Annotated in this window: 44 protein-coding genes (1 of these 44 running past the window's edge); 22 read left to right on the forward strand and 22 right to left on the reverse strand. The window is 44.6% G+C overall.

Features of this window, described 5'->3' with window-relative positions; all coding sequences use genetic code 11:
* Positions 1-405: 405 nt before the first annotated feature.
* Both ACED48_RS09940 and ACED48_RS09945 read right to left on the reverse strand, forming a co-directional pair.
* Entirely contained in the window at positions 406-804 is a 399-nt protein-coding gene (locus ACED48_RS09940) for a DUF6232 family protein (protein WP_017058505.1), read from the reverse strand.
* Between the two features lie 384 nt (positions 805-1,188).
* Positions 1,189-3,771: a molybdopterin oxidoreductase family protein gene (locus ACED48_RS09945; protein ID WP_032548014.1), complete on the reverse strand. Its 2,583-nt coding sequence runs from the start codon at positions 3,769-3,771 to the stop codon at positions 1,189-1,191.
* Between the two features lie 472 nt (positions 3,772-4,243).
* On the opposite strand from ACED48_RS09945, the gene nirB reads away from it, so the two are divergent.
* From nirB to ACED48_RS09965, 4 genes are all read left to right on the forward strand, one after another.
* Complete coding sequence (gene nirB / locus ACED48_RS09950) at positions 4,244-6,826, forward strand: nitrite reductase large subunit NirB (protein ID WP_017058507.1); 2,583 nt, start codon at positions 4,244-4,246, stop codon at positions 6,824-6,826.
* A 139-nt stretch (positions 6,827-6,965) separates the two neighbouring features.
* Positions 6,966-7,310, forward strand: coding sequence for a nitrite reductase small subunit NirD (nirD, locus tag ACED48_RS09955; RefSeq protein WP_004730303.1), 345 nt, complete (start codon positions 6,966-6,968; stop codon positions 7,308-7,310).
* A gap of 142 nt (positions 7,311-7,452) precedes the next feature.
* Positions 7,453-8,922 (forward strand): NarK family nitrate/nitrite MFS transporter, encoded by a 1,470-nt coding sequence (locus ACED48_RS09960; RefSeq protein ID WP_017058508.1) that lies wholly within the window; start codon positions 7,453-7,455, stop codon positions 8,920-8,922.
* Positions 8,923-9,069: 147 nt separating this feature from the next.
* Positions 9,070-10,860 carry a bifunctional protein-serine/threonine kinase/phosphatase gene (locus tag ACED48_RS09965; protein WP_017058509.1) on the forward strand — a complete coding sequence of 597 codons (1,791 nt, stop codon included), beginning with the start codon at positions 9,070-9,072 and terminating at the stop codon, positions 10,858-10,860.
* A gap of 86 nt (positions 10,861-10,946) precedes the next feature.
* On the opposite strand, the gene cra is transcribed toward ACED48_RS09965, so the two are convergent.
* Positions 10,947-11,951, reverse strand: coding sequence for a catabolite repressor/activator (cra, locus tag ACED48_RS09970; protein ID WP_017058510.1), 1,005 nt, complete (start codon positions 11,949-11,951; stop codon positions 10,947-10,949).
* Positions 11,952-12,326: 375 nt separating this feature from the next.
* Between cra and fruB the strand changes: the two genes are divergently transcribed.
* Genes fruB through fruA form a run of 3 tightly spaced genes read left to right on the forward strand, consistent with a single transcriptional unit; the run spans position 12,327 to position 16,223 of the window.
* A complete protein-coding gene (gene fruB / locus ACED48_RS09975) occupies positions 12,327-13,460 on the forward strand; it encodes a fused PTS fructose transporter subunit IIA/HPr protein (protein WP_017058511.1) in 1,134 nt (377 codons plus the stop codon).
* A gap of 9 nt (positions 13,461-13,469) precedes the next feature.
* Entirely contained in the window at positions 13,470-14,447 is a 978-nt protein-coding gene (gene pfkB, locus ACED48_RS09980) for a 1-phosphofructokinase (RefSeq protein WP_017058512.1), read from the forward strand.
* A gap of 15 nt (positions 14,448-14,462) precedes the next feature.
* Positions 14,463-16,223, forward strand: coding sequence for a PTS fructose transporter subunit IIBC (gene fruA / locus ACED48_RS09985; protein ID WP_017058513.1), 1,761 nt, complete (start codon positions 14,463-14,465; stop codon positions 16,221-16,223).
* A gap of 142 nt (positions 16,224-16,365) precedes the next feature.
* Here the strand turns inward: fruA and ACED48_RS09990 are convergent, their stop codons facing one another.
* The 6 genes from ACED48_RS09990 to yghU all read right to left on the reverse strand — a co-directional run bounded on the left by ACED48_RS09990 (position 16,366) and on the right by yghU (position 24,309).
* Complete coding sequence (locus ACED48_RS09990) at positions 16,366-17,379, reverse strand: helix-turn-helix transcriptional regulator (RefSeq protein WP_017058514.1); 1,014 nt, start codon at positions 17,377-17,379, stop codon at positions 16,366-16,368.
* A complete protein-coding gene (locus ACED48_RS09995) occupies positions 17,376-20,537 on the reverse strand; it encodes an efflux RND transporter permease subunit (protein ID WP_017058515.1) in 3,162 nt (1,053 codons plus the stop codon). The genes ACED48_RS09990 and ACED48_RS09995 overlap by 4 nt, the downstream gene beginning before the upstream one ends.
* On the reverse strand, positions 20,537-21,709 hold the full coding sequence (locus ACED48_RS10000; RefSeq protein WP_017058516.1) for an efflux RND transporter periplasmic adaptor subunit: 1,173 nt from the start codon (positions 21,707-21,709) through the stop codon (positions 20,537-20,539). Before ACED48_RS10000 ends, ACED48_RS09995 begins: the two co-directional genes overlap by 1 nt.
* Positions 21,699-22,586, reverse strand: coding sequence for an ABC transporter six-transmembrane domain-containing protein (locus tag ACED48_RS10005; protein ID WP_017058517.1), 888 nt, complete (start codon positions 22,584-22,586; stop codon positions 21,699-21,701). Before ACED48_RS10005 ends, ACED48_RS10000 begins: the two co-directional genes overlap by 11 nt.
* A gap of 363 nt (positions 22,587-22,949) precedes the next feature.
* Positions 22,950-23,273 (reverse strand): DOPA 4,5-dioxygenase family protein, encoded by a 324-nt coding sequence (locus tag ACED48_RS10010; RefSeq protein ID WP_017058518.1) that lies wholly within the window; start codon positions 23,271-23,273, stop codon positions 22,950-22,952.
* 178 nt (positions 23,274-23,451) lie between these two features.
* Positions 23,452-24,309, reverse strand: coding sequence for a glutathione-dependent disulfide-bond oxidoreductase (gene yghU / locus ACED48_RS10015; RefSeq protein WP_017058519.1), 858 nt, complete (start codon positions 24,307-24,309; stop codon positions 23,452-23,454).
* A gap of 286 nt (positions 24,310-24,595) precedes the next feature.
* Between yghU and ACED48_RS10020 the strand changes: the two genes are divergently transcribed.
* The gene (locus ACED48_RS10020) at positions 24,596-24,940 is read left to right on the forward strand and encodes a YajD family HNH nuclease (protein ID WP_004730279.1); all 345 of its coding nucleotides are present in this window, start codon (positions 24,596-24,598) and stop codon (positions 24,938-24,940) included.
* 167 nt (positions 24,941-25,107) lie between these two features.
* Here ACED48_RS10020 and ACED48_RS10025 read toward each other — a convergent pair whose 3' ends face one another.
* Complete coding sequence (locus tag ACED48_RS10025) at positions 25,108-25,488, reverse strand: hypothetical protein (RefSeq protein WP_017058520.1); 381 nt, start codon at positions 25,486-25,488, stop codon at positions 25,108-25,110.
* A gap of 596 nt (positions 25,489-26,084) precedes the next feature.
* Here ACED48_RS10025 and ACED48_RS10030 point away from each other — a divergent pair.
* Entirely contained in the window at positions 26,085-27,323 is a 1,239-nt protein-coding gene (locus ACED48_RS10030; RefSeq protein WP_017058521.1) for an OFA family MFS transporter, read from the forward strand.
* Between the two features lie 193 nt (positions 27,324-27,516).
* Positions 27,517-29,871 carry a fatty acid cis/trans isomerase gene (locus tag ACED48_RS10035; RefSeq protein WP_017058522.1) on the forward strand — a complete coding sequence of 785 codons (2,355 nt, stop codon included), beginning with the start codon at positions 27,517-27,519 and terminating at the stop codon, positions 29,869-29,871.
* A gap of 174 nt (positions 29,872-30,045) precedes the next feature.
* Here ACED48_RS10035 and torS read toward each other — a convergent pair whose 3' ends face one another.
* Complete coding sequence (gene torS / locus ACED48_RS10040) at positions 30,046-33,063, reverse strand: TMAO reductase system sensor histidine kinase/response regulator TorS (protein ID WP_017058523.1); 3,018 nt, start codon at positions 33,061-33,063, stop codon at positions 30,046-30,048.
* A gap of 92 nt (positions 33,064-33,155) precedes the next feature.
* Here torS and torT point away from each other — a divergent pair, with 92 nt between their 5' ends.
* Both torT and ACED48_RS10050 read left to right on the forward strand, forming a co-directional pair.
* Positions 33,156-34,184, forward strand: coding sequence for a TMAO reductase system periplasmic protein TorT (gene torT, locus ACED48_RS10045; protein WP_029627309.1), 1,029 nt, complete (start codon positions 33,156-33,158; stop codon positions 34,182-34,184).
* A gap of 61 nt (positions 34,185-34,245) precedes the next feature.
* The gene (locus tag ACED48_RS10050; RefSeq protein WP_017058525.1) at positions 34,246-34,701 is read left to right on the forward strand and encodes a methylglyoxal synthase; all 456 of its coding nucleotides are present in this window, start codon (positions 34,246-34,248) and stop codon (positions 34,699-34,701) included.
* Positions 34,702-34,804: 103 nt separating this feature from the next.
* On the opposite strand, the gene ACED48_RS10055 is transcribed toward ACED48_RS10050, so the two are convergent.
* Positions 34,805-35,155, reverse strand: coding sequence for a VOC family protein (locus tag ACED48_RS10055; protein ID WP_017058526.1), 351 nt, complete (start codon positions 35,153-35,155; stop codon positions 34,805-34,807).
* A 59-nt stretch (positions 35,156-35,214) separates the two neighbouring features.
* Entirely contained in the window at positions 35,215-37,290 is a 2,076-nt protein-coding gene (helD, locus tag ACED48_RS10060) for a DNA helicase IV (protein ID WP_017058527.1), read from the reverse strand.
* A gap of 177 nt (positions 37,291-37,467) precedes the next feature.
* Between helD and yccS the strand changes: the two genes are divergently transcribed.
* The 5 genes from yccS to ACED48_RS10085 all read left to right on the forward strand — a co-directional run bounded on the left by yccS (position 37,468) and on the right by ACED48_RS10085 (position 43,014).
* A complete protein-coding gene (yccS, locus tag ACED48_RS10065; protein ID WP_017058528.1) occupies positions 37,468-39,651 on the forward strand; it encodes a YccS family putative transporter in 2,184 nt (727 codons plus the stop codon).
* A 327-nt stretch (positions 39,652-39,978) separates the two neighbouring features.
* Positions 39,979-40,164: a hypothetical protein gene (locus ACED48_RS10070; RefSeq protein ID WP_017058529.1), complete on the forward strand. Its 186-nt coding sequence runs from the start codon at positions 39,979-39,981 to the stop codon at positions 40,162-40,164.
* A 121-nt stretch (positions 40,165-40,285) separates the two neighbouring features.
* Positions 40,286-40,606 (forward strand): hypothetical protein, encoded by a 321-nt coding sequence (locus ACED48_RS10075; protein ID WP_017058530.1) that lies wholly within the window; start codon positions 40,286-40,288, stop codon positions 40,604-40,606.
* 183 nt (positions 40,607-40,789) lie between these two features.
* Positions 40,790-42,049 carry a hydroxymethylglutaryl-CoA reductase gene (locus ACED48_RS10080; RefSeq protein ID WP_029627310.1) on the forward strand — a complete coding sequence of 420 codons (1,260 nt, stop codon included), beginning with the start codon at positions 40,790-40,792 and terminating at the stop codon, positions 42,047-42,049.
* Positions 42,050-42,102: 53 nt separating this feature from the next.
* Positions 42,103-43,014 carry a LysR family transcriptional regulator gene (locus ACED48_RS10085; protein WP_017058532.1) on the forward strand — a complete coding sequence of 304 codons (912 nt, stop codon included), beginning with the start codon at positions 42,103-42,105 and terminating at the stop codon, positions 43,012-43,014.
* A gap of 67 nt (positions 43,015-43,081) precedes the next feature.
* Here ACED48_RS10085 and ACED48_RS10090 read toward each other — a convergent pair whose 3' ends face one another.
* The 3 genes from ACED48_RS10090 to ACED48_RS10100 all read right to left on the reverse strand — a co-directional run bounded on the left by ACED48_RS10090 (position 43,082) and on the right by ACED48_RS10100 (position 46,496).
* Complete coding sequence (locus ACED48_RS10090) at positions 43,082-43,996, reverse strand: YjjW family glycine radical enzyme activase (protein ID WP_029627311.1); 915 nt, start codon at positions 43,994-43,996, stop codon at positions 43,082-43,084.
* Positions 43,997-44,037: 41 nt separating this feature from the next.
* Positions 44,038-45,603, reverse strand: coding sequence for a YjjI family glycine radical enzyme (locus tag ACED48_RS10095; RefSeq protein ID WP_017058534.1), 1,566 nt, complete (start codon positions 45,601-45,603; stop codon positions 44,038-44,040).
* Between the two features lie 293 nt (positions 45,604-45,896).
* On the reverse strand, positions 45,897-46,496 hold the full coding sequence (locus ACED48_RS10100; protein WP_017058535.1) for a class I SAM-dependent methyltransferase: 600 nt from the start codon (positions 46,494-46,496) through the stop codon (positions 45,897-45,899).
* Between the two features lie 161 nt (positions 46,497-46,657).
* On the opposite strand from ACED48_RS10100, the gene ACED48_RS10105 reads away from it, so the two are divergent.
* A complete protein-coding gene (locus tag ACED48_RS10105) occupies positions 46,658-47,536 on the forward strand; it encodes a LysR family transcriptional regulator (protein WP_017058536.1) in 879 nt (292 codons plus the stop codon).
* 61 nt (positions 47,537-47,597) lie between these two features.
* Here the strand turns inward: ACED48_RS10105 and ACED48_RS10110 are convergent, their stop codons facing one another.
* Positions 47,598-47,948: a hypothetical protein gene (locus ACED48_RS10110; protein WP_017058537.1), complete on the reverse strand. Its 351-nt coding sequence runs from the start codon at positions 47,946-47,948 to the stop codon at positions 47,598-47,600.
* A gap of 348 nt (positions 47,949-48,296) precedes the next feature.
* Between ACED48_RS10110 and ACED48_RS10115 the strand changes: the two genes are divergently transcribed.
* Positions 48,297-49,193 carry a cation diffusion facilitator family transporter gene (locus ACED48_RS10115; protein WP_017058538.1) on the forward strand — a complete coding sequence of 299 codons (897 nt, stop codon included), beginning with the start codon at positions 48,297-48,299 and terminating at the stop codon, positions 49,191-49,193.
* Positions 49,194-49,243: 50 nt separating this feature from the next.
* Here ACED48_RS10115 and yddG read toward each other — a convergent pair whose 3' ends face one another.
* Positions 49,244-50,173 carry an aromatic amino acid DMT transporter YddG gene (yddG, locus tag ACED48_RS10120; RefSeq protein WP_017058539.1) on the reverse strand — a complete coding sequence of 310 codons (930 nt, stop codon included), beginning with the start codon at positions 50,171-50,173 and terminating at the stop codon, positions 49,244-49,246.
* A gap of 176 nt (positions 50,174-50,349) precedes the next feature.
* The gene (gene yjjG, locus ACED48_RS10125; protein ID WP_017058540.1) at positions 50,350-51,024 is read right to left on the reverse strand and encodes a pyrimidine 5'-nucleotidase; all 675 of its coding nucleotides are present in this window, start codon (positions 51,022-51,024) and stop codon (positions 50,350-50,352) included.
* A gap of 207 nt (positions 51,025-51,231) precedes the next feature.
* Between yjjG and ACED48_RS10130 the strand changes: the two genes are divergently transcribed.
* A complete protein-coding gene (locus tag ACED48_RS10130; RefSeq protein ID WP_017058541.1) occupies positions 51,232-51,393 on the forward strand; it encodes a hypothetical protein in 162 nt (53 codons plus the stop codon).
* 237 nt (positions 51,394-51,630) lie between these two features.
* Complete coding sequence (yiaY, locus tag ACED48_RS10135) at positions 51,631-52,779, forward strand: L-threonine dehydrogenase (RefSeq protein WP_017058542.1); 1,149 nt, start codon at positions 51,631-51,633, stop codon at positions 52,777-52,779.
* Positions 52,780-52,982: 203 nt separating this feature from the next.
* Here yiaY and ACED48_RS10140 read toward each other — a convergent pair whose 3' ends face one another.
* From ACED48_RS10140 to ACED48_RS10150, 3 genes are all read right to left on the reverse strand, one after another.
* Entirely contained in the window at positions 52,983-53,417 is a 435-nt protein-coding gene (locus ACED48_RS10140; protein ID WP_017058543.1) for a YccF domain-containing protein, read from the reverse strand.
* 556 nt (positions 53,418-53,973) lie between these two features.
* Positions 53,974-55,005, reverse strand: coding sequence for an L-threonine 3-dehydrogenase (tdh, locus tag ACED48_RS10145; RefSeq protein WP_017058545.1), 1,032 nt, complete (start codon positions 55,003-55,005; stop codon positions 53,974-53,976).
* Positions 55,006-55,114: 109 nt separating this feature from the next.
* On the reverse strand, positions 55,115-56,308 hold the full coding sequence (locus ACED48_RS10150) for a glycine C-acetyltransferase (RefSeq protein WP_017058546.1): 1,194 nt from the start codon (positions 56,306-56,308) through the stop codon (positions 55,115-55,117).
* Positions 56,309-56,825: 517 nt separating this feature from the next.
* Here ACED48_RS10150 and ACED48_RS10155 point away from each other — a divergent pair.
* Positions 56,826-57,671, forward strand: the 5' portion of a protein-coding gene (locus ACED48_RS10155) for a LysR family transcriptional regulator (protein ID WP_017058547.1). It continues 87 nt past the right edge of the window; 846 of the gene's 933 nt are visible here — the first part of the coding sequence; it begins with the start codon at positions 56,826-56,828; its stop codon lies off the right edge, out of view.

Genomic DNA, 57,671 nt, shown 5'->3' on the forward strand with positions numbered 1-57,671 from the left:
ACCAACAAAACAAACTTGGCTAAGAAGACTTTCGTAGATGCCGACAGCCACAAATGCAATGTTCAATTCTCACACTTAACTTTCAAAACCAAAGAAGCAGCGCGCAAGAACATTGAGAAATGAACCTTACTAACGCGGAAGAATTGAATGACACGAAAGCCAATTAGCCGAAAAACTGGCTACGCGAGATGCCTATTTCGATGAAAAGTCTTTGGGAAATAACAGGTGAATAGCTAGAACGCAGAACAAGGCTTTTAGGCCACAAACGATTTTCTGCTCTTTGCAAACTAACGCCTTGTTAAGGTGTGAGGCACGCAATACCGAAGGTTCCGCATAACACCTTAACCACTAAAACCAACGCATAGTAAAAATGCCACGCGTGCCGAATCACTCTTGAACAATTTGTTATACGAATTTCTTCAGTGCCAACACTTGCTGTTCAAATAACTCACAATCTGACTTTGAGTATGACTTAGCGACATTAACCCATTGAACGCCCGTTTCATCTATGTGGCGAAACTCGACTTGAAGTGCATATTTAGAACAACGAAAAAGAGCAAAAACCAAACCTACAACCGTCAGACTAAGAACTAAAACTAGTAGCCATTGTGGCACCTCTTCCAACCTTGGAATAACTAACCAAACTGCCCCTGAAAAAACACACACCCAGAATAAAACTTGACCTAAATTATCAAGAAAACTTAACTTTTTAACCCTAACATTGTTTATCTTAGACAAAGGATATGAGTCTTTCTTAAACCTGAACTCTTTTGAATCCAAGTTAAAATCAGTACTTTTGTACATAATTTCCCTCTATTCGTATAACAGTTATTAGACCGAGAAATTCTACATTTTATCCCTGAAACTATTCTGTCTAGTCACCTATCCAGATCAGCTCGAGTCTAATAAGCTATTTAATAACAGTACCTTACTGATTAACTCACGCAATAGATGTGACTAAATACAGATTTTATCTATAAAACATCAGAAAAATGCAGAAAACGAATGACTAGGTCGCAGTGTGACAATGAACGATTACGCCTTCGGTGCCGTGTACCCCAAATAATAGCAACATGATTGTCGACATTACGCTATAAATATGAGCGGCTTAGAGATAGTCTCTAATTTGGGCGAGTAGCCGCAATATATAGACCCTTGGGGTATTGCTCTATATTACGAAGGTGTCCTCTACTTCGCCATGGTGCTCAAAAATTCGGCTTCGAATTCTTCATCGGCTTCTCGGGTTAGGCACTCCACCAGCCAGTTGATGCTTTCATGATCTAGGTTACTATTTACCACGAACGCCTGTTTCACGCCAAACTTACCAAGCTTGGCTGAACCATAGTTCTTGAATGATTTATTGCCGTGATAATGGAGTGATTTGATCGCCTCCGTGTTAGGTTCTGGTAAGGCATCAAGGGTGTTGGCAAGCTGAATCACCAACTCCATAGGGTTCTTAGATGATGAGATGCGATACAGAAAACCGCCATCCACTCTTTGGCGTACCCAGTAATCAAAACCGCTGCAATCCATCACCTTGTCACTGACCAGAGCGGCTTCACTGCGATAGCCACACGGCTCTACCACAACAGGTGTGTGTTTGAATTCTGGCTGACCAGATGCGGCATCGGTATGAGGCAAGATCAAGTCACACGGTTTGCTGTCTTTGGCGGTCGGTGCGTTCCAGTGGATAGGCATGAAAACTTGTTCTCGGCGCATCTCTTTGGTCACCACTAATCGCGCTTGGCACTCCCCTTGTGCGCTGCGCACTTTCACCACTGGATTAATAGTGGTGTGGTTGAACGCATCTAGCCCAAATTCATCCAAGTTCAGTTCTGAAACGGTATCTGGGTGCATGGCTACAAAGGGTTCTGGTGTGTGTTCGCCTAAACCTGCGGCCAAGCCTGTGCGGCTCATGGTGTGCCATTGGTCTCGGATTCGGCCTGTGTTCATGATAAGTGGGAATTCAAGGCTGGTATCGGCAATCGGTTTGTCGTGCTCAACTGCAATAAACTGCGCTTTGCCAGATTCAGTAAAGAACTCACCATTGGTAAACATGCGCTGCTCAATAATCTCTGGTTGATACTCTAACACTGGCCATTGCTGTGGAGTGAGTTCGCCATAGCCTTTCTCATCCAGTTGCGTGAGTCCGATTAAGCACAAGTCACGCGCTTTACCTGTTTCATTGCCGAGCGCTGTCATCTCGCAATACTCTTTGAAGATCTCACCTTCGTGGCGGAACTCGAACTGCTCTTTGAATCCCATTTTTTGTGCGACTTCTTTTAGAATCCACCAATCGGGCTTCGCTTCCCCTGGGCTTGGTAATATACGGCGTTGGCGTGAGATTCGGCGCTCAGAGTTAGTCACGGTGCCCGACTTCTCGCTCCACCCTTGCGCGGGCAACACCACATCAGCCAAGCGAGTGGTCTCAGTATCGGCAATACAATCCGACACCACCACAAATGGGCACTTCTCTAATGCGGCTTTGATCTTTTCGCTATCTGGCAAACTCACAACTGGGTTAGTCGCCATGATCCACACCGCCTTGATTTTGCCTTCATTCATGGCATCAAACAGGTCAATCGCTTTTAAGCCCGCATGTGTGGCTAAGCTGTCGGTTTGCCAGAACTCGCTCACCGTTTGGTGTGATTGCGGGTCACCAAATTCAAAGTGCGCCGCTAAAGTATTGGCTAAACCGCCCACTTCTCGTCCACCCATCGCGTTCGGCTGGCCCGTTACAGAGAATGGCCCCATGCCCGGTTTGCCAATTTTCCCGGTCGCTAGATGGCAGTTAATAATGGCATTCACCTTGTCACACCCTTGTGTGGATTGGTTCACGCCTTGAGAATAAATGGTCAGCACCTTCTCATTCGATGCAAACAAACTGTAGAACTGTTTTAGCTGCTGCTCTGTTAACCCTGTGAGCTCAGGGACGCTTTTGTCGCCCCAGCCTGATTCGGTATAGCGATATTGAGTTGCAGAACGAATCGATTCAGTAAATCCTTGGGTGTGGTTTTCTATGTAGTCTGCATCTAGCTTGTCGTTATCGTCGAGATAGCCCAATAAGCCGTTAAACAGCGCCACGTCTGAGCCAGATTCCAATGCCAAGTGAATGTCTGCGATTTCACAGGTATCGGTATAACGCGGGTCGATGACGATGACTTTCAATGCAGGGTTGGCTTGTTTCGCGGCTCTTAGCCTTTGGAAAAGTACCGGGTGACACCATGCTAAGTTGGAGCCTGTAATCACGACTAGATCGGCTTGCTCGAGATCTTCGTAGCACACCGGTACTGTGTCTGCGCCAAATGCACGCTTATGCCCAACCACGGTTGAAGCCATACACAGCCTAGAGTTACTGTCGATGTTGCCACTGCCGATGAAGCCTTTCATCAGTTTATTGGCAACGTAATAGTCTTCGGTAAGCAGCTGACCAGACACATAGAACGCAACCGAATCGGCCCCAAACTCTTCGATGGTTTGATTGAATTTGTCTGCGACCAACTGAGTGGCACTGTTCCAATCCAGCTCTTGTTTTTGCTCATTCTGAATATGAGCAGGCTGTGTAAGACGACCTAAAGGCGTGACGGTGTCGCCAAGCGCGATCCCTTTAGTACAAAGCTTTCCATAGTTTGATGGATGATCTTTATCACCACGCACTTCTAGTTTTCCTAGCGATGTCGGTCTCGCTTCTATTCCACACCCTACACCACAATAAGCACAGGTCGATTTTATCCAGCCGCTGTTTGAATCGGTCATCCGTTTCTCGCTCAATTATCCATAATTGTAATAACTGAAAACAAGCAAATAACACGCCACTTAATAGCAGCCCTTTATTCTCAAATATTTTAATTTAAAAACAACAAGTTAATAAAAATACAAATATCAACAACGAACCAATCACAATTTAATGAAGACAGAAACTTAATTTTTGCACCATCTTGCGGAAAGTTGCACCACAAACGTTCATTTATATAAATCTAACAAAAAAATTACATACCACTTTAGGGGTAATTGCGTGCTACCACCATTTTTTAAAGCACTGAAAATTATAAGTTAATTTTTATTTAAATGAACGAACCGTAATCTGGCACCCTCCTTGCTCCACTAAAAACCAAGACTTAGAAAAAACATTTTTGTTTTTCTTGATGATTATGAATTGAGTGGAATCTCAACCCGGTATTCATCTGCTAACGGCTAGAAATTAGATACTAGTGATGGTGACGCCGAGAATAAGGAATGGATTATGAGCAAGAAGAAAATCGTCGTTGTTGGTAACGGCATGGTTGGACACAAATTTATCGACAACATCCTGCAATCAGACAGTGATGAGTTTGATGTGATTACTTTTAGTGAAGAGCCAAGGCTAGCCTACGACCGTGTTCAGCTAACGGCTTACTTTAATGGTAAAAGCGCTGATGACCTGTCATTGACCAGTGAAGAGTATTACCAAAGCAACGGCGTGAACTACTTGTTGAACCAGAAGGTTGCCAAGCTAGACACCGCCAATCAACAAGTCATCACTGAAAGTGGTCATGTTGAAAGTTACGACAAGCTAATCTTGGCGACGGGCTCTTTCCCTTTTGTTCCCCCTATTCCCGGTAACGACCAAGAACACTGTCACGTTTATCGCACCATCGAAGACTTAGACGCCATCGAGCTTTCAAGCAAAGGCAGCAAATCTGGCGTGGTGATTGGTGGTGGTCTGCTTGGCTTAGAGGCCGCAAACGCAGTCAAAAACCTTGGCTTAGAAACCCATGTGGTTGAATTCGCGCCTCGCCTAATGGCCGTTCAATTAGATGACGGTGGCGGTGCCCTACTGCGCAGAAAGATTGAAGACCTTGGTGTGCAAGTTCATACCGAGAAAGCGACCTCTGAAATAGTCGACGGTGAAAACGCTCGCTACCGTATGAACTTCGCCGATGGCACCCATTTAGAAACCGATATGATCGTATTCTCTGCGGGTATTCGCCCTCAAGATGAGCTGGCAAGAAGCTCTGATGTCGAGATTGGCGAGCGTGGCGGTATTGTGATCAACAATCACTGTCAAACCAACATCGACAACGTCTACGCGATTGGTGAATGTGCGCTTTGGGACAACAAGATCTTCGGCTTAGTCGCTCCCGGTTATTCGATGGCAAAAATCGCGGCTTCGCATATTGTCTCTGACGGTACTGACGACGCTGCATTCACTGGCGCAGACATGAGCACCAAGCTCAAACTGCTTGGCGTCGATGTTGCCAGTATTGGTGAAGTACACGGCAAGACAGAAGGCGCTCAATCATATACCTACAACGATGAAATTGAACAAGTTTATAAGCGCCTGATCATATCGGCTGACGGCACGAAAATTGTCGGTGCCGTATTGGTCGGTGATGCAGAAGCCTACGGTTCGCTACTGCAAATCAAACAAAATGACATGCCCCTTCCTGAAAACCCATCGGTATTGATTTTACCTAACGTGGCCGATGATTCTGGCTCGGCAATGGGTGTTGAAGCTCTGCCAGTCAGCGCAGTGATCTGTTCATGTTTTGATGTAACCAAAGGCGACATTAAAGAGGCTATTTCAGCAGGCTGCACCACGATGGCGGCTCTAAAAGAAACCACTAACGCTTCAACAGGTTGTGGTGGTTGTTCTGCCCTTGCGAAACAGGTTCTCGATAGCGAACTGAGTAACTTGGGTGTGGAAGTCTCTAACGATATCTGTGAGCACTTTGCTTATTCTCGCCAAGAGCTTACCGACATCATCAGAGTCAACAAAATCAAAACCTTCGATGAGCTGTTAGATTCTCACGGCAACGGATTGGGCTGTACCGTGTGTAAACCGGCTGTCGGTTCGATTCTGGCTTCGTACTGGAACGATTACATCCTTGAAGATCAACACATCGAACTGCAAGACACCAACGACATATACCTTGGCAACATGCAAAAAGACGGCACCTACTCGGTGGTTCCGCGTATTGCTGGCGGTGAAATTACTCCAGATAAATTGATCGTTTTAGGCGAAGTCGCAAAAGAATTCGACCTCTACACCAAAATCACGGGCGGTCAGCGTGTCGACTTGTTTGGCGCACAGCTTAACGAACTGCCTATCATCTGGAAAAAGCTGATTGATGCAGGTTTTGAAACGGGTCACGCCTACGGTAAATCGGTTCGTACCGTGAAATCGTGTGTCGGTAGCACTTGGTGTCGATACGGTGTCGACGACAGTGTTGGCTTAGCGATTCGTCTTGAGAACCGCTACAAAGGCCTGCGTTCACCACACAAGATCAAGTTTGCGGTTTCTGGCTGTACGCGTGAATGTGCAGAAGCCCAATCAAAAGATTTTGGCATCATCGCAACCGACAAAGGTTGGAACCTCTACATCTGTGGTAACGGCGGTATGCGCCCTCGCCATGGTGACCTTTTCGCGACCGACCTTGATGAAACCACACTCCTTAAATACATCGACCGCATTTTGATGTTCTACACACGTACCGCAGACCGCCTGCAGCGTACATCGGTATGGATGGAGAACCTCGAAGGCGGCATTGAATACCTCAAGCAAGTCGTGATTGAAGACAAGCTCAACGTAGCTGAAGAACTCGAAGCGGACATCGCACTCAACATCGAGAAGTACCAGTGTGAATGGAAAACCACCATTGAAAACCCTGAGAAGATGAAGCGCTTCCAGCACTACATCAACAGTGAAGAAATGGACACTAGCCTGTCATTCATCAAAGAACGAGAGCAGCGTTTTCCTAAGCCAAGATTGAGCTCTTCTTCAGATTCACAACGAGATGAAATGCTTACCAAGGCTGACCAAATCGAAGTCACGGAAGTTTCGTAAGCCTAATGGATGGTGAGTGAATCAGTAACAACTAAACCCAATATCGATAGTCGACAGCGGCGCAGCCCAAGAAAACTGCTGTCGGCTATCACCCTAATTAAATTGATTATTAGTTTTATGTTTTGACTAGGAGAAAGTCATGGAAAATTGGACAACCGTATGCAACACCCGGGACCTAACCCCAAACGGTGGTATTTGCGCCAAAGTAGACGATAACCAAGTGGCTATTTTTTACTGCAAGCGCAGTGACACGCTTTATGGACTCTCTAATTACGATCCTGTTGGCAAGGCGAATGTGATGTCACGTGGTATCATTGGTTCATTAAGCGGTGAGCCTTACGTAGCCTCACCCTTATACAAGCAGCATTACCACTTAGAAACTGGCGCGTGCCTTGAACAACCCGATCTCAAGCTCGTGAAATTTGAAGTTCGCAAGCAAGGAGAACAGGTTCAGGTTCTCGCACCACTTGCTATCGCCAGTTAACTAAAACGCCGACACCATGATGTAAACGCTCATTGGCGTGCGTAATTTCGGCACAGGGTTTATGCACATTTAAGCGTTCGAAGTTCGGAAGTAACGCAGATGCACAAACCGGGTAATTTTCCAGATTTAAAGGATTTAAACCATGGATAACACTAAATTTTCGCTGCTTTCATTTACGGGTAAGATGAAGGTCTTACACCTAAGCTGGATGGCCTTTTTCATTACCTTTGTTGTGTGGTTCAACTTTGCCCCACTACTGCAAATGGTAAAAACCACACTTGGTCTTTCTACTGAAGAGATCAAAACACTGCTTATTCTCAACGTTGCATTGACCATTCCGGCGCGTGTCGCGATTGGTATGTTAACCGACAGATACGGTCCAAGATTGGTCTACTCTTCGCTACTCGCAGTCTGTTCAATCCCTTGTTTCATGTTTGCTATGGCAGACTCTTTCATTCAAGCGGCCATCGCTCGTTTCCTACTGGGCTTCATTGGTGCAGGTTTCGTTGTCGGTATTCGTCTTGTGTCTGAATGGTTCCCACACAATGAATTGGGTACCGCAGAAGGTATTTACGGCGGTTGGGGTAACTTCGGTTCAGCAGCAGCAGCGTTTACCCTTCCAACTCTCGCTCTAGCGTTTGGTGGTGAAGACGGCTGGCGTTATGCGGTTGGTATTACTGGCGTAATGAGCTTAGCGTTCTCGTTTATCTTCTACAAAAACGTGTCAGATACACCAAAAGGTTCGACTTACTTCAAGCCTGCTCAAGTAACAGCAATGGAAGTGACATCAAAGGGTGACTTTTTCTTCCTACTTATTATGAAGATCCCGATGTATGCCGCTTTAGCGCTACTGACATGGAAGCTATCACCAAGCAACATCAACATGCTGTCTGACATGGCGGTTTACTCTGTGTATGCAGGTTTAGCAGCACTTTACGTGTACGAAGTATCGCAAGTTTGGAAAGTAAACAAGAACGTATTTAAAGAAGAAGTACCAGAGATTCACCAGTACAAATTCAAGCAAGTTGCGGTACTTAACGTATTGTACTTCGCGACATTTGGTTCTGAACTGGCTGTTGTTTCTATGCTGCCGTTGTTCTTCTCTGAAACCTTTGAATTAACACCGGTTCTTGCAGGTATGGTTGCATCGGCTTACGCCTTTATGAACTTAATGTCTCGCCCAGGTGGTGGTTGGATTTCAGATAAGTTCGGTCGTAAACCAACACTGCTTATTCTGACGATTGGTCTTGCTGCGGGTTACTTCGCAATGGGGCAAGTCGACAGCACATGGCCTGTATGGCTAGCGGTTGTCGCGGCGATGGCGTGTTCTTTCTTCGTGCAAGCAGGTGAAGGTGCGGTATTCGCAACAGTTCCTCTAATCAAGCGTCGTATGACAGGTCAGATTGCTGGTATGACAGGGGCTTACGGTAACGTGGGTGCGGTAGTTTACCTAACTGTGTTGTCATTCGTGAGCTACCAAACGTTCTTCTTAGTGATTGCTGCAACAGCGGTACTTGGCTTTGTAACTCTACTGTTCATGGAAGAGCCTAACGGTCAAATCGCCGAAGTAAACGACGACGGTAGCGTGACCTTGATTAACGTATCGAGCTAACCACTCATTGAATCGGGAGTAGTACCGAGGTGTGTTTCACCACTTTGGTACTGCGTTCAAAGGCTCTAGGTTCACTAGTGCTTTTGTTCTTCCTAGGGTGTTCTGTCAAGGAAGCGGGAAGAAAAGCAGGTAATAAGAAGACCAGTTATGACAATTTCATTCAGCCAAGGGCAAGTTATCACGCCAGAATCCAACAACCAGTTAACGCTTAAGTTTGGTGGTTATTCGAATAAAGGCATACGTGATGAAAACCAAGACGCCATCATTGTAAAGCACCCCAAAACTCGTACTGAGCAAGAGTTGAAAGGCAGTGTCGCCTGCATAGCAGACGGGGCAAGTTGCAGTGAACACGGCCAGAAAGCCAGTCACACCAGCGTGATGCAGTTTATCGACGACTATTACGCCACGCCAAATAGCTGGAGCATTCAGCGCTCAGCACAGAAAGTCTTAACGTCCCTCAATTCTTGGCTCTTCAACACGTCTGTTTCTAATATTCATCCCGCACAACAAGTTAACCACAATGCTCTCGTTTCGACGTTCAGCAGCGTGATACTCAAATCGAACACCGCGCATATATTCCACGTTGGCGACAGTCGCATTTACTTACTAAGAGATGGAGAATTACGACAACTGACCCGCGACCACACCCGTAAAAATATGGGGCAGAAGCATTACTTAACACGCGCCTTAGGCATGGACAACCAACTCAACGTTGACTATCAAACCCTGCCTATCAAGAAAAACGACTGCTTTATCCTCACTTCGGATGGTGTGCATGAATTTGTCTCCCCCAACACATTCAATGAACACATCGATAAGCCTGGAGCGGATTTCGAATACGCTGCACAAACCATCTGTAACACTGCTTTAAGCCACAATAGCTCAGACAACGTGAGCTGTTTGATTGTGCAAGTCAGCCATCTACCTAAACCTTCGCTCATTGAGTTCCATGAAAAACTGGCTAAACGAGCCATCCCACCCGCGTTAAAGCTCGGGCAAAGTATCGACAACTTTATGGTACTTGAGGTGTTGTATGCAGGCTCTAGAAGCCATGTGTACCGGGTGATGCAGAAAGAGACACAAACCGAGTTCGTGCTAAAAGTCCCTTCCGTTCAATATCACGATAGCCCTTCGCAACTCAGAGCTTTCTTTAATGAACAATGGGCGGGGATCTTGTTAAAAAACAAGAGAGTAATGAAGGTTTACCCGACGCCAGAGCATTCGCAATTCTTATATCAAATCTGCGAATGGGTAGAAGGCATCACGCTAAGACAATGGATGTACGACAATCCAAAACCGTCACTCAATGAAGTACGCGACATACTAGAAAAGATCACACAAGGTATTCGAGTATTACAACGCGCAGACATGGTGCACCGAGACTTAAAGCCCGAGAACATTATGCTTCAACATGATGGTGAGATAAAAATCATCGACCTTGGCGCTGTATTAGTCAGAGGACTTGAAGAGGGAGAGCTCGCAGACAAAGACGACACTCCATTAGGTGCGGTCAATTACATTGCACCCGAGACCATCAAGCACAACAGCGCGACCACCAGCTCTGATCTGTTCTCTATCGCTGTGATCGGCTATGAGATGCTAACCGGTGAATTGCCCTACTCTGAAATGACCGCACAATCGCTTAAGCAATCTCGTCATCATCAGTGGAAATACCAACCCATCACCCAGAAACGAGCTGACTTACCAAGCTGGGTGGATTTGGTGTTACAGAAAGCCTGCTCGGAATCGCCAAGCGAACGTCATCAAGTGTTGGGAGATTTTGTGGCAGACCTTTACACACCAAACCAAAGCTTGGTCAAAAGCAAAGCCAAGCAACCTTTGATAAACCGAAACCCGATCCAGTTTTGGAAAGTGTTGGCTTTGTTGCTCGGCATTGTTGCCATTGTAGAAATGGGCTTATTGCTGAGTTCTAGTTAATTACAGGTTCGAGTTAAAACCAAGTGCGGATTAAAAACCCAAGTTCGAGCTAAACGCGAGGCTTCTAGCTAACCGAAAAGCTCGAGCTAGCCTCGTTTCACTAAGCTTCTTGGTACGAGTTCAATACCCGCTTGGTAACGCTTAGCCGATGCATTTAACGCCAAAGCAAAGGCACTATCGGCAATCACTTCAAACTGCTGGGGCAGTGAGTGGACTTTGAAAGGCAAGAAGTCGAGCAGTCGGTTATCACCAAAGGTCGCCAACTTCACTTGATTAACCAGTTCTGGCTTTTCGACCATCACATCCAGCACACCTTCTAACAAGGTGTAAGACATGGTAACAATTGCATCGGGCACCGTGCCTTTGGCAATCCAACCCTCAAAAATCTCACGCCCAGATTCTCTGTCAAAATGCGCGCCGTAACCCACAACGGTAGGTTTGTCTTCTGACAGTCCGATTTGTTGACCATACGCTTTGTTTGCCGCTTCGAAACCCAACTGGCGTTCACGTGATATGTTTAGATCTGGCAATGCACCTATCAAACCAACACTATCAATACTGTCATCGAGAATCGAATGCGTCAGTTCAAACGCAGCTTCAAAATCTTCACTGAGTACGCAAGCAAAGTGCTCGTCATCTAACGGACGGTCAATTGCGATCACAGGCGTTCCTGAGTTTTGCAACTTTAAGTAGAACTCGTTGGCGTCTGGCATGGAACTCGCCACCAACAAGGCATCGATACGACGACTCACCAAGGCTTCCGCAACTTTACGTTCGGTTTCAGCGTCATCATCTGAACAACCAATCAAAATCTGGTAGCCCACTTTACGTGAGTTCTGCTCTATCAGTTTTGCTAAACGCGCGTAACTGCTGTTTTCCAAATCCGGAATAATCAAACCAAATGAACGGCTATTACCAGCACGCAGCGACGACGCTGCATGGTCTGGACGGTAGTTGAACTCTTCCACAACCGCCATGACTTTCTGCTGAGTCTTCTCGCTGATTCTGTATTTCTGCGCCTTGCCGTTGATCACATAACTGGCCGTGGTTTTCGATACTCCAGCCAATTTAGCAATTTCATCAAGTGTCATATGGGTGACCTGTATTTTGTGCGTAGGATCATATAACCAATGATCTGATCCTCGGATTAGTTGAATTATATGCTGAATCGATTCAGTATGAAAGCTGAAAGGATTCAGCAAAATCTGAAAAGTGACTTCAATCATCCTTTTATATGGATTAAGCGTCATTTGTTGTGATTCAACTTCTCGTTATTAACGAAACTGAAATTACGACACGCAGCAAAACTATTTTGAAAACCAAAATCGGCTTTGCTGAATTTTTTTACACTGAATGCTGAATCGATTCAGCCAACGTCGAACAAAGAGCAAAGCAACGAGAAAATATTGTTCTAGACTGAATCGTAGCGATACACAAATTCTCAAGCTATACGCTAAAGAGGCACCATGCTTAAATTATCAAAATCTGACATCACTCTAGGCCAATCTGCCGAAGACAAATTCAAAGCTATCCAGAACATTGCTGGCGACCTGACCGCGAAAGGCTTAGTTGACTCTGGCTACGTTGAAGGAATGCTGAACCGTGAAAACCAGAACTCTACGTTCCTAGGTAACGGCATCGCGATTCCTCACGGAACGACGGATACTCGTGGCCTAGTGAAAGAGACAGGCGTTGCGGTACACCACTTCCCTGAAGGTATTGATTGGGCAGACGGCAACCGTGTTTACGTTGCGATTGGTATTGCAGCTAAATCTGACGAGCACTTAGGCATTCTTAAGCAACTGACCAAGGTTCTGGCAGCTGACGGTGTTGAAGAGAAATTAAAGCAAGCGAAATCAGAAGACGAAATCATCGCCCTACTTAACGGTGACGTTCAGCTAGAAGCCGACCTAGACGCTTCTTTGGTTCAGCTATTGTTCCCTGCAAGCGACATGATTCAAATGTCTGCTGTTGCAGGCGGGCTACTTAAGAACACAGGTTGCACAGACAACGCATTCGTTGCTGACCTAGTAACAAAAACACCGACTCACCTAGGCCAAGGCCTGTGGTTGTTGGGCAGCGATAAAGGCGTAACTCGCACTGGCGTATCTTTCGTTTCAACAGCGAACCATTGTGAATTCGAAGGCACACCAGTGAAAGCATTGGTTGCATTCGCCGCTTGTAACAGCGCGCACCAATCGATTCTAGCAAACCTAAGCAAGATGGTTTTCGAAGGTAAACAGCAACAACTGTTAACCGCTGACGCAGCGCAAGTAATTGGTCTTCTAAAAGGTGAAGCGGTTTCTACAGCGTCTCAAGACGATGACAACTGCGCAGTATTCAAAATCAAAAACGCACACGGTCTGCACGCTCGTCCGGGTGCAATGCTAGTGGCTGAAGCGAAGAAATTCGAATCAACTATCCGCGTTTCAAACCTAGATGGCGACGGAAAAGAAGTGAACGCGAAAAGCTTGATGAAAGTCATCGCACTTGGCGTCAAACACGGCCACCAGCTTCAGTTTGTTGCTGAAGGTGAAGACGCAGCACAAGCACTTGAATCGATTGGCAAAGCTATCGCTTCAGGCCTTGGCGAAGGTTAAGGAATCGATATGTCTGATAAACAAATCAAAGCCGTTACCGTAACGCTTAACCCTGCTCTAGACCTAACAGGTGCTATCGACGCACTGAACGTGGGCTCAGTAAGCTTAGTAAACAAAGGTTCTCTGCATGCTGCTGGCAAAGGCGTTAACGTAGCAAAAGTACTTTCAGAGCTTGGCGCAAAAGTGACCGTGACTGGCTTCCTTGGTCGCAATAACGAAGAAGCGTTCTGCCAACTGTTTGAACAGATAGGCGCAACGGATCGCTTCATCCGTGTCGACGGCGCGACTCGTATCAACGTAAAACTGGTTGAGAATTCAGGCCAAGTAAGCGACATCAACTTCCCAGGTGTACCTGTTGATGCTGACGCGATTAAAGCGTTTGAAGAAACCTTGTTAGAGCTTGCTGAAACGCACGATTACTTTGTCATTGCAGGCAGCTTGCCACAAGGTGTATCGCCAGAGCTTTGCGCTTCTTGGGTACAACGCTTGCGTGACCTAGGTAAAAAGGTGTTGTTCGACAGCAGCCGTGACGCACTGAAAGCCGGTATCAATGCACAACCTTGGTTGATTAAGCCAAACGACGAAGAGCTGTCTCAGCTGTTCAACGCTGAACTCACCACACACGACCAATGCCAACACGCGGGCCAAGCCCTAAGTGAAAAAGGCATTGAGAACATCGTGGTGTCACTTGGTGCAGAAGGCGTGATGTGGCTAAACCAAGGTGAATGGTTACATGCTCAACCACCGCGCATGCAAGTAGTCAGCACGGTAGGCGCAGGTGACACATTGGTTGCTGGCCTATGTTGGGGTCACATGCAACAGATGCCAAAACCAGAACTTATTAAATTCGCAACCGCCCTATCTGCTTTAGCAGTTTCACAGGTAGGCGTGGGCATCACCAGCCAACAAGAGCTGGATTCAGTACTACAAAATATCCAATTACAGGCGCTTAGTGCTCCAACTAGCCAGTTAGACACAAGCAAATAGGACAAAAGGTTTATTATGAATATTACCATTATCACAGCTTGCCCAAGTGGCGTAGCAAACAGCATCATCGCAGCAGGCTTGCTAGAGCAAGCGACAAAAGCATTGAGTTGGAACGCTGCTATTGAATGTCAATCAAGCGTGCTACCTGATTCAACCGTATCGCAAGACACTATCGACAGCAGCGAGGTTGTGGTTATCGCAGCTAACACCAACATTGATAAAGCGCGCTTTGTTGGCAAGAAAGTGTACCAAGCGGCCATCTCTGAATGCACTGCAGATGCAAAAGCATTCCTAGAGAAAGCGGTAGCAGAAGCAACAGTATTAGACGCTTCTCAAGTTGAAAGCACTGTTGAAGTGGCTGGTACTTCAGCAAACACCTCTACAACAGCAACAACAGGCAGCAAAAAGATCGTAGCGATTACCGCTTGCCCAACGGGTGTTGCACATACCTTTATGGCCGCTGAAGCGCTTGAAGCCGAAGGCAAACGCCTAGGTCACCAAATAAAAGTGGAAACTCGCGGCTCTGTAGGTGCGAAAAACCAACTGACAGACCAAGAAATCGCCGACGCTGATCTGGTTATCATCGCAGCCGACATTGATGTGCCTCTGGATCGTTTTAACGGCAAAGCGCTATACAAAACGACAACGGGTCCTGCGCTTAAGAAAACAAAGCAAGAGATGGAAAAAGCATTCGCAGAAGCTAAACCATACCAGCACACAGCATCTTCTAATGCGGCGCCTGCTGACGAGAAGAAAGGCGTGTACAAGCACCTTATGACTGGTGTTTCTCACATGCTTCCAGTGGTTGTTGCGGGTGGTTTGATCATCGCACTCTCTTTCGTATTCGGTATCGAAGCGTTTAAAAAAGAAGGCACACTAGCAGCAGCACTGATGACTATCGGTGGTGGCTCTGCATTCGCACTGATGATCCCTGTTCTTGCTGGTTTCATTGCATTCTCAATTGCTGACCGTCCGGGTCTGGCGCCAGGTCTAATCGGCGGTATGTTGGCTAGCTCAACAGGCGCAGGTTTCCTAGGTGGTATCGCAGCGGGTTTCATAGCGGGTTACTCAGCGAAGTTCATTGCCGACAAAGTTCAACTTCCACAATCTATGGAAGCCCTTAAGCCTATTCTAATCATTCCGTTTATTGCGAGTTTGTTCACTGGCTTGGTGATGGTTTACATCGTAGGTGGCCCTGTTTCTGGCGTGATGAGTGCGATGACGACTTTCCTAAACAACATGGGAACGTCTAACGCGATTCTTCTGGGTGTGATTCTAGGCGCAATGATGTGTTTCGACCTTGGTGGCCCTGTAAACAAAGCGGCTTACACATTCGGTGTTGGCCTACTGGCTTCGCAAACTTACGCACCAATGGCGGCTATCATGGCAGCAGGTATGGTTCCTGCGCTAGGTATGGGCCTTGCGACTTTCCTAGTGAAAGACAAGTTTGAAGCGGGCGAGCGTGAAGCCGGTAAAGCATCATTCGTTCTTGGCCTATGTTTCATCTCTGAAGGTGCGATTCCATTCGCAGCGAAAGATCCAATGCGTGTTATCCCAGCTTGTATGGCAGGTGGCGCACTAACTGGTGCTCTTTCAATGATGTTTGGTGCTCAGCTAATGGCTCCACACGGCGGCTTGTTCGTACTACTAATTCCTGGTGCTATCTCTCCAGTTCTTATGTACCTAGTGGCGATTGCAGCGGGTACAGCTGTAACTGGTTTCGGTTACGCTGCGCTTAAAAAGATGAGCGACTCTAAGGCAACTGCAGAGGCTTAATCCCCCTACTCTGGTTAACGGTTCAACCCGATAACCAGAGGCTCTTGATAACCGGTTTCTTGGTAAAACGGCTCCTTAAAACAAAGGCTCCTCATTTGAGGAGCCTTTTTATTGGAACTATCTAGAAACGCTCGCTCTGGAGTTACTTTTCTGAGGTCGCTAACACAGGTAACTGGAATGCAAACGTCACACCTTCGACATCACCCGTGTCGATCTGACGAATCATCTCTACCAAATAACCTTGCACATCTAACTTCAAACCTTGTTGCTCAACCGCCTTAAACAGAGCTTCTAAGGCCGTGCTATACGCCACATCCGAAACCAGATAAACATCGCTACACAAGTAGTAGCCTTCTGGAATGATCTTATCGTAACGGTCTTTAGCGACTTGCCAGTTTCCAATTTCAACGTCGATGTCGTCCCACTTATTTCTCATCTGTTTAATCGGTGTGGTGCCCATCAACTGAGTCGACTTCTGACCATACATCTCAAACACAGTGTCCCAGTCAGGATCGTCTAGTTTAAGCTTCTGCATGCCACGCTCTGGATACCAAGCCAATTCGGTAGGCATCGACTTAACCAGTTCTTCTTCCATTGAAGACTGCACGCCCGGATGGGCCAATTTCTGAATGAAATCTGCCGTTTCTTTAGGTGTCGCGTTATAGCCCATTTCTCGAATGTGCTTCGCCGTGACGCCAAGTTCACGCTTGAGCGCCTTACCTAACGACTGTGACGATGAAAACCCGCAATACTGAGCAATTTCAATAACGCTCCACGGCTCATCATTGAGCAACAAACTGACCGCGACTTGCAGCCGAACTCGACCTAAATATTGGCCCGGCGTTTCGTTGAACAGCTCAGTAAACTGCCGATGAAAGTGATAGGGAGAAATCGCACTCTCGGTTGCTATCTCCTCCCAAGTACGTCGCTCACCCCACTCTTCATGCATCAAATTAAGCGCATGTGAAAAGCGTTTTTGAAGATGTTCTGGCAAAGATTCAATCAATGCAATCTCTGGCACGAGTTTGAAACCAGGCACCAATTGATAATCAGGTTTGTTCTCTTGCTTCATACGGTCTTTGTTCTCAGGTACATTGGGTCTGATCTCGGATAGCTTGACTTCACTATCGTCTTTGTCCTTTATAAAATCAATCACGATCGCCCCAAAGTGAGTTCTTCTGATGAATCTTTTTCGCCCGGTTCTTTTTCAATTAAATTTTCAAGTAAAGGTGGCTTACGGCAAAACAAACCAAGCAGTACGGGAATCAAAATCAGCGTTACCGCTGTGGCAAACAACTCACCAAACACTAACGACACCGCCGCAGGCTTTAAGTATTGTGCTTGTTCCGCAGTTTCGCTTAACAAAGGCAACAACCCACACACAGTGGTAATCGTGGTTAAGAAAATCGCTCTCAAACGGCTAGTACCTGCGATTACTAACGCTTTCTGTAACGGCACGCCTTGGCGATATTCAACATTAAAACGCGTGATCAGCACCAGCGAGTCATTAATCACAATCCCCGTCATGGCCGTCATGCCAAACATAGAAAGAATGCTGATTGGCAAATCCATCAAGTAATGACCAAAAATCGCGCCTGCGAATCCGAATGGTATTACCGCCATGATGATCATTGGTTGCCAATAAGACTTCAATGGCACCGCCAACAAAATGTAGATCATGATGAGCGTTAGTATCATCGCTGATTTGAAGCCGTTTGACACCTCACCGATTTCTTCAAACTCGCCGCCCGCTTTGATGGTCACGCTTGGAAACTGTAAGTGCAAAGATTCAATTGTATCTTCGAGTTGCTCACGTGTTTTCTCTGGGGATTGTAGGTCACGGTTCTGCTTCCAATACAGGTTGATGACTTGCTCTCGGTCACGGCGGTAAACCACTTGCGGCTCTTGCTCGTGGCGGAACTCAGCAATATCGCCAATCATCACACTACCACCATTCGGCAACATAATAATGGCTTCTTCCAACTGAGCTAAGGTTCTACGCTCATCCCTTGGATATTGCAGCAGCACCTTAGTTTCTTGCCCGTTTTCCAACAGACGATGCACTTCTCTTTCGCCAAACGCTTCTCCTGCGAGTTGAGCTAGCGTGGCTTGAGTTAACCCAAGCTGTTGCCCATATTGATTTAACACCAAGCGAACTTGCGGTAAACCGTCCTGACCATCGTCGTAAACATCCGAAACGCCTTTCAACGACGCTAATGTATTGGCTAACTGCTCGCTTACTCTTGATGCAAGCTCACGTTCATTGGAAGAGATCGTTAAGAATGTGCCACCAGCAGGCTCCTCAGCTGCGCTGAATTTAACCGAGTAAGCGCCTTCAATTTGCCCAGTTTTTTCTCGCCATCGCTTCAACAGTAGGTTATCCTGCAATAAGCTTAAAGATTCATTGGTGAGCTCGGCAGTGACTTCAATTTCACCATAGCCATCAGACCAAGCGAGCAGGTTCACAACAGGCTTCTCTTGCAACGGATAATCTTCCATTAAACCCTTTTCGACCTGCGTCATTGCTTGCTCTACTTGCAACAAAGCTTGGCGCTGCAGTGGCAACGGCGCGCCATCTTCTAGCTCAATAACCGCAGTGATGTAACGCCCCGGAATTTCAGGGAACAACGCACTGCGAATCGCACCATTCGACCACATGCCATAAGCCAGTGAAATAACCGCCACAAACCCAAGCAAAGACGCCACTTTGTAGCCAAGAGCAAACTCCAATATCGGCTTATAGATATTGAGATTGAACCACTGCAACCCGCCTTGAGCAGCATTCTGCACCTTGGCAAAGATACTTGTTGATGGCTTTTTCACTGAAAGCTGTGCCAAGTGTGACGGCAGAATAAATTTGCTCTCGATAAGTGAGAAGATCAAAGCGAAGATCACTACTGCAGAAAACCCCGCAAGCACCTTGGCTAACTCATTGTTAATCCATAACATTGGAGAAAACGCTGCGATGGTTGTCAGCACACCGAATACAGTTGCCACTGACACGGAGTGCACGCCCTGCCAAGCGGCTGTCTTTCCATTTATATTTGAGAAACCATTGGTATTAGGAGAATAGCCGACGTTACCCGTCCGTTTTTCATGTATCGCTTCCCCGACAACAACTGCATCGTCCACCAGCACACCGAGCACCAAGATAAAGCCAAACAGGGTGATGTCGTTGATGCTGTAGTTAAACCACTGCATCGCGGCTAGCGTTCCAGTCAGCGCAATCGGAATCCCCATTGCGACCCAAAACGCGAGCCTAATTTCAAGGAATACGCCAAGCAAAATCAGAACTATTAACAAGCCTTGCCATGCGTTCTCACTCAGGCGAAATAACTGGTCTTCGATGTAAGGTGCCATGTCGGCCATGGTATTCAACTCTATATCCGACGGCAAAATCGCGCGTTGGGCATCGAGCGTTTCACTGATCGCTTCACTAACTTTGAGTAAGTTGTCGGTTTGGCTAGTACTGACCAATAATGCAATGGCGTTAGAGCCGTTGTTACGCACGATAGAACCACTGTATTGGTAACCTCGGCTTAACTTGGCGATATCACCCAACAGTATTTTCCCGTTGCGTCCTGAAATTACGACAAGCTGATTCAGCTTCTGTAGATCATCGGCATAACCCTCACCACGAATCACCATTCGACCTTTGTCACTGATCAGTTCACCGCTGCGAGTCTCAAGTGAACGCTGCTCAACGAGATCTGCGAGATCTTCTAAGCTCAACCCCAACGCTTTCAGTTGGTCAGGATCTGGCTCGATAACCAATTGAGATGTGCGAGTTCCCCAATTTGATACCTTCGATATACGAGGGTTCTTCTTTAACGCCTGTTCAAGTTGCTTGGCGATGGGTTGCAGTTCGTCATCGGTTCTTGGCCCAGACACCACCACAAACGCCGCTAAATTGGTAAATTCGTTACGCACAACTTGCGGCCTTTCTGCTTGCACGGGAAAGCCATTGATGGCGTTAACTTGATTACGAATGTCATCCAACAGCTTGTCTAAATCTGCGCTGCTGGTTTTACGCACCACGACTCTAGAAACGCTAGCACTCGACTGACTGGTGATCTGTTTGATGCCTGGAATACCGCTGATCGACTCTTCGATTCGCTGGGTCACGCTCTCATCGATCTGTTGCGCTGTACCGCCGGGGTAAGCCACGGTAATGCTGATTGAAGATGGTGCAATTTGTGGAAACGACTCAACACGTAACAGCCCAAATGCCAGCACGCCACTAATAACAATCGCCATCATCAACAAATTAGCGGCGACTGGATTGTTAATAAACCATTTAGTCATCCAACTCATTAGTTTGATTCCTTAATCTGTGCTGCATCAGATTTGCCGGCAAGCATTGCTTCAGAGCGTCCTTCATAGAATCTAGGCGCGACTTGTTTACCAATTAGCATCGAAGAAAGCGGATATTGCACCACACGGCGAGCCTTATCACTTTGATCATTGAAGCGAATATCGAGCTGTTGGCTGCCTTGTCCAATGAGCGCTACCGACTCTTTTTGTAAACGATCTTCTTTGTCTAACGTCCACACATACCCATCTCGGGTCATCGCGCTCAGAGGTACGCTTACTACGTCATCTTTTAGACCTAAGTTAACCACGGCTTGAATCTGCTGATTCGGAAACAGTCTTGGCTTGTTTTGGTAAGGGTCTTCAACCAAGAGTACCACCTGTCTTTGACGAGTCACCGAATCCACTTCCGGAGACACATAGCGCACCTTCGCCGGCCATTGATTCCCAGAACGACTGACGACACGAATACTTGGCTTAACTAAGGCGGCTTGTACTTGTTGCCAGTGCATTTCAGAGATAGGCAGCTCAATATCAATCGAATCACTGGCAGCTAATTCAAAGGTCACTTGCCCCGACTCTATCCACTCTCTCGGGCTAATGTGGCGTTTCATGATGACCGCATCAAAAGGCGCGGTAATCACCGACTCTTCCAGTAGTTTCCGCGCGCTTATGTAAGCCTGTTTTGCTTGTTTTAGATTAGCTTTCGCTGCAAGTAATTGAGGCTCTCTGCGAGCAAAGGATGAACTTGTTTTTGGGTTAAGCATTTTGAGAGCGACCGTTTGCTCATGCTTAGCCTGTTTCAACTCAAATTCCGCTTGTTTCAATGCACTTAACGCTTGCGCCAAGTTCGCATCGACGGCACTGGTATCTAGCCTCGCTAACACATCGCCTTTTTTGACTAAATTTCCCGGCTCAATGCTTTCATTCAACCATTTCAATTGTGCACTGCTCGATGCTTTGAGTTGAATCGGCCAACGAGCAGCGGTTAAGCCTAGTACCGTTAACGTCGATTCGTGTTGCGAAGGGGTCACCTCCAACACGGAAGCTGGCGCCAGTACCGCTTGTTTCTTCACAGGCTCTGCCGCTTCTGGTTCCAATTGATCGACAACAATCAAGGCAACAAAGATAGCCGCACAACCGACTAATACAGACAGTGGCTTTTTAAACTTCATAGGGCATCTCCTTGGTAGCCTTTTGAACAGAGGTGTGGTTAAGTCGCTGACTGATTTCAGTAAGGCGAGAAAGGGTTTGCAGCGTAATTGGTAGCATCACTGCGGTTTCAACAAACTCCAATGAATAGGTAACGATAGAGAACACTTGCCCTGCGGTTGGCCCAATAAGCCGGCTCACCATCCACAAATTGCCGACTACCGCGCCAAACAACACAGTAAAGATCAGCCCGTAGACAATAGCCTCGGTGTCTGAGAGTTTGATTTCACACTGTTTAAGTCGCTCAAAGTGCCTGCGAAGTACAGATAAACGAACACCGCTCAGCAATTGAACTTGCTGTTCAACTTGATCATTAAGCTGGCCATTGAGTCGTGTGAATGTTTGGTGGAATACGCTGTAGATAGCTAGCATCGACAGCCCAGCAAACAGCATGCAAAGCGCCAATGAGAAATGGAACGTAGAGAGAATCACCACGGTAGCAACAAGCTGAACCACTGCCGTCATCAACGCAGGCAAGTCTTCTTCTAGGAAATCCACTAGCTCACGAGACATAGTTAGCCGAGCGTCTTTGGTTGAGACCGGTAGCCCGCGCAGGTTTCGCTCTACAATATTCACGAGCTTTACCCGAATCGCCCCATAAACACGGGTATCGTAAAAACGACGAACAACACTGAGAATAACCAGTACGAAGAGAATCACTGCCAGCATCACTAAAGGCTGAAAGTTTTGACTTAACACGCCGTCGATGGCGTAACCAATAAATAGTGGCAGCAGAATAAGCATCACATTTTCAGCCAATACCATTAACCAAGTCGCAGCAACCTTTAATGGGTTAAGCCGAATAATAGTTAGTAGAGAGATGGGATGTTTGAATAACATTATTGAGCCCATAAATGAATATGGAGTCAGTATTACCAATTCGGCATGGGAAAAAGTGTCCCAAATTGCTGTGTTAGGTAGGTAGTTTACAATAAGGGAGCTTTTATTTACCAAAACTCCCTTATTGTCACTCATAAGAAACGTTAGTGTGGACAGTGGTAACTATCGAGATATGTATCGCTATTTGATGGTGAGCCTAATCAACATATTAATGCACTAGGCGCTGCAGTTGTGGCGTTTTATTACAGGGGAATAGCTAGTGAAACTAACATTTCAATAAGAAGTCGATGAGCAAAACGAGAGGTGTACCGGCACACCCGACAGTACGTTTATTCGTTACGTATTGTCGGGCGAAAAATTGAATTAACTGGTTAGCGCTTCTTCAAAAACACCCAACTCGCGACCAAGCCACGTAGCACGAACGGTATGATCTAAGGTCTCTTCGCCCCCCGTTACTGGGTGAATCAGCACTGACATATCTCCTCGTGCTTGCTCAAGCCACTCAACAAATCCAGATTCTTTATTAACAAAATGGACCTCAAACATTGGCATTTTATGTGGGCCTACCAAGCGCTGTATCAATGGATAAACTTCTAATACATCCTTACGCTCTGTAATAATTTTCTGACGTAGTGTCTCAGCTTGCTCTGCAAATCGCAGAGGGAAATAAACGTGACCGTGGTACATGGCACCATCCTTTAGAATTATGATATCGCGATTTTATACCTAAACCGCCTTCAATAGCTAAGTCTAAATAAGTGGACTTACTTTCCAAAGGATCCATAAGAAACAAAAATAGAGTTTGAGTCAACGTTGGCCGGTAAAACAAACTCTATGACGTGGTGTCGACCATCGCTTTGAAGACCTACGGGCGTAGTTTTAAAACACGATCAATATCTTCAGCAGAATGGCGCTCTGGTACTTGCTCCCACTCTTCGCCAAATGAGCGGTTAACGACTCGGCCGCGTTGGAAACCTTCACGCGCTTCAAGTTGCTTCGCCCAACGAACGACATTGGTGTAAGACTCAACTTGTAGGAACTCAGCCGCATCATACAGCTTGCCTAGTACAAGGTTGCCATACCAAGGCCAAATCGCGATATCAGCGATGCTAAGCTCTTCACCTGCAACAAATGTGTTGTTTGCTAACTGTTTATCTAACACGTCTAGTTGACGCTTAGCTTCCATCGCAAAACGGTTAATTGGGTACTCTTGTTTTTCATCAGCGTAAGCGTAGAAGTGACCAAAACCACCACCTAAGAATGGCGCTGAACCTTGTGCCCAGAACAACCAATTGATAGTTTGCGTTCTTGCCTCTCCTTCTTTTGGTAGGAAGTAACCAAACTTTTCAGCCAGATGCATCAAGATAGATGCCGATTCGAAAACATTAACGTCTTCATCACCAGACTTGTCGACAAGTGCTGGTATTTTAGAGTTTGGGTTTATGCCAACAAAACCAGATGAAAATTGGTCTGACTCGCCAATATTGATCAAGTACGCATCATATTCAGCTTCTTTAACACCCGCCGCCAACAGCTCTTCTAGCATGATAGTGACTTTCTGGCCGTTAGGTGTGCCAAGAGAATACAGTTGCAAAGCATGGTCACCAACAGGAAGCTCTTTATCAAATCGAGCGCCAGATTCAGGGCTGTTAATGTTTGCCCACTTATTACCACCAGCAGTATCGTTAACCCAAACTTTTGGCGGTGTGTATTGTTGTGACATGATATTTCCTTATTAATATAGGGTCTCACAAACTGATATTAGGTCACATGTCCTTGGTTAAAACCCCTGAATACGATTTATTTTCAAACTGTTAAGCATGGCTTATTCCTGAAAGACATAACCCGTTTACCAAGAGGATTCATATAAAAGGTAAGCACCTATTCTAATCTTGTTTCGAACCTCATTTAATGTTGGTCAGTCTAGAGCATCATTTAGCAACGACAGTCCTACCCGTTCCAGAAAGCTGTGATAAAATCGGGAGATTACAATTGATAAGGATTAGGCAATGTCTTCTGATTACACAGGCTCGAGTGCTGCGTACGCTCGCCAAGAGAAAGGCTACCGCGAAAAAGCACTAAAACTGTACCCTTGGGTTTGTGGTAAATGTGCACGTGAATTTGTTTACTCAAACTTAAGAGAGCTTACCGTTCACCACGTGGATCACGACCATACAAACAACCCTGAAGATGGTAGCAACTGGGAACTACTGTGCTTGTACTGTCACGATCATGAGCACTCAAAATACACGGATCATGACCGTTACGGTGTTGATGCAAAAGCCCGTTTAGACGACCATCAATCAGCAACGCACAATCCCTTTGCTGATCTAGCGAAGTTGATGAAGAAGTAACACACGTTAAGACCTGTATTTGCTAGATGATAGCGGCTAGAGACTAGATAAATAACAAGAACCCCCAGTATGTCGCCATACTGGGGGTTCTTTTATCTGCCCTACAAATTCAGCGAGGCAAGATCAAAAAAGCCTTCCGAAGAAAGCTTTTTAAGAATCAAATCGAATTACGCTGCCGCTTGTTTGCGAGACTCTTCTATCTGCTTAGCGCGCTTTTTTAGCGTCAATTTATCGCGGTATGCAAACCAAACGTAAGACACAACCACTAAGAAGAACAGGTATGACAATGAGAAAATAAACGGCGATTGAATGATATCGTTCGAGATCCCCCAAGAAACACCGATAACCGTCACAGCGATTTTCGCGAAGAAACCACACATTAATAGCATTAAAGCCAACTGCGGGAAACGCGTGCTGCGAAATGCAAGCCAATAGCAACTACCCACCGCTAATGCAGCAATATAGAAGCCAAACAAGAAAGAGTGAATATGGTCAGCTGCCGCCAAACCACCAGAAATTGACATCAATAGAATTAAAAACAGTTTCATAATACTCGCCTCGCCATAAGTTGGAAACGCATCCTTTCAAATTTGGAATCTTTGTTTGTGTGCTATTTTCCCACTTTCTCTCGACAACACAACCCCTTGTATCGGACAAAATGTAAGCAAAAGTACCCACAAAAACCACCATTAACAAGTAATTAACAACTTGTTTTTAATTGGACTCCGTTACTCCTTGTCTCATATAAACAAAGCGCTATTTTGATTTATTTTGTTACACAAAGTTAACTTTATAAAAAATTTAAAATAATTCTAAAATTTGTGATATCCGCACGAAATACAAGGCTACTCAGAAACCATGACGAAAAAATCCCTAAAGATAAATAAGATGACAGCACTAAAAAAACAAAATAGAAAGGTGTTGAAAACAATTTAAAAACCAACAAAAAACACCCTGTTAACAAAGAAAGCTTAATTGACCAAAAACGGAAAAATAGATTCCAATCACATTTTTATTGGTTATAATCCGCGCTCTTTTGCGTCACCTGTTGAAAAACGCAAACTAATTTTGAAGAAATAATCACAATAACCCGTCATTAGTTAAGTGACTCTCCACATAATTGATGACAAAACTGAGAATAAAAATGAGCAAGATTGATAAAGCAACACGTATCCTGCTGGCAGGCTTCTGTATCAACCTTTGTCTTGGCATCCTGTATGCTTGGAGTGTATTTAACAAGGCGCTAGTGACTGAAGCTGGTTGGAGTGCTGCTGAAGCATCTTCACCTTACGCTATTGCAACTATCACATTCTCTGTTTGTCTTCTTATTGCAGGCATCCTACAAGACCGCATGGGGCCACGTAAGATCCTTATTCTAGGTACAGCACTTACAGGCCTGGGCATGATTGCTTCTGGTTTCGCGACAACTCCTATGATGCTAAACCTAACGTTTGGTGTGATGACAGGTGCTGGTATCGGCTTCGGTTACGCCTGTCTTTCTCCATCTGCAATGAAATGGTTCCACTCTTCTAAGAAAGGTATGGTTAACGGTCTAATCGCAGCGGGCTTCGGTCTTGCAGCTATTTACCTAGCGCCAGTAACTTCTGCGCTAATCAACAGCATGGGTATCCAAACAAGCTTTATGATTCTTGGTGTTGGTGTACTTGCAATTGCAGTACCTCTGGCAGCAACGATCAACAACCCACCTTCGGATTACACGCCAGCTGAGCCAAAAGTAAAAGCAGGCCAAGCACCTAAAGCGGTTAAGAAAACTGAAGATCTAACTTGGAAAGTAATGCTGAAGACTCCTCAGTTCTACTCTCTATGGATCATGTACGCATTTGCTGCGTCTGTTGGCCTTATGATCATCGGTAACATCACTACGATTGCTAGTGTTCAAGCGAACCTACCAAACGCCGTCTACTTAGCGTCTATCCTTGCTGTATTCAACTCAGGCGGCCGCGTTGCTGCGGGTATGCTTGCAGATAAAATCGGTGGCGTACGTACTCTACTGCTAGCGTTCATCCTTCAAGGCGCGAACATGGCTCTATTCGCTACATTCAACTCTGAATTCACGCTAATCATTGGTACGGCTATCGCAGCTGTTGGTTACGGTACGCTTCTAGCCGTATTCCCAACTCTAACTGCTGAGTTCTACGGCCTGAAAAACTACGGTACAAACTACGGCGTGCTTTATACAGCATGGGGTATCGGCGGCGCTATCGGTGCAGCGGTTGTTGGTTACTCAATGACGAATGGTGAAGGTTACGGCCTAGCTTACACAATCTCTGCAGTTATGATGGCAGTGTGTATTGTTCTAGCAATCATCACTAAGCCTATCTCTGAAGCTAAAGTGTCTGAACTAAAAGCATCTCAAGCTTAATCGTCAGAAAAGATTGAATTTGTTACTGAAGAGCTTAGCCTGAGGGTTAGGCTCTTTTTGTATCAAACGACAATCGAACCCGAGTCCTCATCTCTCTCCTACTGATTAACCCTATTAACCACTTTGTCCGTAACATTGTTAGAACATAAGCCTTTTCGATATAATTGGAAAAACTCCTAATATTTAAATACCTATGAATTTGAAAAAAATATTCATTTTAGCTTTCGTAAGCGTCTTCTCAGGTTGTGCCGTATACGCGGGTTTAAACTTCGATGAACTATTTGGTGAACAGCAAGTTCGTAATCGCCAAGTTCCTATTCTTTCTGCTCAAGCACAGCACTTCATTGACGAAGTAAAGCCCATCATTAATAACCGATGTGTGGTGTGTCATGCGTGCTACGACGCACCTTGCCAACTCAAAATGTCTTCGGTGGAAGGTATCGATCGTGGCGCAAGTAAGGCACTTGTCTACCAAGGCACTCGCTTAACCGCCTCAGCCCCTACTCGTTTGTTTGAAGACGCGTTAACCACACAAGAGTGGCGTGATGCTGATTTCCACCCGGTGCTTAACGAGCGTATGCAGAACTCAACGGCTAACCTCGACGCCGGTCTTGTTTCTCGTATGCTGATTCAGAAAGAGAATCACCCTCTGCCCGATCAAACCCAGCTTGAAGGTTTCGACTTTTCAACCGATCGTGACCAACGGTGTCCAACCATCGAAGAATATCCTCAATATGAAAAAGACTACCCGACTTGGGGGATGCCTTATGGCATGCCAAACCTCGACAAGACGGAGTATGCGACATTAATGAGCTGGTTAGAAAACGGGGCATTGATGAACGAGCATATTCCGCTAAACGATGCCGAGAAAAGGCTTGTTAACGTCTATGAAAGCTTCCTGAATAAAAACTCGAACAAGAGTCAGCTCTCCGCGCGTTACATCTACGAGCATCTGTTTTTATCGCACGTCTATTTTTCTGATTTAGGGCAGCCAACACGTTTCTTCTCAATCGTTCGTTCCGCAACACCACCAGGCGAAACAGTCCAGCGCATTGCGACTCGTCGCCCTTACGACGATCCAAAAGTCGCCCGAGTCTACTACCGATTAATTCCAGAGCAAGGCACGATTGTTGACAAGACGCACATGCCCTTCGCGCTAAATAAAGAGCGCCTACAAAAATGGAATACGTGGTTTGTAGATGCTGATTACCAAGTCAAACAACTTCCTAGCTATGACATAGATGTTGCAGCCAACCCTATGACTTCTTTCGAAGCGATGCCGGTAAACTCACGTTTCCACTTCATGTTGGATAACGCACAAAACACCATCATGGCCTTTATCAAAGGACCGGTGTGCCGCGGTCAGCTCGCACTGAATGTCATTAATGACCGTTTTTGGGTATTCTTCATTGACCCAGATAAAGCCGATTTACCGGAAATCAACGCCTTCTATGCCAGTCAAAAGAAAAACTTAAAGCTACCGAGCGAATTAAAAAGCAATACCGTCCCGGCGACTAATTGGGTACGCTACTCAAAGCAACAAGCACGATATCTCAATGCTAAATCCGATTTCACTAACCAATGGTTTGCAAGTGGCGTCAACCTAGACACTGGCATCATATGGGACGGCAATGGCATTAACCGCAATGCCGCTCTAACCATCTTTAGACACTTTGATAGCGCCTCTGTTGTCCAAGGCTTGGTTGGCCCTCAGCCGAAAACGGCATGGGTTCTTGACTATGCTCTTTTAGAACGAATTCACTACCTTCTTGTAGCAGGATTTGATGTGTATGGTAACTTTGGCCACCAACTGATTACTCGTATGTTTATGGATTTCTTACGCCTTGAGGGTGAGAGCAATTTCTTAACCCTTCTTCCTAAAGACTTCCGACATATAGAGCATTCAAGTTGGTACCAAAATCAAAGCGTACAATTAAGTGACTTTTTGCAGCGTAATATTGCTCCTTTTGAGCAGCCAACCAGCGTGATTTACAAAACCGACGATCCGAAGCGTGAACTGCTGCACATGCTCAAAGATAGACTAGCACCTGTACTCGATAATCGCTTTGATATTGTTGAGACTGGGTTTGGTAAAAAAAACGAGGCTCTGCTTAATCAAGTGAGTTTGATTCGGGGCGAAGGCTTACGTCATGTACCACAACTAGTGATGATTATGATTGAAGGCAAAAACGGCCAGGACCAGTTGTTCACCATGATTCATAACAACGCTCACAGCAACATTTCGAGCCTTTTTGATGAAGAAAGTAACCGTGATTACGCCAATGATGACTTAACGCTCGTCCGTGGTGTGTTGGGCAGCTACCCCGAAGCTTACCTATCATTAACAGAGAACGAGATTCCGAACCTCGTTAAAACACTACAAAACTTGAACACAGAAGAAGACTACATAGCGTTACTTGATAAATTTGCAGTACGACGCAGCTCTCCGAAATTTTGGTCGTTCAGTGACCGTGTGCATCGTTGGTATCAAAAAGATCAGCCTATTGAGTTTGGTTTGTTGGATTACAACCGCTTTGAAAATAGATAATAAGTGATAAGCCTTAGTTTTAGTTCTAGCTCTTGGGAGAGATTAGTTTTAAGAGGCTAGTCGTTATGAAAGAAGGTTCACTTGCATGATATAAAAAATCCTCTGACGATATTCGTACAGAGGATTTTTTGTTGGTCTTGCTGATTGGGTATTGCTTAAAACAAACCTACACCATTAAGCAGAAACATAAGGGAGGAGAGCCTCTAACGAATCTTTAACCAATTCAGATAAAGCTTGGTCGTTATCTCTGTACTGCAGTAATGGGGCTTCGCTTGCTTCAATGCTCTGACACAAACTGTACAGGGCAGATAAACCCAAGCTCCCCGCAGATCCTTTAAGCTTGTGCGCCAAAGACTTCACTTCTCGTCCATTATCGGCTTCACTCGCCTCAACTAATTCATTCAAAGTAAGGTTGCTGCTCTCCTCGAAAAGCACAACGATTTGCTTCATTTTCTCTAAACCAAGAATCGATAGGTCACCCTCTATCACCTTGGAATCAATCAGTTTCACCGGAGTGTCTCCTTCATCTAAAGCGTCAGTTGTCGTCGCGCGTTTCGTCAAAACATCAGCCAACTGTGTCGAGTGCAGTTCATCATAGTTGCTCTTAATAACACGGTTACCGTTTTGCTTACAAACGGTATCGTTTGGATCGGGCTGAGGCAACAACAGCGCGTGGCCGTCCAACTGCTCAACAATCAATTCCGACAAGGCTTCCTTCTCTAACGGCTTAGGTAAGAAACCATCGAAGCCAGACGACAAGTAGCTTTCTACTTCTTCGTTAAACACATGAGCCGATACTGCGATCATTGGTGGTACTTTTCGAATTACGTCTTCTTCACTCTCATGCTGAAGCGCATCGTCTTTGAGTTGTTGAATTAACTCGACGCCATCGCAGTCCGGTAAGTTAATGTCCACCAGCGCAATATCGAACTCTTGCTCACTGAATATGGCTCTCGCTTCTTGTCCTGTTGTCGCGATCACAACCTCGTGCCCCAAGTTATTCAAGAAGCCTTCAGCAACGATGCAGTTTACGGGGTTGTCTTCAATCAGAAGTACCTTAGCTCGAATACACGCTTCAATGACCGGTACTTTAGTTTCTATCTTCTCACCGGCTTCAAGTGGCAGTGAGAACCAGAACTGGCTACCCTCGCTTTCTTCAGAATGAACACCAATATCCCCGTTCATTGCCAGCATGATGCTTTTGCTGATCGCTAATCCAAGCCCTGTGCCACCGGTTTTGTTGCGACCGCTGTCGGTTTGAGTAAAGGCATCAAACAGACAAGCTTGTTCGCTAGCATCAATACCTACACCGGTATCTGACACTTCAAACATCACTCGATTTTCATCTTCGATATCTAAGCTAATAAAGATATCGACCGAGCCACTTTCCGTAAACTTAATCGCGTTACCGACCAAATTATTCAAGATTTGACTGATTCGCGTTACGTCACCACGCCAATAGCGTTGCACGTCGCTTTCAATATGGAAATCAAAATTCAGCTTCTTCTCACCGGCTCTCCCTTCCATCAACTGATAAGTATCTTGAACCATTTGATGGAGGTCGAAGGAAGCGACTCGGATCTCTAAATGACCCGCTTCAATCTTCGAATAATCAAGTACATCGTTTAAAATCGCTAACAGGTTCTTACCACTGCGGTTGATGATATCAGCATAACCAGACTGTAAAGGATTTAGGCCAGTGTCTTTAAGCAATCTCGCTGTACCTAGCACCCCATTCATTGGTGTTCTGATTTCGTGACTCATGGTCGCTAGGAAAACTGACTTTGCACGGCTCGCTTGTTCTGCAGCGTGACGAGCTTTGGCGTGGTTACTTACTTCGACATTCAGTTTTTCGTTAGTTTGTTGCAATTGATATGTGCGTTCAGTGATTAACTCTTCAAGATGCTCTTTGTGCTCTTCAAGTTCTCGTTTCGCTTTAGCTTCGCCCACAGCAACCACTTGCAACGCTTGAGCCGTATTTCTGGCAGTGATAATGGCTTCCCCCATATGAGCGAGTTCATCATTACCTTTTACTGAGATATCAATGTTTAAACGCCCTTGGGCGATCGACATTAATGCAGAGGAATACTCGGTAAGACGTTTAACTACTGAAATATAAACAACACGCCACACAATGAAAATCACAATAACCAGACCTATTATGGAGATAACCGAGAGCGACCATTGAGCCAAACTCAAAGTGGATGTCAGTTCATCTACTGCTTTCTTTGTACTCCGATTTGAATCATCAATAAGTTGATTGACGGTGGTATTTAATTGAGAAAATAACTGCAAAGTATTCTGCATTAAGAGTTCGGATTGTTTGTTGTTCTCATACCTCTCTAGAGCGATATCAAACACCACTTGTCGTCGCTTCAGTTCATCCAATAATTGGGCCATCTGCGCAGAACGAGTAGGATCCTCTACCGCTTTAACACGGCGTGCCATAACTCTCAGATTAGATTCGAATTCAGCTTTTATCTGATGAATACGCTCGACATTGGTAACGGTTTGAGTTTCTTCAATTTGATTAAGCATTTTAAAGGCTAGCAGGTGCAATTCATGCAACCGTTCAGATAAATCGAGATCAACCTCAACCAGTGCATCAAGTGCTTGGTAGGCTTTATCTGTCTCTTCGGTTTCTAGCAGATCGTAGATGTGTGTGACATTAGCTACAGCAATGGTGGCCGTATTTAAAACTTGAGTACGAGTTAATTGTTCAAGCTCTTCAGCGAGTAAACGCATCTCTTCAACACGAGACAACAGTTCTTTGGCGAGCCAAAGCTTACGCTTTACAGAGACACCAAGCTCAGCCAATGTATTGATAACACTTTGAACATTGTTTTCAAGTTCATCAAGCAGCTCGGAGTCAAAACTGTCACTCCCTAGTTCCTTGATATGTTGTAATAGCGCCTCAAGCTGATCAAACAAAACAGTGCCGGCTTTTTTTCTCTCTGCTTCATTTCTTGCATTGGAAAGTGTTTGTACAGACGAAATGATGCGATTACTCAATCCGGAAACCTGACGAGCTTCAATCATCGCAGGCAGTGCCGAATCAACAACGTTTCTCTCTGTTTTTGCTACAAAGCTAAATCCAGAAACACCGATCAATGCAGACAAAAGAACGAGCATCGCCATCACTAAAAATGAGGCTAGTAGCTTGCGTCCAATACTTGCTGAAGCTAATAACATAAAATCTAAACCTTAAAACGTTCTTCTCTACCCCTGCAGAATACGCTATATTTTGCAGTGTTTCTTATCTAAGACCAACAAAACGGCAATCCATGCTATTTAAACCTTTCGCTTCAAGACTTCTCCTAGCTTTGTTTACTGTAATAAGCAGTAACGCTAGTGCTAGCATGCTTCCAAGCCCGATAGAATCGGCTACCGCTGTAATCAAAAAAGAGAAAGTTTGTGCCATTTATCCGCACCTGAAAGACTCTTATTGGTTGTCCGTTAACTACGGTATGGTCTCGGAAGCAGAAAAACAGCAAGTCGAGCTAAAAGTTTTGGAAGCAGGCGGTTACCCCAACGCAACTAAACAAGCTTCACAACTGGTGCTTTGCACTCAATGGGGGGCCGACGCCATAATTTTAGGAACGGTTTCACCTGACGCTTACCACGATAACCTGACCGATTGGGTCGGCTCAACGCCCGTTTTTGTGACGGTCAATGAGCTTACCGTCAATAAAATTCAACAGAAGATATTGAAAGGTACAGTGGGCGTTGATTGGTATCAGATGGGCTTTCAAGTTGGGGAGTATTTAGCGAAATCACACCCTAAAGGTTCCGGCAAAACCCCCATCGCCCTGTTACTTGGCCCTCAAGCTAGCGGAGGCACCAAGCCGGTTGCTCTCGGCTTTTATGATGCGATCAAGACGAGCGATGTCGAAATCGCGATCAGCTATTGGGCTGATAACGATAAAGAACTACAACGAAACCTTGTCCAGCAAGTCATTGAGCAGCCTAATATTCAATATATTGTCGGAAGCGCGGTTGCTATCGAAGCGGCGATCAGTGAACTCAGAGCAGCAGGAAAAACAAATGAAATAGGTCTGATTTCGAGCTATTTGAGTCACGGTATCTACCGCGGTTTACTGCGTAATAAAGTCCTTTTTGCACCTACGGATAAAATGGTCGAACAAGGTCGCTTGTCACTCAAGCAAGCCATTAATTACTTGAGAGGGCAACCTTATGAGAAACACAGTGCTCCAGTTATTGAACCTCTCACTCCTGCCACATTAAAAGATCAAATTATTGCCGATTCATTGTCACCTTCTGAGTTTCGACCAGTATTCAGTGTGAATCCATAGTGATATATTGAGTTAAGCACTCAATAACAATAAAAATACGAACAATAATTAGGGAACATTCATGCAAAAAACAACACGTACTATGCCAACGCATAAGAATATCGCTTTGGTTGCTCATGACCACTTCAAACCAGAGCTACTAAGATGGGTTAAGGAAAACAAAGAAAAGCTGCAAAGTCATTTTCTATATGCAACGGGTACTACGGGTTCTCTACTCAGCAAAGAAACAGGCTTAGCAATCAAAAGTATGATCAGCGGCCCAATGGGCGGCGACCAACAGCTTGGCGCGCTTATTTCAGAAGGAAATATCGATATGCTGATTTTCTTCTGGGATCCACTCAATGCTGTACCACACGATCCAGATGTGAAAGCACTACTTCGTATTGCAAGTGTGTGGAACATTCCTGTTGCAACCAACCGTGCTACCGCTAACTTCCTATTTAATTCTTCATTGCTTGAAGAAGAAGTGATCATTGAGATCCCAGATTACGAAGCGTATCTAGCTGAGCGTACTTAATCGCACGTTACATGTGCTCTCTACTGAACAGACTAAAAAGCCTGCATTATCGCAGGCTTTTTTATGTCTCGTTTTCAGACATTAAACAGTTCAGTGAGTCTCTCTACTTCTCACTCCACACCGCCATCTCATTGCCACTTGGCTCTCTAAAATGGAAACGTCTGCCGCCGGGAAAGCTAAAGATCTCACGGTTTATCTGACCACCAGCATCAATCACATCGCGCTCGGTTTGCTCAAGATCTTGGCTATAGAAAACCATCAGCGCCGCGCCGTTATCCGTATTCGACGCCAGATCTGCCAAATAGAAGCCCCCCATTAAACCTTTACCTTCGAAAGCAGAATACTCTGGGCCATAATCTTCAAAACTCCAGCCAAACACAGCACTGAAAAATGCCTTAGTTTCGGCCATATCTCGTGCAGCAAATTCAATGTAGTTGATCGATCCATGTTCCATATCGCATCCTTCTATATTCAGGTTTGAGATCTAATTTTAGACGATAACGACAAGGTATATTACTTTTTGCGTATCACAGGGTAATCAGAACCGTGAAGCTCTTGCACAAAGCCAGAACCATCACCGCTATGCGTAATCCATACCTTCTCTTTAGCACGCGTCATTGCCACGTAAAATAGGCGTCTCTCTTCGGCATAAGGAAACACATCTGATGACTCAGTCAACGCGCCATCAATATGCAGTTGTTTCTTTTTCGCCGGAAACTGCCCTTCATCAACACAAAGAATAATCACGAAGTCGGCTTCTTTACCCTTACTCGCATGACAGGTCATAAAATGAAGATCGATCGAGGTATAGATCTTTTTCCAATCATCTAACAACTCTGGTTTGTGATAGTGGTTGCGACCAAGCAGCATCACTGATTTTTTGGTTTTACCTTTAGATTGACGGTTCAAATGGTCAAGGATCTTCTCAACTTCTTTACTTGGCGCACTGTACACCGCTTTCTGCTTCTGTTGCTTGAAGCTGTTCAGTTCTTTCGGAATCTGAATTGGATTTTCTTGTACAAAGCGATTGGCAACCGCACCGAGCTGATTGTTAAATCGATAAGTGGTACCTAGGTGATGAATAGTCGAGCTTTCAAAGCGGTCCTTAAAGCCCGTTGTTAAATCAACATCGGCCCCCGCAAACTGATAAATAGACTGCCAGTCATCGCCCACAGCAAAAATAGACGCTTGGTGCTGAGCTTGCGACTGATTACACAGCGCTTCAACCAAAGCAAGACGATCGGGTGAGATATCTTGGTATTCATCGATCATGATGAACTTCCATGGTGAGATAAATTTACCCTTTTCGACGTATTGAGTCGCACGGCTGATCATGATTGAGAAGTCTATATGATTCTGTTCTTTCAGTTCCTTTTGCCACGCTGTCACACATGGCCAACACAATGAGAGTTCACTATTTAAGCGCGTATAATCTCGGTGGTCGATGAGCTGTTGCTGTACTTCTTTCTTCGATAAGCCCGACGCGTTAAGCTGCTCAAGTTGTTTTTCTAACCAAGCAATCAATTTAAGATTCGATACGTGACTGCCAAGCTCATCATCACCAGTAAGATAAGCAATTGGCCATTTAGACAGGTGCTTTTGCCAACGCTTGAAATTAGTGGGTGTCATCCAGTGCTTTTTCAACCAATCAATACACCATGCTTGGCGTTGATTGTCGTCTAATGCCAGCGGAGAAATAACGACACGTTCAGTTTCAACTTCATTTAGGATCTTCAAACCTAATTGGTGGAAAGTACTAACTTGTACCTTCTCCGCTGATAATCCAATCTTGCTGGCGAGCCGCTGTTTCATCTCATCAGCGGCTTCACGCCCAAATGCAAGTAATAGAAGTTCTTCAGCTTGAGCTTGGTGGCTTTGCAATAGATAAGCAACACGAGCGGTTAGAACACTGGTTTTACCCGAGCCAGCACCCGCTAGAATAAGGTTATGATCATCGTTCATTAATACTGCGTATTGCTGCGATAAGTTCAGAGGAGATGACTCACACTGAGCAAACAGCACTTCCCAATTTTTTCTTTCTGTCTCTATCCATTGCTGGTTTCTATCAGCTTGCTTGCTCTCCGTTTCAGACAACCATGGCTGCATTCGAGCGATGCGGTGCGGCATACGTTGAGCGGCTTCTTCTAGCGTCATGGGCATACTTTGTAAATCCGAGTGAACCATGTCGACCCAGGAGTTAACTTTTGAATGAGGAAGAAAAGCAGGAAGTTGCTCAAGGCGTGTCAGTTCTGTTTCCCATTGAGGGACGTGTTCAGCAAGTTGCTCACACTGTGTATTATGCCACCTCTGATACGCAGCAACCGATACACGTGCAAATTGACGACACTGCTCCCAAGGTAGGCCTTGTACTAACCAACTGCGCTGTTTGCCATCTTGCTGATTCGCAAAGAACTGCAATGATCCCCAAAACAACCCACGCTTTATCGCGACCTTGCCACTCCAAATAGTAAACGGGATACGTTCTTCACTGCCTACTGAAGATAGCAATAGGCGTGGACCATCAAGTTCAACTTGATGATATTCATTTTGAATAAAAAACTGTGCAGTCTTGTTAGCGCTTAGCTGCATTGGAGCGTGCTCTTTAATTGGGAATGTTGAATTTATATCATGATGCAAAGAGAATTAATAATGTCTCACATCTTATCGACGTTTTCATGACCACCTAGGGACCATTATGGATAAGTATCAAATTCTTGTGCTTGATTTCTGTTAGGATTATGGTTTTAGTGTATTAAGTGAGCGACTGTGGACTTCTCTGTCAAATTACGCCTCTATTGGGCGAATAAAACCATCAATTACAGCGTGTTAATTCTCATCACTCTACTGGGTGTTGTTATTCCTGCTTGGTATTATGAACTAAACACACTCATCACGCCTTTAATTTTAGGGGTTATTGCTGCCGCACTAGCTGAAAGTGACGACAGCTTTACGGGCCGCTTAAAGGCACTCACTCTTACGTTTATCTGTTTTGCGATCGCCGCCTTTTCCATTGAGCTACTCTTCAACACACCTTGGTTGTTCGCATTAGGTCTTTTCGCATCAACATTCTCGTTCATTATGCTTGGCGCTATTGGACCGAAATACGCAAGTATCGCATTTGGCTCTTTGTTGATAGCCATCTATGCAATGCTTGGCGCCCACGAAAGCACTAACCTATGGTTTCAACCACTGCTGCTATTAACGGGGGCAGCTTGGTATTACTTTATGTCTATGATTTGGCAGATTATATGGCCAATGCAACCGGTACAGCAAAACCTTGCAACGGTATTTGATCAAATTGGAACCTACATGGACTCTAAAGCAGAGCTATTTTACCCTGTTTCTGACCTTATCCCTCAGCCACACCGCATTATCGAGGCCAAGCTGAATGCCAGTACCGTTAATGCACTCAACATGTGTAAAGCGACGTTGCTTAACCGCTCAAAGCGTGGACACATTGATGGCCCGAGTGACCGATTCTTAAATACTTATTTTATCGCGCAAGACATTCATGAGCGTGTGAGTTCCACCCACTATCGCTATCAAGAACTCGCGAAACATTTCGAACGATCTGATGTGTTGTTCCGCTTTAAGTATCTACTAGAGTCACAAGCAACCGCATGCAAAGAAGTGGCAAGTTCACTCAAGGTTGGGGCTGTGTACCAGCATGGCAATAAGTCTGTACTGGCACTTGATGAGCTGATGTCTTCACTCAATCATTTACACCAACAGAACAAGACAGAATGGAAACCACTGCTAAACCAACTAGGTTACTTATTCGATAACCTAGCAACCGTTGAAAAACAACTGTCGAATATCAGCAATCCAGACGCCGAAAAGTTAGAGGAAGGAGTCTTGGACGATACGAATCCACACACATTAACCGCAATGTGGCAGAAAATCAGAGCCAACCTACACAAAGATTCCATGTTGTTTCGTCACGCAATTCGGTTGGCAATCACTCTAACGCTCGGCTATGGCATCATCCAAGGCTTTGATATTGAACGTGGTTATTGGATCTTACTTACTACATTGTTTGTGTGCCAACCAAACTACAGTGCCACACGAAAAAAGCTGACGGCCCGCGTGATCGGAACTGTGGCTGGCTTGTTAATAGGCGTTCCACTACTGACCTTCTTCCCTTCTCAAGAAAGCCAGTTAGTATTCATTGTTATCAGTGGTGTTATGTTCTTTGCGTTTCGCATCAATAATTACGGCTTCGCAACAAGCTTCATCACATTGCTGGTATTATTCTGCTTTAATCAGCTCGGCGAAGGTTATGCCGTGGTACTGCCAAGGCTAGCGGATACGTTTATTGGGTGTGCCCTAGCCGTGCTCGCAGTGGTCTACGTGTTGCCAGATTGGCAATCAAAGCGACTGCACAAGGTCATGGCCGATGCTCTCGATTCCAATAAAAATTACTTAGACCAAATCATTGGCCAATACCGCGTCGGAAAAAAAGACACTTTGAATTATCGTATCGCTCGTCGTAGTGCACACAATAACGACGCTAATCTAACTCTGGTCATTAGCAGTATGCTAGCTGAGCCTGATAAATATCGTACTTCTGAAGACGATAGCTTTCGATTTCTGACCCTCAATCACGCTCTGTTGAGCTATATTTCTGCATTAGGTGCTCATAGAACTCGTATTGATGACGAATCCACACATAAACTTGTGTTGGATGCACATCGTGTCATACATGATCACCTCGACGCTCTGAATGACCAGCTCTATTCCTACCATGAGCAATGTGAAATCAAAAATACCTATGATCCTGAACTTGATAAGCGCTTGAGTGAATGGCGAGAAGAAGATGAGGGGTCTGTTAGAATGGTTCTACAACAGCTGCATTTAATTTATCGAATGCTTCCGGAACTGCATACTTTAGCGACCAAGTTTGCATTTAAAGTCAACATTAATAAATACATCAACAAGGAAACTTCTTGATGAACAAAGTGCTGTAAAAATAGACAGATAGCACCAATCGCTCAAATTTCAATCATTACGTATAGTTATATATTGCTCTACCAACCCCCAAAATAGGTAGAGCAACAACTTTCCTACCCTTGTTGTGAAAGGGCTGAATCGCTTTTACATTATAAATAATTTTTTGATTTTAACTGACAAAACTATAACTTTGCCTAACACTTCCCGGACAAAAAACGACCAAATAGATTTATAGTTGTCTTAATTTTAGGAAACTGCAAACTTCAAATAATATTCACTTAATCTTGTTTGATTTCCTGAATCAGTAGTCTATGCTCAACGAAGCATATGGATTTGAAGCAAGGTCACATTATGAATACACAACAATTTGAAGCGTTCAAACAACAGATACAGCATCTTAACCCGCAGCAATTAAAGGCGCTGCAAGGGGAGATCGATGGTAATCTTGAAACGGAAAAGCAAACTCTTCTTACCGATGAAGAGCTAAATGTACTAAACGACCTGTTCAGTTAATAGACAGACGTCACTATTTTAGCTTAAGTATACCGTTTCACTATAAATATCATTCCTTAACCATTGCGCTCAAAATATAGTCCACCTAGACTTAATCAATACGTCAATTAAAGGTTCTGCTATGTCGATATCTGGTATTCAATCTGGTTACGCCATTATTCAGCAGTCAACCAAAATGGCTGAAGAAGCCGCTATCGAGCTCAACCAAGCCTCCAAAAACGTTCCAAACTCCGATGATGCTTTCAAAAGCAGTGATCTCAGCTTTAACCAAGTAGAACCTGAGCAATCCACTTCGTTTAAAGACAAAGAACCAGAACCCGTTTCGCCCTCGAGTGATCCCTTACTCAAGCTGACCCAAAGTGCCAATTATAACCGTGTTGGTGCGAGTGTCGTTGATCGTCAAAACGAAGCTATCGGCAGTCTTCTAGACATCCATATCTAAACTACACTTACATTTCGTACTTTTTTGATGTTCTAAACCAGTTTGATTCAACGATTTTTGACGCTTTTTGACACGATAAGCACACAAACTGTAACTCATTATATCTGACGCTTGTTTCTGGCTTATTACTCGGTAGAATCAGCGCAAACCAATTTGCTGCACAAACTTCACTTCATACTATTTATGCCCAAACTAAATCTGCATCGCCGTGACTATGTTTCTATTTTAGGAGGCGACATCTCCGCAGACGAATTAGAAAAAAAGCTTCAACCTCACTTTGAAAAGCCAGTAAACAAGCTGACACCGAGCCCCTATCTGACAGAAAAAAACCTTACACGTCGCTGGGCGGCCCTTAATAACGCAGAATCACAACAAGAGCTGCTCGATACTCATACTGAAAGTCAGATTCAAGCTTATGAAAAAAACATCGAGCACTTTATTGGAACAGTGAAAGTGCCTGTCGGTATATCTGGCCCACTAAGAGTGAATGGTCTGTTTGCTGAGGGCGATTATTTGGTGCCGCTTGCAACGACGGAAGCTGCACTTGTTGCGTCTTACAACCGTGGTTCAAAGCTGATCACCGCTTGTGGTGGCGCAAGTGCGATGTTGCTCAATGAAGGTGTAACACGTACCCCTGGTTTTGCATTCCGAGGGTTAGTTGAAGCGGGACAGTTTGTTGCTTGGGCTGTTACTCAATATGAACAGTTTAAAGCCTTGGCAGAAGCCACCACTTCACATGGCAGACTTACCGACATCAATATCAACATCGAAGGCAACCATGTTTACTTGGTGTTTGAATTCCTAACTGGAGATGCTTCTGGTCAGAACATGGTGACAATTGCCACTAATGCAGTATTTGAGTACATCATAGAAAACACGCCGGTTAAACCCGAGCATGCTTTCCTTGATGGTAATTTGTCGGGTGATAAGAAAGCCAATACCCAAACCTTACGCAGCGTTCGTGGTAAAAAGGTAACCGCTGAAATCAATATTCCTGCTGAGGTTATCGCAAAGTATCTACACACCACACCAGAGAAGATGGTCCAATTTGGCCAAATGACTACAGTGGGTGGCGCTTTGAGTGGTACTATCGGTATTAATGCCCATTATGCTAATGCACTGGCTGCACTTTATATCGCTTGTGGCCAAGACGCGGCGTGTGTTGCTGAATCTGCGATTGGTATGACGCGTATGGAGCTAAATAAAGAAGGCGGACTTTACGCTAGTGTTACACTGCCGAACTTGATGCTGGGTACGGTTGGTGGCGGTACAAGCCTCCCTAGTCAAAAAGCTTGTTTAGATCTATTAGGGTTACATGGCAACGGAAAGTCACAAGCGTTAGCAGAAGTTTGCGCGGTGCTGTGTTTAGCAGGAGAACTTTCTATTGTCGGTGCTTTCTGTGCGGGTCATTTCTCGCGAGCTCATCACAAGTTAGCACGCTAATTTCGGTTACAAACCTTAAAACCTAAACTGTCCAAGTATTGAGTGAGTTGTAAATGGATTACTTACATTTATCGAGAGTGAACCTTAAGCACCTCACTGCACTTCATATTATGCTGGACACTCATAGTGTTACTCAAACTTCTGAACAGCTTTGTGTGAGCCCTTCAAGTGTGAGTAAAAACCTTTCTCAACTGCGTGACATCTTAGATGATGAGCTATTCTATAGAGATGGCACCAAGTTGATTCCGACACCATTTGCACTGAAAATCGCTCCTACTGTACATGCAATTCTAGCCAGTATGAACGGCTTACTTCATCAAAAAAGCTTTGCCCCGCAAGATTACCAAGGCAACTTTTCACTTTCGATGCGTGAAAGTACCTTTGAGGTGTTCGCCTCGAAGATAAGCAGAATAACGACGGAACTCGCCCCCAAAGCCAAGCTAACTATCTATTCAAAACAACAACTCGGCTTCGATGCATTATTAAGTGGCAAGATCAATTTGGTTCTACTGCCTCATGACATTTCTCAACCCCCGACAAACAACAAAGAATTAGTCTGGAAAACCATACTTCAAGATGAAATGGTTTGCTTGATGGGCGCATACCACCCACTTGCCCCACAGGAACTGACTATTGAAGGTTACTTAAACCATAAACATATTGGGATCCTAGACAACGAACTGTCTCAGCCTTACTTTGAACAAAATCTAGTTCAATGCCACCAGCCAAGAAAGGTGGCAATATCGGTAGCAGATTTCGGTGCTGCGGCGGTGTTATGTCACCACACACCGTTCTTGTTCACTTGCTCTAAACAGTGGGCTGAAAATGCAAAACAAGCACAAGGCTTAGTGAGTAAGCCACTTCCTTTTGATTACGGTAAGGTGGCGTACAGCCTAGTATGGAACAAACCAAACATGAATGACCAAGCGATCAAATGGCTGTGTGACTTGTTCTTAGAAGCCTAGGATTGTGCTAGAAGCAGATCTAACTAACGAGACTAGTATTTATAAAAGACTCGATTTTAATAAAAGATTAGGTATAAACCTCAGGTGTTTGTATCGGCCTTTGAACGATAGCGTAGAGCTTGTCGTGAAAGCTCTGCATTTGTTGCTCTGTACATTTAGACCACTCTAATGCTTCACCAATTACGCCATGATGTTGAAAGGCATTCAATCGAATACGAACATCACTTGGCAAGCCTTTTAAGTAATAACCGACCTGCTCTACCTCAATCTCGAGGTCACTTTTATTGGGGATATGCAGCAACCTAACTTCGTGTAGTTTTCCTTTATCTGCAAGGTAGTTAATGGTTTCAAACACCCTATGATTCCCTCTGCCAACTAACCATAGATGGGTTTCCGATTGCCATGACTTTAAGTCAATCATCGCGCCATCAAGGAAAGGCAACACTTTTTCCCACCCTTGTTGTGGCAGCGAACCATTACTGTCAATAAAACACGTTAAGTGTGCTAACTGCGAATCGATTTTGATTGCTTGAAACAATTCGATAATAAACGGCAGTTGCATGGTCGCTTCACCGCCCGAAACGGTAATACCACTCAAGAAAAATTGATTGTGCCTAACGAGTTCAAGTACCTCCGAGACCGTCATCGATGTAATTCTCGGACTCGATTTATGATTACAGATATCAATGCACTGATCGCAATTGGTACAGGCAGACGGAGCCCACTTCACTTTTCCATCAACAACGCTTAATGCACCGCTTGGACACCCGCTGACGCAGTCACCACAATGATTACAGTGATTAATGGTGTGTGGGTTATGACAAGTAATACAATCAAAATTACAGCCTTGTAGAAACAGTACTAGACGATTTCCCGGCCCATCAACACAAGAAAAGGTCAGCACACGGCTGACCTTCGCTTGTTTTTCTGTCTTATTGTTATTAACCCTAGCCATTTGAGTTGTTAGATCAGAAATTTTCATTATTGATATTGTTTGGTTATGGATATAGTTAGATTAAGGTTTTATTCGTACATTGGCGACATCTCTAAGCTCGCCACACGAGGTTTACGCTCTAAGATACCCGTGTTCTTCGCAGCTTCGGCTCCTAAGAAAGTCGTGTAAGTGCGAGAGCCTCGCTCGTCATATTTAGCAATGTCTGAAAGCTTAATCATGTAACCCGTCACACGAACCAAGTCGTTTGATGCCACGTTAGCGGTAAATTCACGGTAGCCCGCTTGAATCGCGCCTTTACACAGGTTGAACATCGCTTCAGGGTTAGATTTGACTGTTTCCTCGATGGTCAGAATGTCACTGATACCCGAGGTGTAAAACTTGTGGTGATCTGCTGTAGCACGAACGTAAGCGACAGGATCTGGCTCCGTACCATAAGGAATACGTACACCTGGTGTTACATCTTCATCTAAGCTGATACCGCCTTGAGCGTGCAACAGAGCCCTGCCTTCAAACCCATAATTCACTTCAGAGCTATCAACGATCTCTGCCAGTTTTTCAGAGATACGGTAACCGAGTTTATTAGCCTGTTCATCGTGGCCATAGCGCCCTGCTTTGCCTTCTTTTTCCATCAAGATGTTAACGGCTTCCGCCATGCCATAAATACCAAACATTGGAGCAAAGCGATTTTCTTCAATAAGGCCCTCTTTGGTCAGAAAGCCTTCAAAAAAATGAGACTCTTCATGCAAGAAGCGACTACGCGCGTTCATCAGTTCGACCATGATGCCACTGTAGTTAGGCAATACGTGTTGTAAGAAGTCATCACTATCCTGACACTTCAACGCCACTTGCTTAAGGTTCATACGCACTAAGGTGTTTGAACCACCCGCTAAAGGCAGAGAGTTATAGCAGCTTACAATGCCAAAACGCTTGTCGCCGTAAGCTTCGGCATGCGCTGGATAGTTGGCAATGTGCGGTTTACTGCATTCACAGATATTGCTCGCCGCGTGACGAAGCAGATCATCAGGAGTGGCAGTTGGGTCATACATAAAGGTCAGGTTTGGCGCGATCTGCTTCAGTTCAGCATCTACGCGCAAAATCGTACGGCAAATAATATTATCTGTCGGGCCGATATTGACGTGCATAAAGGCATCTGGCAGTGTGCGATCCAGCATGATCCAGAACAGCTTAAGCTTTTGATAAACTTCCTCTTTCGTTAAGTCGCCAACGAAAGGCATCAATACATCGTCCAGTTGACCTAAGTAAACCGGAATGGAAGTCACTGATGGAACGTGATGATAAAGGATGGTCAGCATATTCAATGCTTCGTCGAAATTAGTTGCCGCGCTAAGCTCTAAATACTTTGAGCCTTGATGTAAGTATTTAGAATAGTCTGGAAGTACATAGCGCGGCTTAAATGGGGCGTGACCTTCAAACATGTCACATAGCACACCTTCTTGTAAGGCTTGCTCTACTTCATTGCTTACCGACATATACGGCAGGCTCGCTTCAGCTTCTAAGGCAAGATAGTGCGATTTCTGTTTTGGAGACAGATTGGCATCTGAAATGATAGTGCTAAAGCGTTGTTGTTGATCTGAAAGTGGTGAAGAAGTAGATGGCGCAGGCTGGTGGCTCATGATTAAACCCTCTATTTTATTATGGGTTTATTCTACACCTATATTTTAAGTTTCCACTAATGAAAGGTATGAAAGACTATATTTCCAAAATGGAAATTCGGTATTATTGAATAGAAAAATAATGAAAGCTAAACGAATAAATAACAGAGTTCTGTAAGTACAAATCTAGTCATTGGTCTTGAAACACAAACGGGTCAAAACAAAAAACCCACATAACTGGTCATGGGACCGTTAATGTGAGCTTTGTTATTTATAGTTCACGCTATAGAGAAAGAGACGAGCGACAGTATCTGTTAAAGGTGAGGGAGCACTTGTTTACGACCAACCCCCATCAATACCTTTAAAGGTCCTTGCGGAGTGTCAATTGAGAACGGTGTTGATACTTCAACAACAGAGAAACCAGCAGCACCTAGAACATTTTTTGAACGATCTAGACTGATGCCATAATCTTCATCGTCGTTTTCAAGGTGCCAATCCCAGTGAACAAAAATGCCATCGTTTTCGAGCAACGTATAAATCAAACTGACAGTGTCTTGTAAATTCGGAATAAAACCACATACCGAAGACGCTACGACTACATCAAATTGATTTCTGAAGGCTGGATGCTGCGCCGCAAGCCCGCGCGATAGAATATCGACAACAGCTTCAACATTGGTTAGCTCTTTTTTATCTAGCTCTTCGATCATCCCTTCAGAGATATCAAGCGCGATGACCTCTTTTGCAAAAGGAGATATTTTTTGGCTGAGTAGTCCTGTACCACAACCAAAATCAAGGACACGGGTTCCGTTCAAATCAACGAGCTGTGTCAACTGGTCAAATACGGACTGTGCAAATACTACAGTTGCGGGATCTTTATCCCAGTCAGGTGCGTACTCGTCCCATTGTTTCGCCATCATGGCCTCCATCTTTACTTCTTGTAGGTTCGGAACACGCACAGAATAAACCAAATTAGCCAATTCGTCATAGAGTTATCATGCAAAGATGGACTATTTCTAAGATAGTCAGCACAATATTCAGATAATATGTGCCTACTCCCGCTCAATATGGAAATGAAATGAACCTTTCTCAAGTCCAAGCCTTTTGTTCTGTTGCTGATTTAGGATCCGTCTCTGAAGCTGCACGTCAGTTAGAATGCAACCGAACTAAACTTAGCATGTCGATTAAAGCCTTAGAGAAAGAGTTAGATATCGAACTGTTTGTGCGCAGCGGAAACCACGTTGAGCTTTCTGAAGCAGGCAAAGCCATCTATAAAGATTGCGAAGGCATTTTGGTGACGGTAGCTCGCATTAAGCAAACTTGTCTCTATGTATCAGGTGAATTCAATGCTGAGATATGGATAGCTCGCGACGATTCATTACCCGATGCAATGTGGCAGGACTTATCCCATGCACTCAACAAGAAGTATCCTTCCACCTCATTCAACTTCGTTCTTGCATCGAGTGGTGACTTAGCCAACCTAGTCGAAACCCAGCAAGTCGATTTCGCGTTTGGTGTCGATTACGAGCGTGTTGATGATCCAAGAATAATCTACAACCCACTTGGTAAGATTAGAATGATGTCTGTATGTAAAAAAGGACACGACCTGAGTGTGATGCGACGTGTATCTGATGAAGTGTTGAGAAATTCGATGCAAGTAACAATGGTTTATCTCAATGAAAAAGATAACCCTGAGCTTGAGCCCTTCTCGCGTCGCCACATCGGCTTTTCTAGCTTCGACTTTATGTTGGATACTATTCTACGTGAAAACGCTTGGGGCGTATTGCCTGAACCATTGATTCGCCACTTACTTCGTGAACAAGAGTTGGCTGTTATTAAGCATACTTACGGTCTAACGCAAGAAGATTACTGTATGTTTACAGCTGCGGGAATGGCTGAGCATCCAGGTATGAGTTGGTTAGCGGATCAAATCAGTGATTATCTATTTGATTTCTAGGCTACCAGGTTTTTTTCTATCTCAATACGTAAAATTATACGACAGCTAACACGCCCTCTCCTTAGAAAACCATAACGTGATCAACCATGTAACGTCCATCTTCTTCAACCAGTACCATTTCGGCGACAAACTCGCCTTTAGCAATGGTATACGCTTGCTTCCAAACAAAGGCGATGGAATCAGATCGTCTGAATAGCGCAACTGGCTCACGTTCAGCAAAAAATCCGTTGCTGTGCTGATAATAGCGACACACCTTTTCCAGATATTCAGGCGTAACAATATCCTTCATCCTCTGCGTAAAATCTCGGCTGTGCTGTGCATGATCAATTTTTGTTGAGCCCTCCATCAGGTTATCCATAATTGGTTTAGCAATGCCCCATAATTCACTATCGCTAAGATTGTCAAACTTCATATTTACCCATTCCTTTGAAATTCATACCATTTCGTTAAAGCTTGAACAATTTATTGATCGCACTATAACCCTGAGCCTTTATTGGAGTATCGCTTAATTTTCTAGAGCTATACAACATTTGCCAACGATATGTTTTATTAATCATAAATGTTCCCATTTCAGTTGTGCTGAATCATCAACAAACACTCATCGTCAATATAATTGGCACCACAAGTAAACCTTAACTATTTGAATTTTAATGGTTTATACTTAAAGATTAGATAAAAACTGTCAACTTCACTATATAAGGTTTGTAAAGTTAGCTCAATATCAGAACAATGAGGCTATTAAAAACATCTGGAAAATTTTATGTGTGACAGGAAAAGCCAAAACGAAAATCGAGTACTATTATTCTCAGCCCTTTTAGCATCAGGCTTCGCTATTGGCGGATTGGTGTTGGGTCTTATCGTTGGCTCTCTGGTCATAGTCTTTGACGGTGTCTACTCTCTTATAAGCTTACTGTTAACTTTATTGTCACTAGCTGCTTCAAAATACATTAATCGCCCTTCAGATAGAGAGTTCCCGTTCGGTCGAGCTATCATAGAACCGATTGTTATTGCGATAAAAGCCCTAGTCATTCTGCTTGTGGTTGGTTACTCACTTTACTCTGCGATTGGTGCCCTTATGACGGGTGGCCGTGAAGTTGATACTTCTATCGCAACTCTGTTCGGTATTCTCAATGTATTAGGTTGTGGTTACGCTTGGTGGTACATCACCAATAAGAGCAAAAGTATCTCTTCCGGCCTGATTCAAGCCGAGTCAAAACAATGGCAAATGGATACATTGTTGAGTGTGGCTGTAACCGCGGGGTTCGTAGTTGCTTGGCTAGTTACTTTTTCTCCACTGTCAGCATATGCGGCTTATGCCGACCCAGTGATGATGTTGATCATGTCTTTCTACTTCATCAAAGTCCCGTTTGACATGTTGCGCGAAGCAATGCGTGAACTTCTAATGATGTCGGCAACCAAAGACATTTGTGACGCGGTCGATAAGAACGTTGTCGAGGTAAACAAAGAAGCGGATCAAAATTTAGAACTGATGGGGGTGACTAAAGTTGGCCCAGAACTCAGAATTAACGTTGATATTCATACCAACGACCAACAAGCAATTGCGTTCGATGATATTGAACGAACGCGCCGCAAACTTAAGCGACGCTTATCTAAGATGCCTTATGAGCTTCAATTGAACCTCAATGTCGCGAGTTAAGCTTTTACCTAACAAATGAGGACAAACCTCACGTACAAAGTGAAATCAGATTAAAGGGAAGATTGAACCTCTTTAGAAGCCGACACCTTTGATGTCGGCTTTTCTCTGGTTACCCACCAGCAAGCGAGCGAACCAATCGTCACCATACACACGCCCTGCCAAAACGTGATGCTCAATGACAAACCGAGAATCACGGAAGACAGTAAGGTAGAGAAGATTGGCGTAAAATACGACATGGTCGCCAGAAACATCATATTGCCACCTAATATTGCTGTATTCCAAAGTGCGTAACCTGCTCCCATACAAGCCCCAGCAAGCACTAAGTCAATCGCCGCACTCGTTGTCATTACCATGCCGGTTTCATCACTCAGTGCATATTTAATCCACAGGGTGACCGCGGTAGCGATAAAGAAAAACACAATCGCATTTTGACCTTTAGCAACCCGTTGGGTGTAATTGCAATACACAGCCCAAATAATTGCTCCGAAAAATGCCATTGAATAGGTTTTAGGATTCGTCGCAATATTAGCCGCGATTTGGTCGACCGAAAGCCCCTGATCGCCGCTGATGCTCCAAGCCACGCCAAAAAATGCCAAGAAGATACTTGGATAAACTAACCAGTTGATCTTTTTATCGCTCAACAATACCGCAAACAACACTGTCAGTGCTGGCCAGAGGTAATTGATCACCGCCATTTCTAAGGCTTGATGTCGATTGTTTGCCATTCCCAAAGCCAAAGCCAAGAAGATCTCGTAGCAAACAAATAAAGCACCGCCTATCAACAAGTATGACTTAGAAAAGCGCGACGGCTTAGGTAGTCCCATAACACAAACCAACAACAGGGAGCTCACCGTATAAAGACTGGCTGCGCCACCAATGGGCCCCAGTTGTTCTGAAACGCTACGAGACAGTGCAATTAAGCAGCTCCAAAGTAAAATGGCAGTAATACCGTAGCAGCTATAGCGATGAGATTTCAGCACGCCTCTTCCTTATATTCATTGCCTTGGTTCTTCAGGGCCAAGCATCAGGGCCGACTGTGCTTCAACGCTGCAATCTATGCTTTAAGCTAGATGATAAACCAGTAGAAAAATTAACCGAGCACATGCTGGTACTCGGTTGTCGATAATTAACTCATAAAGTCAAAACTAGCAGGCGGTTATGCTAGTAGAAGCGTTTGTAGGTCAGCCAGAGAGCGAACCTGATAGTGAGGGTTAATCCCCGCAGGTGTCGCTTTCTCTTGGCTATTCAGCCAACAAGTCTCAATACCAAAATCCAAACCACCCAAAATATCAGAGTGTGGGTTGTCCCCTACCATCAATATCCGTTGCTTCGATGGCAATCCGATCAGCTTATGTGCATGTTCAAAAATTTCGGCGTCTGGTTTTGCGACACCAACTTCTTCAGAAATGATCACATGGTCAAAATAGCCTGTCATTCCTGTTCGCTCTAAACGGATCGATTGTAGCTCTGTGAAGCCATTAGTGATTATGCCCATATTCACTTTGCCTTTTAACGACTCCATCAACTCTTTGGCACCAGGAAGCAGAGAACAAATGTCCGCCATTGCGGCTAAAAATGCACTGTTTAACGCTGTCGTTGTTGTCTCTAACTTTGCCGCCCAGCTTTCAAAACGCGCATGCTTCAGTTGAGCTGCCGTGATACGACCATCTTGGTAATCTACCCATAATGGTAAATTAACCTCTTGATAAACTGAATAATCCTGTTCGCTAAAGTCAACACCAAAACGGGAAAACATCAACTTCATCCCTTGAAAAGCATCAAAGTGAAACAAGGTTTCATCCGCATCAAAGAATATCCAATCGTACTTCATTTTATGTCCTCTTACTCGCACTGTTTTGTCGTTGTTTTTATCGTTGCCTCAAAGGGCGGGTCATCACTTTACTCTCAATTTTGTGAGTCTGTATATAAATCTAATAATTTATAGAAAACAAGTCGCAAGTCATGATATATCGCAAATTCTGCCACATATTAAACCAATACCATACAATAAAAATCCATTTAAGTACCGGGAGGTACTATGAAGCACTTCTTGCCATCATCCGTAATGCTTACTCCTTTTGTGGTCAAACACTACGATGAAGAACCAAATAAAAATGAAAATCCAGAAACAGAGCATAAGAACAGTTCAAACCAATGTAAAACGAGTTTGACATCTTCTAAAGCAGACGAATCAAACTAATGATACTCATTTGTTAGCCACTCAATTGACCATCACCTCAACATATTCTTCTTAATTTAGTTTTTTCTGTTGATAGTAAACTCACATAAAACCATAAAAACGATTGTCATATGCATCAAATTTAATACATAATCACAAAGTGGTAGTTCGGGGTCAAGCTTATCTAAGATCGAAGGTTTTCCTAATATTACCAACAACATAGAACAAATAAAAAACTATAATTAACGGAGTTTCCCAATGTCTAGCGCGTTTTACATCCCTACAATAAACTTCATGGGTACCGGCTGTTTGAAAGATGCTGCTGATAGCATTCAGTCTCAAGGCTTCAAAAAAGGTCTGATCGTTACGGATAAGATTCTTAACCAAATTGGCGTGGTAAAGCAGGTACAAGAGCTTCTTAGTCAACGTAGCGTTGACGCAGTTGTCTTCGATGGCACCCAACCAAACCCAACCATTACTAACGTTAATGACGGTCTTGAGCTACTTACAGACAATGATTGTGACTTTGTTGTTTCTCTCGGAGGTGGCTCTCCTCATGATTGCGCAAAAGGTATTGCTCTTATCGCATCTAATGGTGGCAAAATCTCAGATTACGAAGGTGTTGATCAGTCTGAAAAACCAATGATGCCATTAATTGCTATCAATACCACAGCAGGTACTGCATCTGAAATGACACGCTTCTGCATCATCACTGATGAAGAGCGTCACATTAAGATGGCTATCGTAGATAAGCACACAACGCCGCTTATCTCAGTAAACGATCCTGAACTGATGCTTGCTAAACCAGCATCACTAACGGCTGCAACTGGTATGGACGCGTTAACACACGCAATCGAAGCCTACGTTTCTATCGCAGCAACGCCAATCACAGACGCAGTAGCCATTAAAGCTATTGAGCTTGTGCAAGCGAACCTAAGAACAGCCGTAACGCACGGCGAAAACATTGACGCTCGAGAGCAAATGGCTTACGCACAGTTTATGGCAGGAATGGCATTCAACAACGCTTCTCTTGGCTATGTTCACGCAATGGCGCATCAACTGGGTGGTTTCTATGACCTTCCACACGGTGTATGTAACGCTATCTTGCTTCCACACGTTCAACGCTACAACGCGCAAGTTTGTCCAGAGCGTCTACGTGACGTTGCGAAAGCAATGGGCGTAAATGTTGAGGGAATGTCACCGAAGCAAGGCGCAGACGCAGCAATTAACGCAATTGTTCAATTAGCGAATGATGTAAATATCCCAACAGGCATCGCACAGTTAGGCGCAAAACTAGAAGATATTCCAACCCTGTCAGACAACGCACTGAAAGACGCATGTGGTTTCACTAACCCTAAACAAGCCACGCACGAAGAAATTTCAGCGATCTTCGAAGCAGCGATGTAGTCTAGCTACACGTCACTTGTTCTAAAAACAGGTAAAAACAAACACAAACGGGCTCACCTTCTGAGCTCGTTTTCTTTTATCAGTCGTATCACATCAGCCTTCGCCTCCGGCATCGTCGAATTAGATACTAGATAGACACTACGACGTAAAAAATCACATCATACGATGTGCTTTTCAGTTCAATTAAGGCGTAGACTACAATCTTAACCTTTGTAGTTTCTTACTCGCACCGCTTCTGCTTCACGTTTATCGACAACCGTCTTACCGATTGGCGCCAGTGAGATAACCGCTAACTTTAAATGCTGGATAGCAAACGGAATACCGATGATCGTAATGAAGCACGCCACTGCTGACATGATGTGACCCATCGCAAGCCAGATTCCCGCAAATAAAAACCAAATGATATTCCCAATCACACCTAACGGACTCGTGCCTATATCCATCTCATTAGTCAGTTCATCACGCGAAATCGCTTCTTGTCCGAATGGGAAGAAAGAGAAGTTTCCCATTACAAAACACGCTCTGCCCCAAGGGATACCAACAATGGTGAGGAATGCAAGTAGCCCAAAGAACCACCAAGCCAGTCCCATAAATACACCACCAAACAGAAACCAAATGATGTTTCCTATTGTTCTCATTCTGTATTCTCCAAATTTTTTTATGCGTTTATTTCATATGCCGAGTGAGGCAATGTCTATTGTAATAAGTTCATTATTATTGAGCCTTTATGAACCACTCATGAATCACCTACACTTTATATTTTTGACGCGCACCAAGGAACTCCATAACCATATAGGTATCAACTATTTTATTTGATACCATAAATATACAACTAGAACCTTCTGTTAAACAGCGCACCACGCTAATTCATCCATGGCGTACCCAGCAGTGCAAACACTACAACTAATTTAAGGCCTAATTTATGAATAACCCTAAGCAACCTAAAAAGAAAATGAAAAACTGGGTGCCTATCGTCTTTTTCGCACTTCTGAGTACAGTTCCTGTGTTCATGTTTTTAGTCGACGTGTACATCAACCAGTATATGTAACAGAATCTGCCATCCCATCTGAGTAACAATGGATACAATAATTATGTGCTGTATTCACCTCAACTAACTGACAGTTGTTCTCGTTTAAAAACAAAAAAGGCGACAGTATCAACTATCGCCTTTTTGTTATTGATTAGCTGTTAAGCTTATTCCCAGTCTAAAATTACCTTACCAGACATACCAGATCGCATCATGTCGAAGCCTTTCTGGAAGTCGTCCACTTTGTAGTGGTGAGTAATGATTGGTGTTAGATCTAGGCCAGACTGGATTAGTGACGCCATCTTGTACCAAGTTTCGAACATCTCACGACCGTAGATACCTTTGATAACCAAGCCTTTAAAGATGACTTGGTTCCAGTCTACTGCCATGTCTGATGGTGGAATACCTAATAGAGAGATCTTACCGCCGTGGTTCATGTTAGTCAGCATGCTGTTGAACGCAGATGGATTACCAGACATTTCTAGGCCTACATCGAAGCCTTCAGTCATGCCAAGATCAGCCATTACGTCTTCAAGCTTCTCTTCCATCACGTTTACTGCGCGAGTCACACCCATTTTCTTAGCAAGATCTAGGCGATATTCGTTTACATCAGTGATTACAACGTGACGAGCACCAACGTGCTTAGCAACAGCTGCAGCCATGATACCGATTGGGCCAGCACCAGTAATTAGCACGTCTTCACCTACTAGGTCAAAAGAAAGTGCTGTGTGTACTGCGTTACCAAACGGGTCAAAGATTGAAGCTAGATCGTCAGAGATTTCTGCAGGGATCTTAAATGCGTTGAACGCAGGGATCACAAGGAACTCAGAGAACGCACCAGTGCGGTTAACACCAACACCTGTTGTGTTACGACAAAGGTGAGTACGGCCACCACGACAGTTACGACAGTGACCACATGTGATGTGACCTTCGCCAGATACACGGTCGCCGATTTCAAAACCACGAACTTCTTGGCCGATGCCAACAACTTCACCCACGTATTCGTGACCTACTACCATAGGTACTGGAATTGTGTTTTGTGACCACTCATCCCAGTTGTAGATATGTACGTCAGTACCACAAATTGCAGTTTTCTTAATACGGATAAGAAGATCATTATGACCCATTTCAGGTTTTTCAACCTCGGTCATCCAAATGCCTTCTTCAGGCTTAAGCTTAGAAAGTGCTTTAATTTTCATAATGTTACCTAGTTCATCTCGCCTAACTGTAAGGCGAGAATCAAAAATCTATATGTTCTATTGGGTGTTGCTCTATCTAATTAAAGGATGCCGTGGCACCCCTTTAAAATTAGATGATGCCCATGTCTTTACCAACTTGGATGAACGCATCAATTGCGCGGTCTAGTTGCTCACGAGAATGTGCAGCAGACATTTGCGTACGGATACGAGCTTGGCCTTTTGGTACTACAGGGAAAGAGAAACCTACAACGTAGATGCCTTTCTCTAGTGCGCGCTCTGCGAACTCAGCCGCTACTTTTGCATCACCAAGCATGATTGGGATGATTGCGTGATCTGCACCGCCCATAGTGAAGCCAGCTTCTTCCATGCGAGTACGGAAGTGAGCAGAGTTTTCCCATAGTTGAGTACGTAGGTCGCCAGATTCCGCTAGGAGATCTAGAACGCGAATAGACGCAGATACGATTGCAGGTGCAACAGAGTTCGAGAATAGGTATGGACGAGAACGCTGACGTAGCCAGTCGATCACTTCTTTCTTACCAGAAGTGTAACCGCCTGAAGCACCGCCCATTGCTTTACCAAGTGTGCCAGTGATGATGTCGATACGGTCTACAACGTTGTGGAACTCGTGAGTACCCGCGCCGTTTTCGCCCATGAAGCCCACAGCGTGAGAATCATCAACCATTACTAGTGCTTCGTACTTGTCAGCAAGATCACAGATAGCAGGAAGGTTAGCCACTACGCCGTCCATTGAGAACACACCGTCAGTTACGATTAGTGTGTGACGAGCGCCCGCTTCTTTAGCAGCGATAAGTTGCTGCTCTAGCTCTTCCATGTTGTTGTTCGAGTAACGGAAACGCATTGCTTTACATAGACGAACACCATCGATGATAGATGCGTGGTTTAGTGCGTCAGAGATAATTGCGTCTTCTTTACCTAGAATCGTTTCGAACAAACCAGCGTTTGCATCAAAACAAGATGTGTAAAGGATAGTGTCTTCTTTACCTAGGAACGTAGAAAGCTTTTGCTCTAGTTCTTTGTGAGAATCTTGAGTACCACAGATGAAACGTACTGAAGCCATACCAAAACCGTGCTGATCCATACCATCTTTAGCCGCTTCGATAAGAGCTGGGTGGTTAGCAAGACCTAAGTAGTTGTTTGCACAGAAGTTTAATACTTCTTCACCAGTCGAGATAGAAACCGCTGCTTTTTGTGCAGAAGTAATAATGCGCTCAGACTTGTAAAGACCTTCTTCTTTAACTTCTTCGATTTGAGTTTGAATCTGTTGGTAAAATGCAGAAGACATTGTCTCATTCCTTCCTAGTTATTATTCAGCAGCATCGCGCGCCGCATTATGTAGGGATATAAATGATCTCAACACGATCATTTACACTGTAAAACTTATGCCTATATTCTAGTTGAACATCCCCGATCCGATTATCCCTTTAGTTGGAAAAACATTAATGAATCACAGGCATCAATCATTGTTCATCCCAGTGACACAGGGCACATTAACGCCCTTAACTTGCTCTTTTAAACGCCAAATCTCCTTTAATTTCCCTCTAATTTCGCTTTCATCTCAAAACGATATAGTGATGATTCTCCGCTGCTCTCAGAATTTGCGGCCGTTACGCCGCTATGCAAATGAGCAGATAAGCAGATAAGCAGATAAGCAGATAAGCAGATAAGCAGATAAGCAGATAAGCTTCAAACACATCAATCTATCAGAGCAATCACGCTAAGCAATTAATGAAATTGATTCACAAATCCAAGCAAATCGCTCACAATCACTTTACGCTCATCGCCGAAACTCGTGGATACTTATGGTCAACCCTAAACTCATCGCCCTACTTCCAGATCTCGCCTCATTCATTTTAGTGGTAAATGAAGGGAGCTTTACTGCGGCAGCAAAACAGTTAGGGGTAACACCTTCAGCCTTGAGTAAACTCATCACTCGCTTGGAAAAAGCACTGTCGGTGAAACTGTTTGAACGAACCACTCGTACCCTTATCATCACCCAAGCAGGTCAGTTGGTATACGATCAGAGCGTGGTGATGATCAACGCGGCGCAACAAGCCGTTGAGCTTTCAACCTCCGACCATACTGAACCTGCGGGCTCTATAACGGTAGCAGCGCCTGAGGCGTTCTTAAACTCAGTGCTACAGCCTTTTGTTGTTCCATTCTTAAGTCAATATCCAGAGATCCAGCTCAAGTTAAGAGCGGCTGATGGCGACATTGATATTTTACGTCAAGGTATCGACATCGCTTTCCGCCTGACCGATAAGCCCGACGAAAGCTTAGTATTGAAAGAGTTAGGAAAAACAAACCTCGTGTTGTGTGCAAGCCCTGACTATTTAGATGCCAAGGGGATTCCTCACCACCCTACCGAGCTGTCTGAACACGACTGTTTGTATCTTGCAGAGACAGACAAAGACCACATTTGGGATTTTCTCAAAGATGACGAATTTTACACAGTACCCGTCAGTGGGCGTTACGCGATAAACCACTCGCAGATGCGACTTAAAGGCGTGAAAGAAGGTCTAGGTGTAGGTATTTTCCATGACTTCGTGATTCAAGATGCGTTGTCTGAAGGCTCTGTTGTGCAAGTGCTAGAAGATTGGACCATCAAGAGTAACTACCATGGTGCTATCGCGATGCAGTTTGCTCAA

It is taken from the genome of Vibrio sp. 5S239 (genome assembly GCF_041439575.1).
Taxonomy (GTDB): domain Bacteria; phylum Pseudomonadota; class Gammaproteobacteria; order Enterobacterales; family Vibrionaceae; genus Vibrio; species Vibrio kanaloae.

Excerpts from the sequence above, each read along its gene's own strand:
- ACED48_RS09940 (WP_017058505.1), bottom strand. The coding sequence starts at position 804 with ATGTACAAAAGTACTGATTTTAACTTGGATTCAAAAGAGTTCAGGTTT.
- nirB (WP_017058507.1), top strand. The coding sequence starts at position 4,244 with ATGAGCAAGAAGAAAATCGTCGTTGTTGGTAACGGCATGGTTGGACAC.
- nirD (WP_004730303.1), top strand. The coding sequence starts at position 6,966 with ATGGAAAATTGGACAACCGTATGCAACACCCGGGACCTAACCCCAAAC.
- ACED48_RS09960 (WP_017058508.1), top strand. The coding sequence starts at position 7,453 with ATGGATAACACTAAATTTTCGCTGCTTTCATTTACGGGTAAGATGAAG.
- ACED48_RS09965 (WP_017058509.1), top strand. The coding sequence starts at position 9,070 with ATGACAATTTCATTCAGCCAAGGGCAAGTTATCACGCCAGAATCCAAC.
- cra (WP_017058510.1), bottom strand. The coding sequence starts at position 11,951 with ATGACACTTGATGAAATTGCTAAATTGGCTGGAGTATCGAAAACCACG.
- fruB (WP_017058511.1), top strand. The coding sequence starts at position 12,327 with ATGCTTAAATTATCAAAATCTGACATCACTCTAGGCCAATCTGCCGAA.
- pfkB (WP_017058512.1), top strand. The coding sequence starts at position 13,470 with ATGTCTGATAAACAAATCAAAGCCGTTACCGTAACGCTTAACCCTGCT.
- fruA (WP_017058513.1), top strand. The coding sequence starts at position 14,463 with ATGAATATTACCATTATCACAGCTTGCCCAAGTGGCGTAGCAAACAGC.
- ACED48_RS09995 (WP_017058515.1), bottom strand. The coding sequence starts at position 20,537 with ATGAGTTGGATGACTAAATGGTTTATTAACAATCCAGTCGCCGCTAAT.
- ACED48_RS10000 (WP_017058516.1), bottom strand. The coding sequence starts at position 21,709 with ATGAAGTTTAAAAAGCCACTGTCTGTATTAGTCGGTTGTGCGGCTATC.
- ACED48_RS10005 (WP_017058517.1), bottom strand. The coding sequence starts at position 22,586 with ATGTTATTCAAACATCCCATCTCTCTACTAACTATTATTCGGCTTAAC.
- ACED48_RS10010 (WP_017058518.1), bottom strand. The coding sequence starts at position 23,273 with ATGTACCACGGTCACGTTTATTTCCCTCTGCGATTTGCAGAGCAAGCT.
- yghU (WP_017058519.1), bottom strand. The coding sequence starts at position 24,309 with ATGTCACAACAATACACACCGCCAAAAGTTTGGGTTAACGATACTGCT.
- ACED48_RS10020 (WP_004730279.1), top strand. The coding sequence starts at position 24,596 with ATGTCTTCTGATTACACAGGCTCGAGTGCTGCGTACGCTCGCCAAGAG.
- ACED48_RS10025 (WP_017058520.1), bottom strand. The coding sequence starts at position 25,488 with ATGAAACTGTTTTTAATTCTATTGATGTCAATTTCTGGTGGTTTGGCG.
- ACED48_RS10030 (WP_017058521.1), top strand. The coding sequence starts at position 26,085 with ATGAGCAAGATTGATAAAGCAACACGTATCCTGCTGGCAGGCTTCTGT.
- ACED48_RS10035 (WP_017058522.1), top strand. The coding sequence starts at position 27,517 with ATGAATTTGAAAAAAATATTCATTTTAGCTTTCGTAAGCGTCTTCTCA.
- torS (WP_017058523.1), bottom strand. The coding sequence starts at position 33,063 with ATGTTATTAGCTTCAGCAAGTATTGGACGCAAGCTACTAGCCTCATTT.
- torT (WP_029627309.1), top strand. The coding sequence starts at position 33,156 with ATGCTATTTAAACCTTTCGCTTCAAGACTTCTCCTAGCTTTGTTTACT.
- ACED48_RS10050 (WP_017058525.1), top strand. The coding sequence starts at position 34,246 with ATGCAAAAAACAACACGTACTATGCCAACGCATAAGAATATCGCTTTG.
- ACED48_RS10055 (WP_017058526.1), bottom strand. The coding sequence starts at position 35,155 with ATGGAACATGGATCGATCAACTACATTGAATTTGCTGCACGAGATATG.
- helD (WP_017058527.1), bottom strand. The coding sequence starts at position 37,290 with ATGCAGCTAAGCGCTAACAAGACTGCACAGTTTTTTATTCAAAATGAA.
- ACED48_RS10070 (WP_017058529.1), top strand. The coding sequence starts at position 39,979 with ATGGATTTGAAGCAAGGTCACATTATGAATACACAACAATTTGAAGCG.
- ACED48_RS10075 (WP_017058530.1), top strand. The coding sequence starts at position 40,286 with ATGTCGATATCTGGTATTCAATCTGGTTACGCCATTATTCAGCAGTCA.
- ACED48_RS10080 (WP_029627310.1), top strand. The coding sequence starts at position 40,790 with ATGCCCAAACTAAATCTGCATCGCCGTGACTATGTTTCTATTTTAGGA.
- ACED48_RS10085 (WP_017058532.1), top strand. The coding sequence starts at position 42,103 with ATGGATTACTTACATTTATCGAGAGTGAACCTTAAGCACCTCACTGCA.
- ACED48_RS10090 (WP_029627311.1), bottom strand. The coding sequence starts at position 43,996 with ATGAAAATTTCTGATCTAACAACTCAAATGGCTAGGGTTAATAACAAT.
- ACED48_RS10095 (WP_017058534.1), bottom strand. The coding sequence starts at position 45,603 with ATGAGCCACCAGCCTGCGCCATCTACTTCTTCACCACTTTCAGATCAA.
- ACED48_RS10100 (WP_017058535.1), bottom strand. The coding sequence starts at position 46,496 with ATGGCGAAACAATGGGACGAGTACGCACCTGACTGGGATAAAGATCCC.
- ACED48_RS10105 (WP_017058536.1), top strand. The coding sequence starts at position 46,658 with ATGAACCTTTCTCAAGTCCAAGCCTTTTGTTCTGTTGCTGATTTAGGA.
- ACED48_RS10110 (WP_017058537.1), bottom strand. The coding sequence starts at position 47,948 with ATGAAGTTTGACAATCTTAGCGATAGTGAATTATGGGGCATTGCTAAA.
- ACED48_RS10115 (WP_017058538.1), top strand. The coding sequence starts at position 48,297 with ATGTGTGACAGGAAAAGCCAAAACGAAAATCGAGTACTATTATTCTCA.
- yjjG (WP_017058540.1), bottom strand. The coding sequence starts at position 51,024 with ATGAAGTACGATTGGATATTCTTTGATGCGGATGAAACCTTGTTTCAC.
- ACED48_RS10130 (WP_017058541.1), top strand. The coding sequence starts at position 51,232 with ATGAAGCACTTCTTGCCATCATCCGTAATGCTTACTCCTTTTGTGGTC.
- yiaY (WP_017058542.1), top strand. The coding sequence starts at position 51,631 with ATGTCTAGCGCGTTTTACATCCCTACAATAAACTTCATGGGTACCGGC.
- ACED48_RS10140 (WP_017058543.1), bottom strand. The coding sequence starts at position 53,417 with ATGAGAACAATAGGAAACATCATTTGGTTTCTGTTTGGTGGTGTATTT.
- tdh (WP_017058545.1), bottom strand. The coding sequence starts at position 55,005 with ATGAAAATTAAAGCACTTTCTAAGCTTAAGCCTGAAGAAGGCATTTGG.
- ACED48_RS10150 (WP_017058546.1), bottom strand. The coding sequence starts at position 56,308 with ATGTCTTCTGCATTTTACCAACAGATTCAAACTCAAATCGAAGAAGTT.